This window comes from Shewanella sp. 10N.286.51.B2 (assembly GCF_041469265.1).
Lineage (GTDB): Bacteria > Pseudomonadota > Gammaproteobacteria > Enterobacterales > Shewanellaceae > Shewanella.
The window spans coordinates 57672-110037 of record NZ_JBFRKH010000025.1; the positions used below are offsets into that span (position 1 = coordinate 57672).

Below are 52366 nucleotides of genomic sequence, written 5' to 3' on the forward strand. Positions count from 1 at the left end.
CCGTGAAGAGTCAGGTCCTGATTCAGTTTACTTCATGGGTAGTGCTAAGTTCTCGAACGAAGGTTGTTACATGTACCGTAAATTTGCGGCTATGTGGGGCACGAACAACATCGATCACTCTGCACGTATTTGTCACTCTACCACTGTAGCTGGTGTTGCAAACACTTGGGGCTATGGTGCGCAAACTAACTCTTTCAATGATATCCAAAATGCAAATGCAATCTTCTTCATCGGTGCAAACCCGGCTGAAGCGCATCCAGTTGCAATGCAGCATATCTTATTAGCGAAAGAGAAAAACAACGCGAAAATCATCGTTGTTGATCCTCGTTTCTCACGTACTGCCGCGCACGCTGACCTACATTGTGGTCTTCGTCCTGGTACTGATATTCCATTCATCTACGGTATGCTTTGGCACATCTTTGAAAATGGTTGGGAAGACAAGACGTTCATCAAAGAACGTGTTTTCGAAATGGAATCAATTCGCGAAGAAGTGAAAAAATTCCCGCCTAAAGAAGTTGCTGATGTAACTGGCTGTAGCGAAGAAGAAGTTTACCAAGCTGCGAAAATGATGGCAGATAACCGTCCAGGTACTGTTGTTTGGTGTATGGGTGGTACTCAGCATCACGTAGGTAATGCTAACACTCGTGCTTACTGTATCCTTCAATTAGCCCTTGGTAACATGGGTGTTAAAGGCGGCGGAACAAACATTTTCCGTGGTCACGATAACGTACAGGGTGCGACTGACTTAGGTTTGTTATTTGATAACTTACCAGGTTACTACGGTCTGACTTCTGGCGCTTGGGATCACTGGACGAACGTTTGGGATCTTGAAAAATCTTGGGTTAGTAATCGTTTCGACCAAGGTACTTACTTAGGTCGCGACCCAATGACCACTCCTGGTATTCCTTGTTCTCGCTGGCACGATGGTGTGTTAGAAGAGAAGGGTAAACTAGCGCAGAATGACAACATCCGTATGGCATTCTTCTGGGGTCAATCTGTTAACACTGAAACTCGTCAAAGCGAAGTGCGTGATGCATTAGATAAGATGGACACAGTTGTTGTTGTGGATCCATTCCCAACTATGGCGGGTGTTATGCATCGTCGTCAGAACGGTGTTTACTTGCTTCCAGCTGCGACTCAGTTCGAAACTGAAGGTTCAGTATCTAACTCTGGCCGTAGTCAGCAGTGGCGTGAAAAGGTTATCGAGCCTTTATTCGAATCAAAAACTGACCTTGAGATCATGTACCGTCTATCTCAAAAGCTTGGTTTTGCAGAGCAATACACTAAACGTATCGCTAAAGATGCCAATGACATCCTAGTTATTGAAGACATCACTCGCGAAATCAACCGCGGTATGTGGACTATTGGTATGACAGGTCAAAGCCCTGAGCGTATCAAAGAGCACACTCAAAACTGGGGCACGTTCAGCAACAAGACTCTTGAAGCTGCTGGCGGACCTGCTAAAGGCGAAACTTATGGTTTACCTTGGCCTTGTTGGGGTACGCCAGAGCAGAAGCATCCTGGTACTCAAATCCTGTATAACACAAGCAAACACGTTAAAGACGGTGGTGGTAACTTCCGTGCACGTTACGGTGTTGAATACAAAGGTGAGAACATTCTTGCTGATGGCAGCTTCTCTAAAGGCGCTGAAATCACTGATGGTTACCCAGAGTTCTCTGCACAAATGCTTAAGCAATTAGGTTGGTGGGACGAACTAACAGCTGAAGAAAAAGCATCAGCTGAAGGTAAAAACTGGAAAACTGATTTGCTAGGCGGCATCGTACGTGTTGCTATTAATCACGGTTGTATTCCATTCGGTAACGCTAAAGCGCGTTGTATCGTTTGGACTTTCCCAGATATCGTACCTATTCACCGTGAGCCGTTATACACATCTCGTCGTGATCTTGTGTCTAAGTACCCAACTTACGATGATATGCAAGTACATCGCTTACCAACTCTTTACAAGTCAATCCAAGAGAAAGACACGTCAGCTAAGTACCCATTAGTACTGACTTCTGGTCGTTTGGTTGAGTATGAAGGTGGTGGTGAAGAGTCTCGTTCTAACCCTTGGCTTGCAGAGCTTCAACAAGAAATGTTTGTTGAAATGAACCCTGCTGATGCCGCAGATCGTAGTCTACGTGACGGTGATACTGTGTGGTTAGAAGGTGCTGAAGGTGGCCGTATTAAGATTAAAGTTATGGTTACTCCACGCGTTAAACCAGGTGTTACTTGGATGCCTTACCACTTCGCGGGTGTTATGCATGGCGAAAGCTTAGCGCCTAACTATCCAGAAGGTACTGTTCCTTACGTAATAGGTGAGTCTTGTAACACTGCAATGACTTACGGTTATGACCCTGTGACACAAATGCAGGAAACTAAGGCATCGCTTTGTCAGGTAGAGAAAGCGTAACAGCAGTTTAAGCTAGGAGAATTGCCGAATGGCTACAATGAAATTTTTATGTGATACCAAGCGCTGCATCGAATGTAATGGTTGTGTCACAGCTTGTAAAAACGAAAACGACTCTGCTTTAGAGTGGGGAATTCAACGTCGTCGCGTAGTGACTATCAATGACGGTCAACCAGGTGAAGCGTCTATCTCAGTGGCATGTATGCACTGTAGTGATGCACCTTGTATGGCTGTTTGTCCTGCAAACTGTTTCTACAAAACTGAAGACGGTATCGTACTGCACGATAAAGATACTTGTATCGGTTGTGGTTACTGTTTATATGCATGTCCATTTGGAGCGCCTCAGTTCCCTCAAGGCGGCGCTTTTGGTGCTCGCGGTAAGATGGACAAGTGTACTTTCTGTGCTGGTGGCCCAGAAGCTGATCACTCTAATGAAGAGCGTCAGAAATATGGTGCTAACCGTGTCGCTGAAGGTAAACTTCCAATGTGTGCTGAGCTTTGTTCAACCAAAGCACTGCTTGCAGGTGATGCAGAAATCGTTTCTGCTATCTTCCGCGAGCGTGTTGCATACCGCGGAGCTAACAAAGGTGTTTGGGGTTAATCTCCAAGCGTGTTAGTCAGCTTAGCTATGATGCCTAGGGCAACCTAGGCATCGAATAGCATAGAGGATGTAATATGAACAAGTGGTTCAAACAAATTGGCGTTGTTATCGCACTGATGTTCAGTGTCATGACCTTCGCCCACGCAAGTGGAAATGTTGAAGAGTCTCTAACCGTTCAAGATGGCAATGCACAATTATGGGCACAGCTTAAAGACGGTGCTGAAGGACGTACGACTTCAACAAGTGAGTTCCATAAACAACCAATCAATACCTATGATTTACGTGTATTTGATTTGCGTAGTGACTGGCTTGCTCCTGCTTTAGCTTTATCGCTATTTGGCATGATCATCATTTTCGTACTGTTTATGAAAATTAACGGTATTTCGAAATTACACGGTGGTTTCACTGGTAAGATGGTATATCGCTGGTCTAAATTTGACGTATCAATTCACTGGCTAGGTGCGATTCCTTGCATGTTATTGATTTTGACAGGTTTAGTACTACTTGCTGGCCGTTACTTCCTTCAGCCATACATTGGTGAAGGTATGTGGGCTGGATTGGTAAATGCTTCTAAAGTTATCCATGATTACATGGCTATCCCATTCATGTTGGGTTGGGCGTTAATGGTAGTACTTTGGGCTAAAAACCAAATGCCAAAAATGTATGACATTAAATGGATGATGGTGGTTGGTGGTTACATTAACTTCGGTCCATTTAAAGGCAAGCACCCTGACGCTGGTTTTGCTAACGCAGGTGAAAAACTATGGTTCTGGGCATTTGCTCTATTCGGTTTAATCATCTCAGTATCAGGAATGTTATTACTGTTCCCGAACTTATTTGAACCAAGCCGTACCTTAAGTTTGATTGCACTAGTTACTCACTCAGTGAGCGCTATCGTAATCTGTGCTTTCTCTATCGTGCATATCTTCATGGCAACCGCTATGTCTGAAGGTGGTATGGATTGTATGGTGTCTGGCTACTGTGATGAGCAGTGGGCGAAACAGCATCACAACCTTTGGTATGATGAAATCAAAGCGAATGGCGAGTTAAAATATAAAGACTAATAGGTCTGCAGTATTTTTAGCTAAAGCTTAAAAAGCACCTCCAATGACTTCGGTTTTGGAGGTGTTTTTATTTCGGCTTTAGGTTAACCGTGTTTTAACAGAACTTTTTATAATCTTTAACAATGTGATACCTTATATTAGCTATTGGTTGTTTAAGCACTCCTAATTTGTGATCGTGGCGGTAAAAATCGACAGATTTGGTTGTTTTTAACTGATAACTTCTAGATAGTTAACATCCTTGTAGCGTATGTCGAAATTTTCTACTTGAGTAGCAACTCATTAGCGTTGCTTGCGAGCCCCTTTTTAACTAGGAATTGCCATGTCATCAATTATCCGTCCATCAGATACCATTATCCAATCACCTTATCAGGCCAATATCACCACGCCAGATTGGATGATAAATGCGATGGAAAAAGTGATGCAATTTTACGTTGATCGTAATTTGCGTTTAGACACGGTTTCAGCGGAAATGATGCCAGCGCCAGTAGAAGGTAAAAAGTACATGCTGTATGCTCATGTACCTTTTTGTCATACCTTGTGTTCATACTGTACTTTCCATCGTTTCTTATTTAATGAAGATAAAGCTCGTCGCTATTTCGTGTCTTTACGCAAAGAAATGGATATGGTTAAAAACCTCGGTTATGACTTCGAGTCTATGTATATCGGCGGCGGCACCACCACAGTACTAGAAGATGAATTAGCTCGCACTATTGAACACGCCAAAACCCTATTCCCGAACATTAAAGAGGTATCGTGTGAATCCGATCCTCAGCACTTAGACAGTCCAGGATTTAAGCAGTTAGAAGGCTTAGTCGATCGTATGTCTATTGGTGTACAAAGCTTTAATGATGACATCTTGACCATGACAGACCGCATCGAGAAGTTCGGTACCGGTCAGCAGACTTTTGACCGCATTATGGCGGCTAAAGAATTATTCCCAATTATTAATGTTGATTTGATTTTCGGTTTCCGTGGTCAAACCGATGAAGTTATCCAACATGATTTGGATATGGCTTCAAAATTAGACCCTCGCCAAATCACCACTTATCCATTGATGATTACTCATCAAACCCGTAAGAGTGTGAAAGGCAAGCTAGCCGCACCTCATGGCGACATGGCCCGTCAATACCGTCAAATTCTAAATAGCTTAAATGGCCAGTACACTCAACTTTCTGGTTGGGCTTTTGGTAAAGCCAATAATGAAGGCTTTGATGAATACGTTATCGATTTTGATGAATACTTAGGAGTCGGTTCTGGTTCATTTAGTTTCTTAGATGACACCTTATACGTGAATACCTTCTCGCTTAAAAAATACCAAGAGCGCATTGCCAATGGCAAAATGGGTGTCGAGCAACAAAAGCAATATGGCAAGAAAGAAGTGATGCAATATCGCTTCTTACTGGGCATGTTCTCTGGTCGTTTATCACGTAAGTATTTCCGTGAAACCTTCGGCGTTAACTTAGATACCGCATTGTTTAAAGAAATGGCCTCAATGAGAGCCATAGGTGCAATTAAAAATGACCCGAACGATCCTGATAACCTCATTTGGACCGATAACGGTAAAATGATGGGCTTATTGATGATGAAAGAATTTTATTCAGGCATGGATAATGTTCGCGCTCAATTACGTAAACCCTTGCAAGCCGCTGATATGTAAGCGCCCCAAGCTTGAGAAATAAGTTAATGAAAGGCAGTGACCATGGTCACTGCCTTTTTTGTTATTTGCAGTATACTGATTTTGAATGCATCATCACTGTCCCACCATCCTCGTCATTTTTATCATGATGATTTTGGTGCATTGGACATTGGATTGTTAAAAGAGACCGCTATGGCTAATATTTTACTGCTTGCCAACATTAACTGTGACCGCTTACTGGAATTAGATAAACCGCTGCAAACCGGAGGTCGCTTTCATTATCAAGATGGCGGCTTACGGCTCGGTGGCGGTGGTGCTAATACCGGCATCGGTTTGGTATGGGCTGGGCACAATGTCTCGTTAGTGAGCCAAGTGGGCTCTGACAAGATAGGTAATTGGATTTTGGCTCAAGCCAGCACCAAAGGGCTAGATTGCCGCTTAGTGGAACGCTTTGATGGCGCAACCTGTGAAATGTTATTGGTGATGACGCCCGATGGTGAACGCACTATTATCCGCCCACAAAGACCCCTATTTGAACTAAGCACGCCGCCAAACTGGCAACAATGGGATGCGCTATACACTAACTCATCAGCTAAAGGCATTAGTCAATGGACCGCATCAGCCCTTGATCATTGCTTAGTCGTATCGCAGTTAGCTAAAGATGAGCGGGTACGACCATGCCATATTTTAATTGCTTCAATTACCGATATGCATGGCCGCTGTGATGACAATAAGTGGGATTTTGCCGCTAAAATTGCCGGTGAGTCATTGCAATACTTTGTGGTCACCGATGGCGAGAATGGGGCGATAGCCTATAGTGCCAATGAACAGTTTCATGTACCAGCAGTAACAGCGCAAGTGTTAGATACTACAGGGGCTGGAGATGCCTTTGCCGCAGGCTTAATCCATTATTTATGCCAGCAAAAAGCCATTACCCAAGCCATGGAAGAAGGGGCAAGATGGGCCGCCATTGCCGTGGCTACTGCCAGCTCAGTCCCAGGAGATGCGCTGCAGCATTATCTTCAATCAAAAAAACATAGTGAGTAACTGAAATTAACTCAGTTTAAATAGTGGGCGAATATTTTAGGCTAATTGCTGTTAGTTATCATTTTACTGTCGCCTCAGGTCATATTTTTATCATAAAAGTGTCGTTGTTCTGTCATGTGAGACGATTATTATGACAAGGTAACTTATTGAACAGGATGCTTTATATGGCTTTTTGTTGAAAAAGTTTCTTCCATTTCTGGGATACGTTAATGCCCAATGTAATTTGAAAGATTTATGCCCCTGCAATCTCCCCATTTGCAGGGGCTTTTTGTTTAGCATCGCTCTTTTGTGTTAGGGCTAAAAATGCGCTTTGAAAATTCCCTATAGTAAGCACTGCTATAAGCCTGCTATATTCTTAAATAATCCAATCCCTTGTTAATTAAGAGTTACTGCTCATGGATGCTCAGTTGCTGGTTAAAAAAATTTCCGCTTTATATCAAGGAGAACAAGTTAGTGCTCTTGGTGATCAGACGCACCTTATTGATAGTGGCATTAACAATAAACAACTCGCCCAAACCCTTATCGTCTCCAAGCTGGGCGTAACAGGCGATGGCCAAGCAGATCCACAGCATCATGGCGGCAGCGATCGGGTACTGCATCACTTTCCTCGAGAGCATTATGGCCAATATCGTCGTTGGGATTTAATGGCAGGTTTTAAAGATGCGCCTGCCATGGGCGAAAATATCAGTAGCGTTGGCTTAGATGAATCACAGGTCAATATTGGCGATATTATTCAAATTGGCACTACGCTATTGCAAGTCACCCAGCCTCGTTCGCCCTGTTTTAAGCTTAACTTACAGTTTGGTCACCCTCAATTTTCCCTTGCTATGCAACAAACTGCGATGTGTGGTTGGTTTTATAAAGTCTTGCAACAAGGTGAAATTAACGCTGGTGATAGCATTTATTTAGTCGAGCGAAAATCGAATATCTCTATTGCTGAGGCGATGAAAATTTACTTTCTAGCAGAAGTGAATATCGAACAATATTCGACTCTGTTGCACTGTGAAGGGTTAGCGCAAACTTGGGTTGCTAGCTTACAAAACCGAATTCAAACGCAAACAATAGAGAACTGGCATTACCGTTTATATGGGCCAGCGCAAAACTAGAAACAGCGACATCAAAATCAAATCAGTAATATAAATAATAGGGAAAATCATGAGTGATTCAGTGGATACAGTAGAAAAAGAAGCACGTAATATGGGCTTGTTGGTGTATGCGGCAAGTTTTGCTGGTTATATTATTCCACTGGGCAGCATTATTGGACCACTAATCGTGTGGTTGATGAAACGTGATGAATTTAAATTTGTTGATGAGTGCGGGAAAAACTGTCTCAACTTTAAATTGAGCTTACTCATTTATGCCATCGTCAGTTCTATTTTAGCCTTTATTGGTATTGGCTTTATATTGCTTATTCTTTTAGGGTTGATGGATATCATTTGTACCATTATTGCCATTATCAGGGCAGGCGAAGGTATCGCATATCGCTATCCATTAACGATTAACTTCATAAAGTAATGACGTTGAAAATCATTTAGAGCCTATATTGCTTGCAACAAAAAGCCGCATTGTTTATATGCGGCTTTTTAGTGGCTGAAACACATCTAAATAAAGATTACATGTTCGGGTAGTTTGGACCACCGCCACCTTCTGGGGTGACCCAAGTGATATTTTGACTTGGATCTTTAATGTCGCATGTTTTGCAGTGAATACAATTTTGCGCATTAATCACAAACTTGTTTTCAGCGCCGTCGGTAACCACTTCATACACGCCAGCAGGGCAGTAACGCTGGGCTGGCTCGTTGAACTTAACTAGGTTTACCGCGATAGGGATCGAAGGGTCTTTTAAATGTAAATGACACTGCTGATCTTCTTCATGGTAAGTATTAGATAGGTAAACTGACGATAATTTATCGAAACTTAATTTGCCATCAGGTTTAGGGTACTGAATTTCTTTGAAGTCTTTAGCTAAGCCCATTTCTGCATGATCTGGAGCTTCATCACGTAAGGTGATTGGAAATTTACCGCCGAACCAGTTTTGGTCGATATAGTTAAATGCACCGCCAAGGTAAGTACCAAACTTATGTAAAGCAGGGCCAAAATTGCGAGATTTAACCAGCTCTTCATGGAGCCAGCTTTTTTCTATGCGCGTTTGGAAACAATCTAAATCTTTACCTGCTTCAACCCCAGCCATTAATGCTTCCGCTAAGGTTTCTGCAGCGACAATACCGCTCTTCATTGCGGTATGGGTGCCTTTAATTTTGGCAAAGTTTAGCGTACCTGCATCACAACCAATTAATAAGCCGCCAGGAAAGCTCATTTTAGGTAATGAGTTAAGCCCACCTTTTGCAATTGCTCTTGCGCCATAAGTAATACGCTCACCACCCGATAAAGTTTGTGCGATAACCGGATGCTGTTTATAACGCTGAAATTCATCGAACGGACTGATGTGAGGGTTTTTATAGTTAAGGTCGATAATCAGTCCAACTGCCACTTGGTTATCTTCCATGTGGTATAAGAAGCCGCCACCAGATGCACCATCATTTAAGGGCCAGCCACCTGTGTGTACCACTTTACCTTGCTGATGCTGTTCAGCAGGGATTTTCCACATTTCCTTAAAGCCTAAGCCGTAATGCTGTGGTGTTTTACCATTATCTAGATGATATTTTGCAATTAACTCTTTACCTAAATGACCACGACAACCTTCTGAAAACACCGTGTATTTAGCGTGAAGTTCCATGCCCGGCATATAGCTGTCTTTAGGCTGACCATCAATGCCAACACCCATATCGCCAATTAAAATACCTTTAACGCTATTATCGGTATTGTAAAGTACCTCACTGGCCGCAAAACCAGGGAAAATTTCTACCCCTAATGCTTCAGCGCGCTCAGCTAACCAGCGAGCGAGGTTACCGACACTGATGATGTAGTTGCCATCATTGTGCATGGTTTTTGGTACTAAGCTATTGGACATAAGCTGAGATTTACTATCAGAGCTCAATAGGTAGATTTCATCGTGAGAGACTTTAGTATTAAGTGGAATGTCTGAATCGCGCCAATCAGAGAATAGCTCATCCAATACCGTTGGTTCAAATACGGCACCGGACAGAATATGAGCGCCGACTTCAGATCCTTTCTCAACCACGCAGACAGTCATTTCCTTGCCTGCATCTTGTGATATTTGCATTAATCGACAAGCAGTCGCGAGTCCGGCAGGGCCAGCACCAACGATAACTACGTCGAATTCCATTGATTCGCGTTCCATCATTTCACCTTAGTTCTTAATTTCCCGTTTTTTGGCGGGTTTGTTATTTTTTTGTTTTACTCACCTTACCTTAAAATTGCTAAAGGTCACAGTAGCAAGTGAGATTTTAAGCTCGTGAGCTGGCTCGCAAATATTTACAGATTTTTGACTAACTGGGACAAAATGTCATAAAAAGATACTGATTCGAGCGAATTTAGGCCTATAATTAAGTCTGACGGTTCTCCGAGCTTTATGTCCTACGTCCACAGATATGGATATTTAGCCGTGGTAATTATGCCACCGGGGTCAGCAAAGAAATGTGCTTACCTCCCACACTTGGAAAGGTTAACATGTCCCAATTACAAGACAGTTTCGGTCGAAGGTTTCACTATTTGCGAATGTCAGTCACTGATGTTTGTAACTTCAAATGCACCTATTGCCTCCCAGATGGTTACAGACCTGATGGCAAACCTAAGTTTCTCGCGTTAAATGAAATTGAAAATTTAGTGGCAGCTTTTGGTGAAGTAGGCACCCAAAAAATCCGCATCACCGGTGGTGAGCCAACCTTACGTAAAGATTTCACAGATATCATTCGTATCGTTGCAGACAATGACAATATCAAAACCATTGCTACCACCACTAATGGCTATCGTCTCGAGAAAAATGCCAAAGAATGGTATGACGCCGGACTTAGACGCATCAATGTGTCGGTTGATAGCTTAGATCCTAAGATGTTTTATCAAATCACTGGTGAGAACAAATTTGATGAAGTCATGCGTGGCATTGATGCTGCACTTGATGCAGGTTTTGAGCGAATCAAAATCAATGCAGTCTTACTCAAAGGGCTTAATGATAAAGATTTGCCCCGTTTTCTACAGTGGATAAAGAATACGCCGATTGATTTGCGTTTTATCGAACTGATGGAAACAGGCTTAGGCCATGATTATTTCAACGCTCATCATCTAGCTGGACTCGATATTAAGTTAAAACTTGAGTCAGAAGGTTGGTTATATGATCTTCCTGATGTAGATGATGGTCCTGCGCAAAATTTCAGTCACCCAGATTACCAAGGTCGTATAGGGCTTATCATGCCTTATGCGAAGAACTTCTGTGCCAGCTGTAACCGTTTACGAGTGTCGGCCAAAGGTAAATTGCATTTGTGTTTATTTACCGAAACCGGTCTGGACTTACGTGACTTATTGCAACACGAGTCTCAGCGCGCCGAGTTAATTGAGCGCTTACATGGCCAATTAGCCCAGAAAAAAGAAACCCATTATCTCCACCAAGGTATCACGGGTGTCACCAAGCACTTAGCCTCTATTGGCGGTTAAGCTGCTGCGGTTTACTTATATTTGAATAATTTTTTACTCTCAAGATTCTATAAGGCAAGTTAGCATGAGCAATTGTTTTACCCATATCAATGCCGATGGCAATGCCCACATGGTTGATGTCACAGAAAAAAATATCACTGAGCGTGAAGCTCGCGCCGAAGCCTTTATTGATATGGCGCCAAGTACGTTAGAGATGATCATGAGCGGTAGTCACCATAAAGGTGATGTGTTTGCTACTGCGCGTATTGCCGGTATCCAAGCCGCGAAAAAGACCTCAGATCTGATCCCATTATGTCATCCATTAATGCTGACCAAAGTGGAAGTAGACCTTGAAGCGCAGCCAGAACTTAATCGCGTCAGGATCACCAGCTTATGTAAGTTATCAGGTAAGACGGGCGTTGAAATGGAAGCATTAACAGCTGCCTCAGTCGCTGCATTAACCATTTACGATATGTGTAAAGCGGTGCAAAAAGACATGATCATTTCCCAAGTACGTTTACTTGAAAAACGTGGCGGCAAATCAGGTCATTTCCAAGCTGAAGATTAGCCGGCAGCGCTTAACTAGCACTATCACGCTAGTTATCAATGCGAGTTAGCAACATCAGCTATAAAGATAAAATATTAGCCATTTTAAAATTTTGAAAGACGAGAGATTGACATGATCCAGGTCCTTTTTTTTGCACAAGTAAGAGAGTTACTCGGCACCGCTAAAGTAGAAGTTGCTGCTGATGGCGTTAGCAATACTGAACAATTACGTGCAGCCCTAGCCGCTAAAGATGAAAAGTGGGCTAAAGTACTCACCTCAGATAAATTATTAGTTGCCGTTAATCAAACCATGAGTTCATGGGATGCAGCGGTTAAAGATGGCGATGAAGTGGCCTTTTTCCCACCTGTCACTGGAGGCTAACCATGAGCCAAGTGAATACTAAACAAGTGGTGAGAGTGCAAACCGAAGACTTTAATGTCGCCGATGAGTACGCCGCTATTGCACAAGATAACAGTGATGGCGCAGTGGTGACCTTTGCCGGTAAAGTGCGTGACTTTAATGACGGAAGCGCAGTGACTGATCTCACCCTTGAGCATTACCCTGGCATGACTGAAGCGGTATTAGTGCAACTGGCTGAGCAAGCCTATGCTCGCTGGCCGCTGAATTATGTCACAATTATTCACCGTGTTGGCCGTATGGAGCTTGGTGAGCAAATCGTGTTTATCGGTGTTACCAGTGCCCACCGTAAAGCCGCTTTTGCAGCCTGTGAGTTCTTAATCGACTTTTTAAAAACCAAAGCACCATTTTGGAAACTAGAAGCTGGTGAGCAAGGCAATAATTGGGTTGAAGCCCGTGATTCAGATGAGCAAGCAGCCACTATGTGGAATGAATCTAAATAGCATAGGATGCTGACATGATGACGTTAAGCACGATTCGCCGTTGTTTTTCATTGAGTCAAAGGCGTCGAACCGCTTTTATCAGGGCGTTATCTAGCCTAGTGTTATTGGTGTCATTTTCATCGCTGGCGGCCAAACCTCCAGCGATTGCCGCCGCTGCGAATATTAAATTTGCCCTTGATGAAATTGTTACCAACTTCACTGCCTCAACTGGATTGCCATTAAGGGTATCCTATGGATCTTCGGGTAATTTTGTCGCCCAGATCCAACATGGGGCTCCCTTTGAAATGCTGTTAAGTGCTGATGAGTTTTATGTTCAGCAGCTGCATAAAGCTGGAAAAACAGACTCTGATGGCACCATTTATGCTGTTGGTAAGTTAGCCCTAGTTGCCCCGAAAAACTCCTCCCTAGTGCTTGATGTTGAACTTAACGGCTTACAACAGCAGTTAACTGACGGCAAGATTGCCCGCTTTGTTATTGCTAACCCTGCTCACGCGCCTTATGGCGAAAGAGCCAGAAGTTTATTGCAAGCAAAAGGCTTATGGCCGCAGTTAGAGTCTAAAATCATCATGGGCGAGAATGTCTCGCAAGCGGCGCAATTTGCCTTAAGTGGTTCTGCACAAGGTGGCATAGTGGCGCTATCGTTAGCGTCCTCTGAGCAGTTTCGCAAAATGGGCAATTATATCGAAATACCCCAGTCGTTATATGAGCCGATTAATCAGCGAATGGTGATGATGCCCAATGCTGGTGCTACCACTCAGCAGTTTTATCAGTATATGCAAACCCAAGCCGCAAAAGATGTACTGCTCAATTATGGTTTTGGTTTTCCTCAGCGTGCTAATTCAAGCGCTTTTATGCAAGTCGAGAATTAATCTATGGATTGGCAATCGTTATGGTTATCAGCCAAGCTGAGTAGCGTTACTGTGCTAATTTTAGTGCCATTGGCCATTGTAGTTGGTCGACTACTGGCTTACCGTCAGTTCAAAGGGAAGTCATGGGTTGAAGCGTTAATCATGGTGCCCTTAGTGCTGCCTCCCACAGTAATAGGCTATTACTTACTGGTTGGCCTTGGCAGTCAAAGCCTCATCGGCCAATGGGTTGAGTCACTCTTTGGCGCGCAATTAGTGTTTAACTTCTCCGGTTTAGTTATTGCCTCTATTTTAGTCAATATTCCCTTTGCAGTGCAGCCAATCCAGCGGGCATTTGAAACTATCCCTCACGATATTCCTGATGCCGCCGCCTGTTGTGGCATGAGTTGGTGGCGAATTTTTGTCAAAATTGAGCTACCGATGATTTGGCCTGGGGTGTTAACCGCAGTGGTGCTGTGTTTTTCCCATGTGCTGGGTGAATTTGGTGTAGTGCTAATGTTAGGCGGTAATATTGCCGGTGAAACCAAAACCATATCTATTGCCATCTACGACAGTGTGCAGGCCTTTGATTTTGAAGCGGCTGGTACCATGTCGTTAGTGTTATTGGTCTTTGCCGTTAGTGTCTTGGCAATCACCACCAGTCTTTCAAGGCGTTTAGGAGGCGAGCATGCCAATCCGCAACGTTGATTTACATTGCCATATTTCCCAACAAGCACCGATCCCGTTAGAGGCTGACTTTAGTTGTAAAGCGGGAGAAGTATTAGCCGTCGTTGGCCCTTCAGGTGGTGGTAAAACCACCTTGCTGCGAATGATTGCGGGCTTAGGTTCAGCTCAACAAGGAGCGATTCAAAGTGGAGATAAAACTTGGTTTTGTCATCAGAAACGCATCAACTTATCACCGCAGCAACGTCATATAGGCTACGTGCCACAACACTTTGGTTTGTTTCCGCACTTAACGGCACTGGATAATGTTATTTCTGGGCTCGATCATATTCCAAAGCATGAGCGTAAAGCCCGTGCGTTAGATTGGTTAGAGCGAGTTAATTTACATGGCTTGCCGGCACGATTACCGGCGCAGCTTTCGGGTGGGCAGCGCCAGCGAGTCGCCTTAGCCAGGGCGCTTGCCAGAGAGCCGGCAGTTTTATTGCTGGATGAACCCTTTTCTGCGGTGGATAGAGAAACCCGAGAAAGGTTATATATTGAGTTAGCACGGTTAAAATCGCAATTATCAATTCCAGTGATTATGGTGACCCATGATATGAATGAGGCTTTATTACTGGCCGATAAAATGATTTTAATCAGCCAAGGCAAGATGCTCCAGCAAGGTAAACCGTTTGATGTCTTGTCTCATCCTCGCAATGAAACCGTGGCGAGGCAAATGGGCTTACGTAATATCTTTAATGCCCAAGTGTCTGGTCGTGATGAAAAAGCCAATATTACTTGGCTTAAAATGGGCGACCAGATTATTGCTAGCGATAGCGCCCCAGATTGCGAAGTTGGTCAAACCGTACGCTGGGTTATCCCTAATCAGGGCATTCGATTCAGCGCTATTACCAGCGGCCGCCTTTGCCGCAGTATCAATAAACTCGATATCGTGATTGATTCTATGTTGGTGATGGGGGAATCTGTACGTATAAAAGCGCGTATGGCAGGGATTGATGAGACGTTTAATATGGATGTGCCAGCTCACTTAGCGACTAAACTTGAGCTACAACAAGGTTTAGCCACCACAATAGCATTGAAGTCAGAACAAGTTCATATTCTAGAATCATGATCAATTATTAATCTTACAAAGCTTGGGTCTTTTAATCGGCTTAGGTAAAGTAGCTCAATTATCAATGTCTTTTGAGGCTCTCATGTTCCGTATTGTTCTATCATTGCTTGTGGTATTCCCTTCAATGGTGATGGCAACGCCTAGTATGCATACTTTGTTATCTCAAGGTGAGTACGTTGAACCTATTGTGGTGATTCAGCAAGTTGAAATGGATCACAATGGCTTGGTTTCAGCTTTTGATATGGATATTGAAAAAGATCAGTTAATTTATGAAATAGAACTTATCAACCTTGATACAAACGAACTTATAGCGTTTGAATTTGATGCCAAAGATGGCAGCTTGATGAGTAAGAAATTAAGTCATTTTGCCTCAGATGATTTAGACCAAATTAAGGCCGCCAAAGTACTTATTGATCATAAAATGACCTTTACGGATTTGATTAAGTTAGCGACAAAAAATCAATCTGGTTATTTAATTGAAGCAGAACTCGAGCACGATTTGACCATAAGTTATTTAGAATTGAAGCTACTTAATGCGGCCAGTAAGCATACTATTGCTTTTGATATTGAGAATTTACGTCCATTACCCCTACTGCAGTGGGACTAAGGAACAGCACTATGCGAGTATTAATCGTTGAAGATGACGCAACAACATTACAGTATGTTGCAGAGGGTTTTACAGCTCAGCAATACCAAGTCGATACGGCAACCAACGGCCATGATGGCCTGTATAAAGCCAAAAATAATGATTTCGATATTATTATTTTAGACCGAATGCTGCCCCAAATTGATGGGTTAACACTGCTAACGGCATTACGTAAAAATGGTAATGAAACTCCAGTATTAATCTTGTCAGCGCTAAGCCATGTGGATGAGCGTGTAAAAGGCCTGCGTGCCGGTGGCGATGATTATATGACTAAGCCCTTTGCGTTTGCAGAGTTGCAAGTGCGAGCTGAAAAGTTAATTCAACGCAATGCGCCAGCTACAAATAGTACCGATCTTGAAGTGGGTAATTTGAAAATGGAGCTACTCACGCGCAAAGTGACCTTAGATGACCATGAACTCATGCTGCAACCTAAAGAATTTCAGTTACTCAAATACTTAATGGAGCATCCCAACAAAGTCATTAGCCGTACGCTATTGTTTGAAGCTGTGTGGGATTACCATTTTGACCCCCGCACCAATGTGATTGATGTACATATCGCTAAGCTACGCCGCAAGTTTGAAGAGTTAGGTCACCCAGAAATTATCGAAACCGTTCGAGGGGCTGGTTATCGCCTCAGTAAAGGGAATTAAACCCTACCAAAGTAGTGCTTGGCGGATCACGCTGATATTTTCTACTTTGGTGACCTTGTTAATTGTACTGCTGGTATCGGGTTTATACCGGCAGCTAGTCATGGAACAAGAAAGCCAAGTTGAGCAGCATCTCGCGACTGAAATGCAGCGCTACAAGCAATTAGCCCTCACTTTGGACCGTCGTAGTTTTGCGGCGCAAATTCGCGCGGCTGATCCCAAAACAGCGTTAATTGCTTGGCGTAATAATGTCGACATGGTTGGTGCCTTAAGTTTTGTACCTGACAACATGCCATTATTGCCTGAAACCCGCGATTTCCCCATTCTCACAGGCGGACCAGATAAACTGCATATTTTGACCGGAGGATTGGTGTTAACCAATTACGGTCCCGTGCTTATCGCCACCCGTACTGATAACTTAGCTGCATTGATTGATAAATTTGTTAATGCGGCCTTTTGGGTGGTAGCGCTGACATTAGCAATGACCTTAGCCGTTGGTTTTATCTTCTCTAAAGCCATCTTACGGCGCTTAGTGCAGTATAATTTACTCAGTCAAAAAATTGAGCAAGGCCAATACGATACCCGTTTTCCTGTTAGTCATAATCAAGACGAATTTGATATGCTAGCGGGACAGTTTAATCGGGTATTAGATACCTTAGAGCACAACTTAATGTCAGTACGTGGGGTGACCGATAATATCGCCCATGACCTACGTACGCCACTTTCGCATTTGCGCATAGGTATCGAGCAGTTACCGCAAAAACCGGCTGAACAGGTACCTGAGCTCACCGCTATGTTGCTTGAAGAGTTAGATCATTGCTTAGCAACCTTTGATGCCATGTTGTCGTTAACGCGCATTGAAGAAGGCCAGCAGACCCTTGATATGCAGCCGGTCAGCTTGCAGCAGCTTTGCCAAGATTTATATGAAATGGCAGAAGTGGTGGCCGAGTCTAAACAGCAAACTCTTAATTTGGTGATTGAAAAAGATGTCACTATTTCAGGGGATAAATATTTGCTATTCCAAGCATTGTTTAACCTAGTGGATAACGCCATTAAGTACGCCCCCGAAGATGCCGAAATTAGTATTGTGCAACAAGGTCGGCGGATCCAAATTATTGATAATGGCCCCGGAATTAGCGCCGAAGATAAAGAACGAGTGTTTGAGCGTTTAGTGCGCTTAGATCCTAGTCGTCACCACCAAGGCACAGGCTTAGGCTTGTCGATGGTCAAAGCGATTTTATCTCGCCACCGTGCCAGCATTGAATTATTAGATAATGATCCTGGTTTGATTGTCGATATTCATTTCTAATATTCACTTTCAGTATTCGATGTTATTTCGCATCAGTTATTCTTTAATAGAAGCCCATTTATGTATCAGCTAGTTGAGCAACATCCCGACTTTATTATCATTAATAAATCTGCAGGGGTTCATTTTCACAGTCAAGATGGTAAAGCCGGCGTAGTGGCTCAAGTTGAGGCTGATTTAGGGATTAAATTATATGCGGTACACCGCTTAGATACGCCAACTTCAGGCTTATTGATTTTGGCAAAATCTTCAGCCGCGGCTGCTATATTCACCGAGATGTTTAGCGCTCATAAGATCCAAAAATATTATTTGGCCATTGCTAAAGGTAAGCCGAAAAAGAAACAAGGTTGGGTGATTGGCGATATGGCTAAGTCGCGTCGCAGTATGTATAAGTTATTACGTTCTACTGAGAACCCCGCTATCACGCAGTTTTTTTCCCATTCAATTGCCGCTGGGACTCGGTTATATTTACTAAAACCACTGAGTGGTAAAACCCATCAATTACGGGTCGCGTTAGCCAGTCTAGCGGTACCGATTTTAGGGGATAGCCTTTATGGCGGAGAGGCATCAGATAGATGCTACCTGCATGCAATGGCGCTGCAGTTTGAATATAAAGCTACGCAGTACCAATTTATTCAATGGCCCCATTTAGGTGAGCAATTCAAACTGGCAGCAGTCACTCAGCAGCTAGCAAATGAATGGCAAAGTCCCAATGATTTACCATGGCCTGCGCCAGTAAAGTAAACGTGCTCAGAGTCATCACGCTTGCAGTAAAATGGATTTGTTAGCGGTTAATTGAATCGCTTTGTAAGCGCATTAGGTTGGCTGATTTAACACAATTGCGACCACTGTTTTTTGCTTGATACATGGCTTTGTCGGCCAGTCCTAATAACGCTTCGGCATCGACGCCTTCTTTCATGGTGACACAGCCGATACTGGCTTCAATGGATATGGTGTTACCGTGCCAGTCCAGTTGAATTTGAGCTAATTTATGCTGCAGTTTGCTTGCCACTTGTAGCACGTTATCTTCATCGGTTAAGGGTAAGATCAGCACAAACTCTTCGCCGCCAAAGCGGCATAAATAGTCTAATTTTCGGGTCGCTGAGCTCAATTGTTGCGCCACCGCTTTAAGCACTTCATCACCAGCCACATGACCATAATTATCGTTTATATCTTTAAAGCGATCTAAATCAATCACCATCACACTGAAGCTAACCTTATCCCTTAACCAGCGTTGATGTTCAGTATTGAGTTTATGTTGCAGGGCATTACGGTTCCATAATCCGGTGAGGGCATCCTTGTTGGCGAGAGTTCTAATCTTTACGACTAGGCGATTGATAGTGTTACCAATAATAAGAATATTCACGATCAAAATAAGTGCGATATAGGTCCATAAAATAGGGATAGATTCTTTGGCATTAAAGGCGGCGTAATTGGATACTTTTTCTGGATAGAGCATCAAAATGAACGCTCTGATAAAAAACATGAATCCAATAGCAACAATGGGGATGACTAACCAATAAGTTGCAAAAGCAGTAAAGTTAGCTTTCAATGCGACATAGTGATCTTTGGCGAGCATAAAAAATAGTGTGGCGGCACTAAAGGATAAAATAATCATCAAGTACGCAGAGCTAGAGGCTTGTGGTTTAGCCAATAGCATTAACCCGCCAGTGATAAACAGCAGCATTAAATCATTGCGATGGCTAGAGGTCAGGTGATACAGCCGTTGTGCGCCCCAGCGTAATAAACAAAAGCCAATCAGGATGAACATATCAGCGACTAGCCAATGTAAGTAGCTGGGTTCATCTGTGCGCTGAATGTAAAGCTGCATGCCGACAAGGATAGAAAAATTAGCCAATGCAAAGCGTGAGCTGGCACTGGGCGCGACCTTCATTGGTACGACCATGATGATCCAAGCGACAGTTGCTGCAATACAAAGCACGCAAATAACTTGAATTAACACTAAGCTACTACTATTTTCTATCATTAAGCCTTCAAAAATTTATAAATATTTCAATATGAAATTGTAGGTAAAATAATCATAATGATATTTAGCGACTTTCACAATTGGTTATTATTTTTACACTAGTTAGCTTTTACTGTTGATAAAAAGGACACTGAAACTTATGGACGCAAACAAAATTCTTCTGATTATACTGGCAATTTTATTACCACCGGTGGCGGTTTTCTTGAAAAAAGGGGTCGGTAAAGACTTACTGATCAACATCATTTTATGCTTATTATTCTTCCTTCCAGGTGTGCTACATGCGATTTGGGTGGTGATACAAGATTAATTAATCTTAAAATCTAAATACCAATTTTGATGATTCAAAATTGGTATTTTTAACCGTTCAATTGTAAAATCGCCCTCCATTTGAATATCTGCAGTAAAAATATTGAATTTTTTCGGCGTAACAGTAACGAGAGTATGCAATGAATCGTCGTAAAAAAATCAACTCAACCCTGAAAGCGAAAGCCAAAAAAGCCAATGCTAAAAAAGCTGGCAGTAACAAACCGGCCTACATTGCTAAAGCCGATAGAATTAAACTTGATGAAGCTGCAGTCACTGAGGTTGCAGTCACTGAAGTTGCAGCGGTGAAACCTGATAGTGCAGTTTTACAAAGTGACTTGGTAACGGCTACCACTACAAGCTAATCCGTTTTATCACGCTGATACTTATAATTTTAGGCGCTAGCCAATTCAATTGCGCTTAGCGTTCAGTGCCACTACGATTTTTGATGGTCGCGTCTAAATAATTCCCAAGACTCCACTACTTCACCGTCGGGTAAAGTGCACAGTAAGATATCGCCATTGATGTGAGCTATGGTCGCTAAACTGCCGTCTAGCTTAAGGCAGTAATCGGCAGCAGGATTAGTTTGGTGTAACGGGGTTATATCGTCACCTGAGCAGGCCGAGAGAAGGGTAACGCTACAGCCTAAGCACAGTGTTTGCATTGGCCTTAAGTGGCAGTAAAATTCTTGAGACGAGCTTGGTGTAAATCCAGTTATCTGGCGCAGTTGTTGAATGTTTAGATGCAGTTGTTGAAGAAGAGCTGACATAACAGAGTTCCTGTTTATAAAGCCGTTTTATCTCTTCTTCAACTATAGACAAGTTTGCCTTGTTAGGTGAATTACTTCTATTGCCCACAAACGGGGCAGTGAATTTGCTTCGGTAGTTTCATTTCTCGAAACTCCATCGTCATGGCATCAATCATTAGAATGCGGCCATTAAGCCCTTGGCCCATACCGCTAATGGCCTTAATGGCTTCAGTGGCTTGAATACAACCCACTAAACCCACGACAGGAGCTAATATTCCTGATTCAACACAGGTTAGCTGCTGCTCACCAAACAGACTGCTGTAGCATTGATAGCAAGGCGACTGCGACTGATAATCAAATACCGTCACCGTGCCTTCCATACGAATAGCTGCCGCTGAAATAAAGCTGACTTTATGCTTAAAGCAGCTGCGGTTAAGTTGCTCGCGAACTAATACATTATCAGTGCAATCCACCACCAGCATATGTGTTGATACTAACTGCTCAATGGCAGCTTCATCCAGAAACTGATTAATGGTATTGATGCAAATAAGTGGATTGAGTTGCTGTAATGTTTGCTTCGCAGAATCAACTTTTGCTTGGCCGATATTTTCATCATGATGCAGTACTTGGCGCTGCAAATTTGATAACTCCACGGTATCAAAATCCACTATGGTCATTTCACCCACACCTGCCACTGCCAGATATTGGGTTACAGTGCAGCCTAAACCGCCAGCGCCTATGACTAAGACTTTGGCTTGTTTAAGTTTCTCTTGGCCTTCGATATCCATGGCTTTAATGGATATTTGGCGGCTATAACGCAGCATTTCATTATCGGTAAGAATATCGTCAGTTAACATGTCATTGCTCATTAAGCTGCTAGCCCCTTGCTGTCGGTCATTATTAATCCTTAGCAAAGTACGCTGTTAAAGGGTTCAACTTCGACTGTGCTACCCGCTGCAACATCGCCTTGAAATTGCGCTAAGTTAATAAAGCAATTCGCTAGGCTCATTGAGGTCAACATGCCAGAGCCTTGACCGCCAGTGGTGGAAACAACTAACTCGCCATTGTCATCACGGCTAAGCACCCCACGCTGGTATTCGGCGCGGCCCGGCTGTTTACGGATAGGGCTTGAAAGTGTCGCTGTTACGATGACAGGTGCTTTAGGGGTTAAGCCCTGCATTTTGTTGATAATAGGCCAAACAAGCTTGTAGAACGTCACCATTGATGACACAGGGTTACCCGGTAAACCGCAGAATACCGCTTTACCTAATATACCAAAGGCAAACGGTTTACCCGGTTTAATGGCCAAGCGCCAAAAGGTGATTTCACCTTCTTCAGACAAAATTTGTTTGGTGTAATCCGCATCACCCACTGAAACCCCGCCAGAGGTGAGCACGATATCAGCTTGCTCTGCTGCTTCTCTGAATGCACCTCGAATAGCTTCTTTGTCATCTTCGATGACACCTAGGTCAATCCATTCCACGTTTGCTTGGGTTAATAAGCCTTTAATTGAGTAGCGATTAGAGTCATAAATTTGCCCAGGGGCGAGATCGCTACCAACAGGTCTTAATTCGTCACCCGTTGAGAAAAAGGCGACTTTAAGCTTACGTTTTACTCTGACTTGGCTAATACCGATAGTGGCCAGTACGCCCATCTCTGCGGCGCGAATTTGAATGCCACTTTTTAACACATTGGTACCAGCAAGCAACTCTTCGCCGCGGTAGCGCACGTTAGCGCCTTTCGCTTTGGGCGCTTCAATACTAATGATGTCAGCATTGGTGGTAGTTTTTTCTTGCATCTGCACTGTGTCATAACCAGCGGGTACCGGCGCGCCGGTCATTATCCTGATACAAGTATTGGCTTGAGGCGTCCCTTTAAAAGGGTGACCCGCAAATGAGGTGCCGATAAGGGTCAGTTCAGTCGATGCTGCGCTGAGGTTTAAATCTTCAAAACGAAAAGCAAAGCCATCCATTGATGAATTATCAAAGGGAGGCAAATCAATACAAGAAGCTAAATTCTCAGATAATACTCGCCCAACTGCATCATTTAAGCTGACCATTTCATTGTCTTGGGTGGCATTAACTTGCGCTAATAACGCTTCGATAGCCTCCTGTGGCGGCATTAAATCGGGTTGTGCGCAGGCATCTGGTTGCTTTGACATCGTTGCTTCCTCACATGGCTATTGCCATATACTGATTGCACTTAGCGAGTGCTAAGATGATAAGATTTATGTTTGATTCTGCATTATGCCATGCTGGCAGCAGATAACTATGATCAGACCGAAGGTTTTTTATATCGATGCCGACCCAAAACCAACAAACTGCCAGTGACTGCAATAATAGTCTAATGACCACATCGAAAAAGCCAGCAATCGTGGCATCTGCTTGGTTTTTATATATGGTCAAATGCCATAACGGTCACTTGTATACTGGGGTTACCACAGATGTTAGTCGCCGTTTTGCTGAGCATCAAGCTGGTGGCGTAAAAGCGGCTAAATTCTTAAAAGGAAAAGGGCCACTCACACTGGTATATCAAGAGTCACAGCCTGATAGAAGTCGTGCATTGAAGCGGGAAATAGCGGTAAAGAAGTTAACGCGTAGGCAAAAGTTAGCCATGATTGCGAGTTATGAAAACGCGCAAGCTAAAGCCACTTAACAGGCGCTTATGGCGTATTAAGTGGCAATGTTTGCTGCTGCAGCTGGTTATCGTTAGCTTTAGAATTTGAGTTAGTGAGATCTCAGTACTGGATACTTCAAGTATTGCTCATCGTAATAGGGGCTACGTTGATAAAACCAGCGCAGTCTGGCTTTCGGATCTGCAGCAAAGGCTTCATCCTCTAAGGCTTTTTCAAATTCTAGTTTCAAATTATCGTCTTCAGCCAGCATTTTGGCCGCTAATGGCTCGACGGCATAGTCTTCAATGTATTCAGTACGGGTAAAGATGCTATTGAAAAATCCCCATTGAAAAAACGAATCTGCAGATTGAGGTTCCAGCAGCAAAATGGCTAAATCACCCAGAGGTTGGTTAGTGGCAATTTGAATAGTACCAGCTGGTAAAGTGGTTGTTATTTTAACTTTAGTGCTGCTAGCTTTAACCCGTTGACGACCTTCATAATCTACTGCGTTAAATTCAGGCTGACTAAATTGGTATTGCGCCGCCTTGATGGTTTTAGGCTTTTCTAAGCGAGTCATTCTTACGCCATGTATGGCTAAGCGCTCAATCACTTGCTGCCACTGGGCGGGAACATAATAGAATTTAGGCCGTTGAGTGATGATATCGGCTTCAGTGTTACCCATTAGCGGTAAGTTAGGGTATAGCTTTGGCTGGCCATTCCATCTGACCACATTTGTGCCACTAATGTCACTTTGCTCAACGCTGTAGTCAATGCCTTTAAAATCCCAACCTTGGGGTTGTTTGACGCTTTGCCAAGTTAACGCAAGCTGCTGCGGGGTGCGGTACTTATCTTCATAAATTGCCGCTGTTAATTTAGTGCCATGCTCGGCAACCGTTTTAAGGGTTTGCTCAAGCATCACGTAGGTACCAAGCACCCGTTGTTTAAAGGGTTTTAAGCTGTGGTTTTCAATTAAAATGGTCGGTAAATGGCGCGCATCACCGTAACCATTTGAAAAGCGTGGGCTTGGATTCCAGTAAGACAGCCCTTTAGACATATTGGTATTATCAATGGCAAACACTAACCCGCCAGGGACATGACCTTGCTTGGTCAGCGCCGCTTCAACTTCAGGGCGATAATAGTTTTCTAGCCAATCAAAACTTGCTGGGCTATAGCCTTGTTTGACGTTGTAACCAAAGGTGACATCGTATTGGTAGTCGATGCCGTCAGTCACATGGACATCAATGTACAAGTCGGGTTGCCACAAATTGATGGCACGGATCATATGCTGTAATTCAAGGGTATCTAACTTGGCGTAATCACGGTTTAAATTAAGGTTTCTGGCGTTGGTGCGCCAGCCCATATTAACTGGCCCTCGCTGATTAACCCGATTAAACTCATCACTGCGCTCATGACCATCGACACTTAAAATGGGCACAAACAACAGATTTACCTTATCCAGTAAGGCTTTTTTGTCGCCATGGCTAATGTCACGTAGCAACATCATGCCGGCATCTTTGCCATCAATCTCGCCAGAATGGATCCCCGCCTGTACCAGGACTGTGGGTTTATTATTGCCGCTAAGCTCTTTAGCAGTGGCAGCCCCTTCTTCCGATGCGACCAGCATCCAAATATCACGGCCTTGGGGGCTTTTACCGATGGAGACTTGTTGCAGTAAATCACTGCTGTCGACCAGCTTGGTGAGCCATTGCTGGGTATCATTGTAATTAGGGCTGCTAATTAAATCGTTTTGCTCAAAAGGGGTCGCCCATGGTGCATTTTTTGATTGAATTAATGCTTTACTGGCGCCTTGCCAGCTGGCAATTGGCGGTAAAATCGGGTCGTTTACAAAGGTGTTATTAACGCTAGGGCTGGCAGTTATTATTTTTTCCGAATGCTTACTAAGGTTTTCAGTGGCGAATGCATTGCTATTGAGCAGCAAGAATGAATTAATCACTAGAGTGGCAATGATGGCGCGGCGCATAGATATCCCTATGATATATCCAAAGTTTATTGTGTCATCTTAAATTAATTCTCTATGGAGGCAATAGCAGATTGATACTGATTAAAGGAAAGTAAATTACGCCATTAAAAAAGCCGCAACTGGGGATTTGCGGCTTTTTGATTAGGCTTCAACTTGGTAGCGCCGTTATGACAAGTTAATATGTCATCGGCTCAACACTAGCTATTAGGGCCAGCATTTTTAATCTCATCAGACACGTCATACTTAGCAAAGTTTGCGGTGAACTCTTCGGCGAGTTGCTGAGCAAATTTGGCATATTCAGCTTTATCTGCCCAAGTGTTTACTGGGTTCAATAATGCAGTTTCAACCCCTGATACCGCGACAGGCACCTTAAGGTTAAGTTTATCAATATGCATGGTTTCAACGTCTTTAAGCTCGCCGCTGACAATGGCATCGACAATCGCGCGGGTCGTAGGGATGTCAAAACGCTTACCAACACCGTGAGGTCCACCAGTCCAGCCAGTATTAACCAAGTAAACTTGGCTGCCAAATGATTCAATGCGCTTCATCAATAGTTCAGCATAAACCCCTGCTGGACGTGGGAAGAATGGTGCGCCAAAGCATGTTGAGAAGGTTGATTGAATGGCTGCGGTCGAGCCCATTTCAGTTGAGCCGACTTTGGCGGTATAACCTGACAAGAAGTGATAAGCCGCTTGCTCTTTGGTTAACACAGACACTGGCGGTAATACCCCAGATACGTCACAGGTTAAAAACACCACCGAGTTAGGCTCAGCGCCACGATTTTCTTCAACGCGCTGGCCAATATGCTCTAACGGATAAGCAGCACGGCTGTTTTCAGTCAAGCTAGTATCTGTGTAATCAGGAGTGCGAGAGTCATCTAACACCACGTTTTCAAGTACGGTGCCAAAGCGAATCGCATCCCAAATAACCGGCTCATTTTTTTGACTTAAGTCGATACATTTAGCGTAGCAGCCGCCTTCAATATTAAATACCCCGCCCGGTGCCCAGCCATGTTCATCATCGCCAATTAAAAAGCGCTTAGGATCGGCTGAAAGGGTGGTTTTCCCTGTGCCTGATAAGCCAAAAAATAAAGTAGTGTCACCTTTAGCGCCCACGTTAGCGGAGCAATGCATTGGCAATACCCCTTTTGCTGGCAATAAGAAGTTTTGCACCGAGAACATCGACTTTTTCATTTCGCCGGCGTATTTAAGTCCTGCAAGCAGTACCTTTTTGGCGGCAAAGTTAATCATCACTACGGCATCGGAGTGGGTGCCGTCACGGGCAGGATCGCAAACAAAATCAGGTGCATTGATAATTTGCCATACTGCTTTATCGCCACGGTTAAAGCTTTCTGGGGTGATAAATAGATTACGGGCGAATACCTGATGCCAAGCATATTCTGTAGTAACACGAACCGGAAGGTAGTGCTCATCAGAGGCACCAACTTCAAGTTCAGAAACAAAAAGCTCTTTATCAGCAAGGTAGGCTTCAACACGGCCCCAAAGTGCATCAAAGGTATCGGCAGCGATACCTTTGTTGACTGAGCCCCAGTCGATTTCATCTTGGGTGTTGGCTTCTTGAACAATAAAGCGGTCGTTGGGAGAGCGACCTGTTCTTGCGCCGGTTTTTGCTACCAGTGCGCCATTGGCGGTTAATGTCCCTTCATTACGTTGTAAAGCAAGTTCAATTAACTCAGCGCTAGTAAGGTTAAGGTGTACGCTGTTGGTTTCATCTGTCATCGAGTGGTTCTCCGTCATAAGTAGGTCGTTTATCGGTCTATGGCGCCGATTTTTTTGTTTAGGATGACTTACGTTAGCTTGCTTAAGTTTGGCTTAGGTGCGGCTGAATTAAGGTTCGGTTGAACACTAAATTAGCGATCCCTATGCAATTTAATAATAACGCAATAACGGCACGGAGGAGTAACAGTTTGGTAACTTTTTTGTAATTAGTGGCATTTTTTAAGTTGAAAGGGGGATTTTTAGCGATAAAAAAAGCGCCTTAGGCGCTTTTTTTGAAAGTTTACTTGAGGAGGTAACAGTTATTGCTGCTTGTCTGCACTCATGTTACCAGCAAAGATTGCCGCAATATCGATACTGTCAAAGTTGTAAACTGCAGGACAATATTCACAGTCCATTTCAATTTTACCCTCTTCAGCGAGTATGGCTTCAACTTCTGCTTGCTCTAAGGTCGCCAGCGCTTTAGCGCTACGCTCTTTAGAGCAACTGCACTTAAAGGTGACATCGATAGGATCAAATAAGCGCACTTCTTCTTGATGGTATAAACGATGTAACACTTCTTCTGCGGTTAAGCCAAATAGCTCTTCTGACTTGATAGTATGAGTCAGCGCAGATAAGTGTTCGAACTCTTCGTTTTCTTTGTTTTCAGTCGGTAATACCTGTAACAACATACCGGCAGCTTGTTTACCGTCAGCAAATAAACGGATCACTGTGGGTAGCTGCTCAGATTGATTGAAGTATTCTTCTAAACAGGCTGCTAAATCAGCATGCTCAAGAGACACAATACCTTGGTAGCGTTCACCTTCATCAGGGGTTAGGGTAATCACCATAATACCTTGGCCAAACAGCTCCGCCAGTGAAGCGTCATCTGCTAACTCACCTTTCCAGCGGGCTATGCCGCGTAAGGCCTGTAAGTTGCTGCCATTGATAACTGCTAAAGATACTGGGCCATCACCTTGCAATTGCACACTGATGTCGCCAGTAAATTTAATGGTGGCTGTCAACAATGACGTTGCCGCCATTAATTGGCCGATGATGTGCTGTAATGCAACAGGGTAATCATGGGCGGCTAAAATTTCTTGGTAGCTGTTTTCCAGTTGTACCATTTCACCACGGACTTCGGCATTATCGAATAAGTAGCGATGTAATAGATCTTTGCTCATGTGGTCTCTCAATTTGTTGTGCCGTTAAAAAGTTTATAACTCTTTAAAGCGTTTAAGTTGTCGACGTTGCTTTTTATCCGGCTTAGTTTCAGGCGCCGGATTATTTAAGATATTTAATCTCCTGGCTTCAGCATTAAACTCGCGTTTTTTGATGCTTTCAGCCGTTTCTTGATATAGCGTTTGCGCTATAGCAGCCCCTTGTCGATGTTCAGACAATTGAGCAATAATTATTTCCCTATCATCGTGCCCTTGGCGAAGTCGCACTGTTGCACCGACTTCTGCTAGTTTGCTCGATTTGGCTCTTTGGCCGTTATAGTGAACTTTGCCACCATTGATCATGTCTTTTGCTAGCGAGCGAGTTTTATAAAAACGTGCCGCCCATAACCATTTATCTAACCTTACTGACATAGTATTAACTTGAGCTATGCTCATTAAGCCCCCTCAAAAGTGGTATGAGTTCACAAGGTTGACATTTTTCACATGTAAAATGGAGGCAAGAGCCTAAATAGTGGCATTTCTCACAGCCTTTTTAAGCGCGCAAATGTAGCATAATCAGCTGTATTTCGCCAATCCAGATGCTATGGGCTTGTTGCGACAAGCCGTGTAGGTTAGCATGATGCAGTATTTCCTAAATTAACAGAATAAGAACAGCGACCTGTGCTGAGGGTCAAAGCAAATATGGATGTATTAGATAAAGTTATTACCAAGGTTGCGGCTCTTCCTCAAAAGCAGCTGAGCGCGGCCTTCTTTTGGTTAGGGTTAGTGATCGTGCTATCAATTGCTGCTCAGATCACTTGGAAGTTAATGCCTGTTAATTCTCAAGCTGTAGCATGGCAACCATCGCCAACTTCTTCTGCTAGCGCGAAACGTATTGAGCTCAGTGGTGTGCAACAGTTATCACTGTTTGGTAAAAAAGGTGCCAGTGATACCCAAGCGAAAAAGCCCGCTCCAGTGGAACAAATTACCGATGCCCCTAAAACTAACTTGTCTATTTTGCTGACAGGCGTGGTGGCATCAACTTCTGATTCACATGGCCTTGCGGTTATCGAGTCAAAAGGCAGCCAAGAAACCTACAGCCTAGGTGACAAAATCAAAGGCACTTCAGCGTCATTAAAAGAAGTTTATGCCGACCGCATTATTATTACCAATGCGGGCCGCTATGAAACCTTAATGCTTGATGGCTTAAATTACACCACTCAAAGCCAAGCCAATGAATCACTTCAAAAAGCAAAACAAAATCGCACCGTGCAAACGGTTCAGCGCAGTGTGCTCTCTCAAGAGTTAGCCGATTCACGTGATGAATTACTAGCCGATCCGGGTAAATTAACCGACTATCTGGCTATCTCACCAGTCAGCGGTGCAGATGGCATCAGCGGTTATCGATTAAACCCGGGCAAAAATAAGTCTTTATTTGCCTCAGCAGGTTTTAAAGCAAATGATTTAGCCAAATCCATCAACGGCTACGACTTAACTGATATGGGGCAGTCGTTAGAAGTGATGGGGCAATTAGCAGAATTAACCGAAATTGGCGTCATGGTCGAACGTGATGGGCAGTTAGTTGAAATAATTTTTAGTTTGCCAGAATAGTATGGGCAGTAGAGGATTGAAAATAATGAAGAGTTACGGAATTCGACGCAAGTTATTTGCTGGAATGGTTGCCGGTATTGCCATGCTGGCTTCTCAAGCTGCTTGGTCGGAACAGTATGCTGCCAATTTCAAAGGCACAGACATTCAGGAATTCATTAATATTGTGGGTAAAAACCTCAATAAGACCATCATCGTTGATCCTACTGTGCGTGGCAAAATTAACGTCCGCAGTTACGACTTATTAGATGACGAGCAGTACTACCAGTTCTTCCTCAATGTTTTGCAGGTGTATGGCTATGCCGTGGTTGAAATGGAAAACCGCGTTATTAAAGTCATTAAAGATAAAGATGCCAAAACTGCAGCTATTCGCGTCGCTGATGATAACACCCCAGGCTTGGGCGATGAAATGGTCACCCGCATTGTGGCGTTATACAACACCGAAGCTAAACAACTAGCGCCATTACTGCGCCAGCTTAATGATAATGCTGGTGGCGGTAACGTAGTGAACTACGACCCATCTAACGTATTGATGATTTCAGGCCGCGCAGCTGTCGTAAATAAATTAGTAGAAATTGTTCGCCGTGTCGATAAGCAAGGTGATACAGCTGTTGAAGTGGTATCCCTTGAATATGCCTCAGCCGGTGAGATTGTCCGTATTGTTGATACCCTTTATCGCGCCAGCGCTAATCAAGCACAAATGCCCGGTCAAGCGCCAAAAGTGGTGGCTGATGAGCGTATGAACGCCGTTATTGTGAGTGGTGATGAAAAGAGCCGTCAACGCGTGGTCGATCTAATTCGTCGTCTAGATGCTGAGCAAGCTAACACTGGTAACACTAAAGTACGCTACTTACGCTACGCTAAAGCAGAAGATTTAGTCGAAGTGCTAACCGGTTTTGCTGACCAACTCGTGAGCGATCAAGATGCGGGTAAAACCTCGGGTAGCAAGCGTAAAGAAATTAATATTATGGCTCACGTTGATACCAATGCTTTGGTGATCAGCGCTGAACCGGATCAAATGCGCACCATTGAAAGCGTGATTAACCAGTTAGATATTCGCCGTGCACAAGTATTGGTAGAAGCGATTATTGTTGAAGTATCAGAAGGCGATGATGTTGGCTTTGGTATTCAATGGGCATCAGCTGCTGGTGGTGGTACTCAGTTTAATAACTTAGGCCCAACCATAGGTGAGATTGGCGCAGGTGTATGGCAAGCACAAGGTGAAGAAGGCACTACAGTGTGTACCGAAAATGGTACTTGTACTGAAAACCCAGATTCACGTGGTGATATTACCTTACTGGCGCAAGCATTAGGTAAAGTGAACGGCATGGCTTGGGGCGTGGCAATGGGTGACTTCGGCGCCTTAATCCAAGCGGTTTCAAGTGATACCAAATCAAACGTACTTGCAACACCGTCGATTACCACCCTTGATAACCAAGAAGCATCATTCATCGTTGGTGACGAAGTACCTATTCTTACCGGTAGCCAAAACTCAAGTAACGGTAACAGCAACCCATTCCAAACCGTTGAACGTAAAGAAGTGGGCGTTAAATTAAAAGTGGTACCACAAGTCAATGAAGGTAATGCGGTTAAGCTGACCATTGAGCAAGAAGTGTCAGGTATTAACGGTAAAACTGGTGTCGATGTGACCTTTGCAACTCGTCGCTTAACTACCACGGTTATGGCAGATTCTGGTCAGATTGTAGTACTGGGCGGTTTGATTAATGAAGAAGTACAAGAGTCAGTACAAAAAGTGCCATTTTTAGGTGACTTACCGATTATCGGTCACTTATTTAAGTCTTCATCAAGCGGTAAGAAAAAGAAGAACTTGATGGTATTTATCAAGCCAACCATTATTCGTGACGGTATCACCATGGAAGGCATCGCTGGTCGTAAATATAACTACTTCCGCGCCCTGCAACTTGAGCAACAAGAGCGCGGCGTAAACTTAATGCCTAAGACCAATGTGCCAGTGTTAACTGAGTGGGATCAAGAAGCTTACTTACCTGATGAAGTGAACGAAGTGCTTAATCGTTACAAAGAAGGTAAAGAGTTAGAAACTAAGATGCGCGAAACAGACCCTGCGCTTAAGCATATTAGCGAAAGAAAAGATCTAGACAATGCAGTCACTGAAGCTGCAGAAACCGAACAAGAAGATGATGCCAATGAGTGAAGCAGCAATGACTGAACAATTGGCACAGGTGTCTACCGATTTAGGCTTAGAAGCCGAAGAGCTTAATGATGAGGTGTTTCACTCCAACAGTCGTGAACGCCTGCCATTTGCTTTTTCTCATCGCTTTAATTTGGCATTGGCCAAAGAAGCCGATGCCCTAAAGCTTTACTACACCAGTAATACCCCACTTGATGCCATGCTTGAAGTGCGCCGTTATGCCGGTGAAGATCTGGTGTTAGTCAAGCTGCCGGTAGAAGACTTTGAAGCGAAATTAACCCACACATTCCAGGCTAATTCATCAGAAGCCCAGCAGCTGATGGAAGACATTGGTAATGAAATGGATTTATTTACCCTCGCCGAAGAACTGCCACAAACCGAAGATTTGCTCGAAGGTGATGATGACGCGCCAATCATTAAATTGATCAACGCCTTGTTATCAGAAGCCATTAAAGAAGAAGCCTCTGATATCCATATCGAAACCTACGAAAAGCAATTAATCGTCCGTTTCCGTATTGATGGGGTTTTGAAAGAAGTTTTAAAACCTAACCGTAAACTGTCTTCATTGTTGGTTTCACGTATTAAGGTGATGGCGCGTTTAGATATCGCAGAAAAACGTGTGCCGCAAGATGGTCGTATTTCATTACGTATTGCCGGCCGCGCAGTTGATGTGCGTGTCTCTACCATGCCATCAAGCCATGGCGAGCGAGTGGTATTACGACTACTGGATAAAAATACCGGCAACCTAGATTTAAAATTATTGGGTATGACCCTGTCTATCCAAGATGAATTTGAAGCGTTAATTCGTAAACCGCACGGTATTATTTTGGTTACCGGCCCAACAGGTTCAGGTAAAAGTACCACCCTGTATGCGGGGTTAACTGAGATTAACTCCAAAGACACCAACATTTTAACCGTTGAAGATCCGATTGAATATGAACTGGAAGGCATTGGCCAAACTCAAGTGAATATGAAAGCGGATATGACCTTCGCCCGTGGTTTGCGGGCGATATTACGTCAAGATCCTGATGTGGTCATGATTGGTGAAATCCGAGATTTAGAAACCGCACAAATTGCAGTGCAAGCTTCACTAACCGGTCACATGGTTATTTCGACCTTGCATACCAACACGGCATCGGGCGCGATTACTCGTCTGCAAGATATGGGTGTTGAGCCTTTCTTGGTGTCTTCAAGCTTACTGGGTGTATTAGCCCAGCGACTTATTCGTACCTTGTGTAACGAATGTAAGGTCGAGCATGAGCCAGATGAGCGTGAGCGCGAATTATTAGGCATAACGGTCAATGATACCCGAGTGATTTATCGCGCTAAAGGCTGTAAAGCCTGTGGTCATAATGGTTATCGAGGTCGTACCGGTATCCATGAATTACTCACTGTTGATGACAACGTTCGTGAATTAATTCACGGTGGCCGCGGTGAGTTAGCCATTGAAAAGTATGTCCGTCAAACGATTCCAAGTATCCGTCATGATGGCATGAGCAAAGTACTGAAAGGGGTTACCACCCTTGAAGAAGTATTGCGCGTGACCCGCGAGGAGTAATCAATGGCAGCGTTTGAATATAAAGCCCTTGATAGCAATGGTAAACAGCAAAAAGGGGTGATAGAGGCTGATACGGCTCGTCATGCACGTAGTCAGCTACGTGAACAGCGCTTAATGCCCTTAGAGCTAGAACCGGTTGCTGAAAAAGAAGCCAAGGCCAAAAGCGGTGGGCTTAAGTTTTTCAAACGTGGTATCTCGGTTGCAGAGCTTGCTTTAATTACCCGTCAAATCGCCACTTTAGTTGCTGCAGGTTTACCCATTGAGGAATCACTCAAAGCGGTAGGCCAGCAATGTGAAAAAGATCGTCTTGCCAGTTTGGTCATGGCGGTGCGCTCGCGGGTTGTTGAAGGGTATAGCTTGGCTGATTCTTTAGCCGAATTCCCCCACGTATTTGATGATTTGTACCGCGCTATGGTGGCATCAGGTGAAAAGTCTGGTCATTTAGAAGTGGTACTAAACCGCTTAGCCGATTACACCGAACGTCGCCAGCAACTGAAATCTAAACTAACTCAGGCAATGATTTACCCTATGGTATTAACCATTGTTGCCATTGGGGTAATTGCCGTATTACTGGCAGCAGTGGTACCTAAGGTGGTTGGTCAGTTTGAACATATGGGCCAAGAGCTACCCGGTTCAACTCAGTTTTTGATCCTCGCCTCTGATTTTGTGCAAAATTATGGGGTATTTGTGCTTGTGGCACTGATTGGTTTGTTTGCACTACTAAAGCAGCTGCTAAAAAAACCAAACTTTAGAATGCAATATGACACCTGGTTACTCAAAGCACCGGTTATTGGCAAAGTCAGTAAAGGCCTGAATACCGCCCGTTTTGCGAGAACCTTAAGTATCTTGTCAGCAAGTTCTGTACCTTTGCTTGAGGGCATGCGTATTGCCAGTGAAGTGCTGCAAAACGTCAAAGTGCGCGCAGCAGTGGATGATGCTACAGCAAGAGTGCGTGAAGGTACCAGCCTGGGCGCGGCGCTAACTAATACCAAACTTTTTCCGGCTATGATGCTCTATATGATTGCATCAGGCGAAAAAAGTGGTCAGCTGGAGCAAATGCTAGAACGTGCTGCAGATAACCAAGACAGAGAATTTGAATCTAATGTGAATATTGCCTTAGGGGTATTTGAACCCATGCTCGTGGTCAGTATGGCCTCGGTGGTGTTATTTATCGTGATGGCAATTTTACAGCCTATTTTAGAATTGAATAACTTGATCAGCGCTTAAGTATCCAAGTTATTTACTATTTATTGTTAGCGCACCGAGTGTGCGCGTCGGAGGAAGTTGTTAATGCAAACTAATCGAAATCAAACCCGTGGTAAACAAGCTGGTTTTACCTTACTTGAAGTCATGGTCGTGATTGTTATTTTAGGTATTTTGGCCTCTATGGTGGTACCTAACTTAATGGGTAACAAAGATAAAGCTGATATCCAAAAAGCCGTTTCTGACATTGTAGCGTTAGAAAACACCCTCGATATGTACCGCCTAGATAACAGTGTGTATCCAACAACGGAGCAAGGCTTAGATGCGTTAGTGCAAAAGCCAACCTCGTCACCTGAGCCACGTAATTACCGACCAGACGGTTACATTAAGCGTTTACCACAGGATCCTTGGCGCAACGATTACTACCTATTAAGTCCTGGCGAAAATGGCCGTATTGATATTTTCAGTGCCGGTCCTGATGGCCAAGTGGGAACTGAAGATGATATCGGCAACTGGAATCTGCAAAACTTCCAGTAAGCACGAAGTCTAATAGCAGATGATGATATCTAAACGCCAATCGGGGTTCACCCTCTTAGAAGTATTGCTGGTTGCCTTATTGATGGGGTTAGCTGCGGCTGCCGTCACGATGACAACCAGTACTTCAGGGCCTGAGCAAGCGTTAAAAAAAACGGCCCGTCAGTTTATTGCGACCACTGAATTAGTGATTGAAGAAACCATTTTAAGCGGTCAATTCTTAGGTATCGTCGTCGAAGAAGATGAATATCAATTTGTCTATTACGATGAAAAAAAATGGCACCCTATAACCCAAGATCGTCAACTGGCCCCAAGGCAAATGGACCCGGGTGTGAGTTTGAGTCTACTGCTTGATGGCTTGCCATTAGTTCAAGAAGATGAAGATGATGAATCTTGGTTTGATGAGCCATTAATTGAAGCCTCAAAAGAAGATAAAAAGAAAAATCCCGAGCCGCAAATCTTACTGTTTCCCAGTGGTGAAATGTCGACGTTTGAGTTGAGTTTTTTGACCGATGACGACCAAGGTAAAGAGATTGAAGTGCTAGTGGTGGGTGATGCATTAGGGCGTTTAGCCATAGGAAGCTTTGATGAAATACAGTAAAGGTATGACCTTACTTGAAGTCATAGTGGCCTTGGCGGTGTTTTCTATTGCTGCGGTTGCTGTCACCAAAAGCATTGGCGATCAAATGGCCAACCTGCCGATTTTAGAAGAGCGAACCTTAGCCCAATGGGTTGCTAGCAATCAAATGGTTGAGGTTAGATTAACGCAGCCTTTTCCTGAGCTGGGCACTAAAAATGGTCAGGTAGAGTTAGCCGATAAAGATTGGTATTGGCGTCAGGAAGTGATTAAAACCACCGACGACAATTTCAGAATGATCAGAGTATTAGTCAGTGATGATGACAGATTTAATCGCACCGTCGCACAAGTGAGTAGCTATGTTCACAATGAAGGCTAAGCGCTCAAGACACAGCGACAATCATCGCCAAGCAGGCTTTACTTTGCTGGAAATGATGATTGCTATTGGTATTTTTGCCATGATCGGGCTGGCATCGAACTCGGTACTGTCAACCGTGATGAAAAACGATGAAGCCACCAAAGAATTTTCAATCCGTTTGAAAGCCTTACAGCAAGGTTTTGGCATTATCGAACGTGATTTAGGCCAGATGGTAGCCCGAACACAACGTGGCCTAGACGGCGAGCGTACCACCACTGTGTTTCAAACGGGCGATAACATGCTGGACTCAGAAACCGAAGCGCTGGTGTTTTTCCGTTTAGGTTGGCTCAACCCTGATGGCATGTTGCCAAGGGGTAGTTTGCAATCGGTGTCATATGTGGTGCAAGAAGGCCGCTTAGAGCGTTGGTACTATCCTTACCCTGAGCCAGAAATTGGTGCAGAGCCATTAAAAAGTTTGATCATTAAAGATGTTATCTCCATCGAGTATTCGTTTTTTGTCGGTGATAAATGGGAGCGTAAAGTTGATGCTTCACAACTGCCACTTGGCATCGCGATGAAATTAGAAATTGAAGGCTTAGGTATCATTGAGCGTCGTTTTCTACTGCCTAAAGGTGGCGGTGATGCCGCAGCCAGTAACGGCGACAATAACGATGATAATGGTAGTAACGATAATACTGATAACGACAATGATACTGATGGCTCTAGCACGGGTGAAGACGGATGATGAAATATCAGTCGCCGGGGTTGCGTAAACAGCGCGGAGTCGCGTTATTAGTGGTGTTACTGGTGGTCGCTTTAGTGGTGATTATTGCGACCAATATTACCAGCCGTAATCAGTTATCCATGCGCCGTACCTTGAATTTAGCCCAGTATGATCAAGCCTATTGGTATGCTATTTCGGCAGAAGAATTAGGTAAAAAGATTTTAAAGCAAGATATGGAAGATGCTGACGGCACCGTACATTTACAGCAATATTGGGCTTTAGCTGATGTGATTTTTCCGGCTGAATACGGCGAAATTGGCGGTGAGATTAAAGATATGCGTTCTTGTTTTAATCTTAACGCTTTATCAGTTAAGTCAACAGAAGTTGAAAATGGCCAACCTAAATTATCATTAGCCGCGACTCAGTATATGTCACTGTTGGTTGCCCTAGGTATGGATGAATTTGGCGCCGAGCGGCTGACCCATACTTTGATTGATTATATTGACGAAGATACGGTAGCAATGCCCTATGGCGCTGAAGATGCCGATTATGAGTCTCGTAATACGCCGTATCGAGCAGCGAATACCTTGATGAATCATCGCAGTGAGCTGCGGGCGGTATTAGGATATAACCAGCAAGTGTATTTAACCTTGTTGCCTTATATTTGCGCGATACCAGGTAATAACCAACAATTGCTTAATGTGAATACCCTAGAGGTTGAACAAGCAGCATTGTTAGTGGGTATGCTAGAAAACAAGATTAGCCAAAGCGATGCGGAAAGTTTAATTAACCAACGACCTGCAGATGGCTTCGAAACCGCAGCAGAGTTTTGGGAAAATAATTCCTTAGCGAGTTTAGCCACTGAAAGTAATATGAAATCGAGCATAGTGGTCGATAGTAATTACTTCTTATTAAAAGCGGGCGCTAAAGTGGATAATGCGATGTTTAGAATGGATAGCGTTTTGCGTCGCAGTAATAACAAGTTTGATGTGATCAGTCGTCAATACGGTGATCAGCAATAATGAATATGGGTAACAATCCGCTTCAATTAACCTTGGCTAGTTTGGCCTGTGGCAGTTTGAAGCTTGTGGAGAATGACAGTGTCTGAACGGCTTTTTATCCGATTAGGGAAAACATCAACAAGTCCTTGTTCGTGGCTGGTATGGTCAGAACAAGAGCAAGAAATTATTGCTTCAGGTGAGTTAAGTGATGCAGCGAGCTTAACCAGTTTGACTGAGCGCGCGGGCAATCGTCCGGTGGATGTGTTGGTGCCAGCGGCCAGTATGACATTGACTCAAATTGCATTGCCTGAAAAAAATCAGCGCCAAGCGTTAAAGGCACTCCCTTTCATGCTAGAAGAAACCATCGCCTCTGATGTTGAAACCATGCACTTTGTGGTTGGCCCCCGTGATGGTGAGCAGCTAAATGTCGCCGCAGTGGCCCATGAGCAAATGCAAAACTGGTTATCTTGGCTGCTTGATGCTGGCATTAAAGTAAAGAGTATTGTCCCTGATTGTTTAGCCTTACCGTTGGATCAATGTAGCTGGGCTGCGCTGGATATGGGTGATGAATTGTTACTGCGTACCGGTGAAGGTAGTGGTGTGAGCTTGCCAAAAACATGGTTAGATTTCGCCTTACCTGAGCTGCTATCGCGTCGAAGTGATGCCGATTCTGCGCTAAAAATTGCCGCCTATAGCGAAGACTTAGTGTTTACCAATGCTGAGGTGGAAGCGAAACCATTAGATATTCCGATGATGGTATTGGCAAAGGGTATTTTACAGGCACCGATTAATTTATTAAGCGGTGTGTATCAGCCAAAGCGTGAATACAGCAAGCATCTGATGCTATGGAAAAATGCGGCTATTGTAGCGGTTATTGCTATCGTACTTGGGCTAGTGAATAAAGGCTTAACCATTCATCAGTTGAATCAACAAACCGCTGAAATAAAACAGCAAAGTGAAGCGATATTTAAGCGTGTTAGTCCAGGGGTAAACCGGATTGTTAATATTCGCTCGCAGCTGGACTCACAATTGCGCAGTCTTAAAGGTCAAGGTGGCGGTGCTGCTTTCTTTGACATGCTTGATGGCCTGAAAGAGTCATTTCAAAAAGTGCCCGATTTAAAACCGAACTCAATTCGTTTTGATGCAAGTCGTAATGAACTGCGCATGCAAGTGACGGCAAAAAGTTATGATCACGTGGATAAATTCAAGCAACTGGTTGAAGCGCGTTATGAGTTTGATATGGGTGCCATCAATAGCGGTGACAATGAAGTGAATACCACAATTACCTTGAAGGGCAAATAATATGGAAAATTTGCAAATTTGGTGGCGTGGACTCGCGCAACGTGAACAGCAATTAGTCGGCAGTTGCGCAGTGTTTGTGGTTATTGGAATTTTGTATTGGGGCATTTGGAGCCCGATTGCAACTGCGGCAGACAATGCTGAAAAAGATCATCAAGCAGCCAAGCAAACCTTAAATTATGTTAAACAATCGGCGAATAAAATTGCCGGTTTAAAACAACAAGGTTCTGGGCCAAGAGCATCAGGCAGCTTAAGTTCGATTGTGAACCAATTAGCTGGCCAATATGATTTAGACATTACCCGTATGCAGCCACAGGGCAATAAAATCCAATTATGGATGGACGATGTGCCATTTGACAGCTTACTTGATTACTTGCATGAACTGGTTGAAGAAAAAGGCTTAACCCTAGAAAGTGTTGATGTATCAGAGTCTGACTTGGCAGGTTATGTCAAAGTGCGCCGTATTCAGTTATCTAAGTAAGTAGGTATAGTAGTGAGTTTGATTAAGAAAATTATTTTAGGTGTTTTTGTTTACCTGATCTTTTTGGTGGTATTTATCCCAGCAAATTGGCTAGTGGGGATTGCGCCATTACCCAATAATATCAAGGTAAGCGGTGTTAGTGGTACATTGTGGCAAGGCTCTGCTGATTTGGTGTCGATTGATCGCCGTTTGATTGAACAGGTGTCATGGGATTTAAGTCCTTGGGCATTATTTATTGGTCAGCTTAATGTTGATTTACAGATTGGTAGCCGGGCAACGCCAGTCAGTGGTCAGGGTGATATTAGCTGGTCTTTAGCGGGTGTCTCCGCTGAGAACCTGCGTTTTGAAGCGCCGAATAAATTTTTATTAGGCAATGCCAAATTACCCTTTAGAACCATGGTTGATGGTGATGTCAGTTTAATTGTTGAAAGCCTTAAGCAAGGTACGCCTTGGTGTGAGCAGTTAACCGGTAAGCTATTTTTAAATGCTATTGATGTTAAAAATCAGTTTGGTCAATATCCTTTAGGGGATATCGCCCTAGGGTTAAGCTGCATTGATGGCCAAGTGCAATTGATGACTGATGACTCAATGAACAAAATGGGGATTCAAGGTAGCGCCACTTTAGGTGAAAATAATCGTATTGTGGTTAGTGCTAAGATCAAACCGACCCATGAGCAGCCACAAGATTTAACCCAAGCTTTAAGCTTTTTGGGTAAACAAGATAGCCAAGGCTATTACCCTGTTAATTATCAGGGCACGATTCCAGGGTTGTAGTAACGACTGCTTCATCAGAAATTTGAAAGGCAGCTGAATCACATCAGCTGCCTTTTTTATTGGCTATAAATTATTAGCTACCATAGGCACTTAGCCTTTAACTGCAGCTAATAAGTCTTGATGTAAGAGTTGGTAATCATCAATGGCAGGAAAATCGATGAAATCCTTATTGGGCTTTTGACTGTCAGGATTGCTAATACCTAATTGAAAGCCAACACCCGCCAAACGTGATGCTTCAAGAATATTTTCATTGTCATCAACAAACAAACAGCGGCTTGGATCTAAGTCATATTTCGCGAATGCTTGCTTCCAAAATTCAGGGTGCTCTTTAGGATAACCCGTTTCATGGCTCGACATCATTCCATCTAGGCCTCTTGCCAGTTCAGTATGTTCTAATTTAAGTTCTAGGCTTTTAGGATGGGCATTGGTTAACAGGATTCTTTGTTTACCTGCCGTAGCGAGCGCCTCTAAAAAGGGCATGCTGTCTTGGCGCATTTGAATTCGCTCAACCAGTGAATAATGCAGGGTGAGAATATCTATGTCTAATTGTTGCTGCCAAAAATCAATGCAATACCAGTCTAGGGTGCCAACAACCTTATGGTAAGACTGCTCGACTAGCGCCTGCGCTTGGGCTAAGGAAATTTGCTTTTGTGTACTAAGCTGTTGAGGTACCAAAGTTAACCAAAAATGGTTATCAAAATGCAAATCCAGCAAGGTGCCGTCCATATCGAGCAAAACTGTGTCTATCTTATGCCAAGGAAACATGTAAATTCCGGTTGTAGAATATAGCTAGGGTAGTAAGATTGTAACTGGTCTTACTAAATTCGTCATATACGAGGTTTTAATGACATCACGGCATAAAAAGCCCGAAATTCTTCATCGCGAAATTGTCGCCAAAAGTCGACTGTTTCAGATAGAACAGCTGCACCTAAAATTTTCTAATGGCATTGAGCGTCAATATGAACGAATGAGTGGTGGCAGCCGCGGTGCGGTCATGATTGTGCCTGTGCATCAAGGTCAATTTTTGTTGGCTAAAGAATATGCCGCAGGCACTGATAATTATGAGTTGGGTTTTCCTAAAGGCTTGATTGATCCTGGCGAAGAGGCTGTTGAAGCCGCGAATCGTGAGTTACAAGAAGAAATCGGTTTTGCCAGTCGTAAGCTGACCTTATTGAAAGAATTAAGCTTAGCGCCAGGTTATTTTGCCAGTAAGATGCAAATTTTCATTGCTGAAGATTTATATGAAAGCAGCCTAGAAGGTGATGAGCCTGAACCTATTGAAGTTATCCCGTGGGCGCTTGGTGAATGGCAAGCGTTACTGGATAACACTGATTTTTCAGAATCGAGAAGTGTGAGTGCATTATTTTTAGCCCAACAACATTTACAAGGTTAATCTTGCTACTGTGTTAGCGGCTAAATTTAGCCAATTGAGATGTTGTAAGCGTTATTACTGACTGATGATTAAAATATTTCAGCTTACTCATCTAATTTAACTACAAATAAATCGTAAATTAGTCTAACTTGACACTATTCAGAGTATTATTTGGCGATTGGAGTCGTTATGAAGCCAGAAGAAGTAATTGAACAAGTCATCAGTATTGCCACCGAGGCGGGTCAAAAAATCCGCGATATTTATTTGAAAGGTGATTTTGATCGCGAAATAAAATCTGATAATACTCCTGTCACCTCAGCGGATCTGGCTGCAAATGAAATTATTTGTACTGAACTTGCTAAATTAACGCCTGATATTCCAATCTTAAGTGAAGAAGCTGCCGATATACCTTTTAATGAGCGTAGCGAGTGGCCACGTTATTGGTTAGTGGATCCATTAGATGGCACTGGTGAATTTATTGCTGGTAGTGGTGACTTTTCAGTGATTATTGCACTCGTTGAGCATAATCGCCCTGTGATGGGGATAGTGTATGTGCCGATGACAAACGTGTGTTACTACGCGATTGCAGGTTTAGGAGCCTACAAACGTGATGCTAACAATGAAGTGCGTATTAGCAGTAAACCACTTACTGATATTAATGAATCAGGTTTACGTCTTGCGGTAAGTCGTCGTCAAGACCCACAATCAGTATTAAAGTTACTCAGTCATCCTAGCAGTTGCGAATTAGTGGTGTTAGGCGGCGCAGCATTAAAGAGTTGTTTAGTGGCCGAAGGCCGAGCTGACTGTTACGTGCGTTTAGGGCCAACTGGCGAGTGGGATACTGGCGCTGCGCAAATTATTCTAGAAGAAGCCGGTGGCGCGTTAATGGATATTAACCTGCAGCCGCTAACTTACAATGAACGTGAAACCCTTGAAAATCCTAATTTTATTGTTGTAGGTAGCCCGAGTTTACCCTGGGACGATATACTGACTAACTAGTATTGCCAACATGACTTATTTAAGCCCTCTAGTAGAGGGCTTTTTTGTGACTGGCATTTATAAAATACTCATGCTGTCTATAAATTAATGGGTTATGAACATTGTTTTAATTTTGTTTGCTGTTAGTTTGTTGTTCAAAGCATTATTGATAATAACGGCTTAAGGGCAAATGCAATGCGTGAAGGAGAGGGGGTGTTCACTCAGAGCCTCATTCATGGCTTAAATTACTTACCAAAATTGTTATCTATTTATATTCAAGGCTATACCTCAGGAATGGCAAAATAAGGATGTTTCATGGTATTAACCAAACGTTTTCTCCCTTACTTCATCACTCAGTGCCTTGGGGCATTAAACGATAATATCTATAAAAATGTGCTGCTATTACTGGTGACTTACAGCCAGGTAGATGCACTACCGATTAGCGTCAATATGTTTGTTAATTTAGCTGCCGGAGTGTTTATTTTACCGTTTTTCTTATTTTCAGCCCATGCAGGTGTCGTGGCTGACAATATGGACAAAGCGCGACTGATAAGACGACTTAAATTACTGGAGCTTATCATCATGTCTTGCGCGGCTTTTGCCATATTGTCGCAAAGCTATTTGCTGATGTTGGTGCTGCTATTTCTTACTGGCAGTCAATCGGCTTACTTTGGCCCAGTTAAGTATTCCTTATTGCCACAAACGCTTAAAGAAGATGAGTTAGTTACTGGTAATGCTTGGGTTGAAATGGGCACCTTTATCTCGATCCTTGCTGGCACCTTGTCTGCAGGTTTGTTAGTGGCAAGTGAGCATAGTTTACTTGGCGCTGCGGTGACTGTGGTGACGTTATCTATTGCTGGTTACTTATCAAGCCGGGCTATTCCTGCATTACCGCCACAAGGCACAATCAGTAAAATTCGTTTTACCCCTTTTACGGGAACATGGCGCAGTATTGCCAAAGTAAGGCAAACCCCAAGTATCTGGATGGCTATTCTCGCCATTAGCTGGTTTTGGTTTTTGGGCGCCACTTATTTAACCCAGTTCCCAAACTTTGCTAAATTACACCTGTATGCCGATGCGACCGTGGTGTCGTTATTGTTGGCATTATTTTCCATTGGTATCGCCATAGGCTCGTGGGTATGTGAGCGGATTTCCTATGGTCATGTGGAGTTAGGCGTGTTGCCGTTTGGGGTTTTAGGCTTAACGGTATTTGGGGTTGATTTAATTTTTGCTATTCCGCCAGCGCCATTAGATAGCAGTTTCGTATATAGCTTTAGTCGCTTCATCACTGATCCGCAGCATTATCGGCTGATGGCTGATTTGCTGTTTATTGGCTTAAGTGGTGGATTATTCATTGTGCCCTTGTATGCCTTTATTCAATCTAGGGCTGCACCAGGGGAGTGTGCCCAAGCTATTGCGGCAAACAATATTATTAATGCCTTATTCATGGTGATGGCGGCAATACTATCTATGTTGTTACTTGGCGTTTTAGAGTGGAGTATTCCGCAATTATTTTTACTCCTTGCTGGGTTGAACACTGCGGTGGCGTTATATGTGTATGCTCAGGTACCTGAGTTTGCTCAGCGCTTTATCAGTTACTTGTTGAGCCACTTGATGTACCGCGTCAGTGTTAATGGGCGTCTCAATATTCCGGCGCAGGGAGCTGGGGTGATTGTCTGTAATCATGTTAGCTATGTTGATGCCTTAATTATTATGGGTGCATCCACCCGTCCTATTCGTTTTGTGATGGATAAATCCATCAGTGAAATTCCGCTATTAAAATATCTCTTTCGCCATGCTGGAGTTATTCCTATTTGCTCACCTAAAAAGTGTGAAACCACCTACAAGCAAGCATTTGAGCTAATCCATGAAGCCCTTGGTAATGAGGAGCTAGTGTGTATTTTCCCTGAAGGACGTTTATCTGTTGATGGTGAAATTGCTGAGTTTAGACCCGGTATCGAAGCGATTTTAGCGAGAGATCCCGTCACAGTAATCCCGATGTCATTACAAGGCTTATGGGGCTCATACTTTAGCCATAAAGGCGGCCATGCACTGACAACACTGCCGAAGCGTTTTTGGTCTAGGGTGACTGTGAATATTGATGCAGCGGTCGATGGGGTCTCACTGGGTCGCCATGGGCTACAAGCTAAGGTCACTGAGTTATTTGATAGCACAACTACTCGTTAAATGAGAGCGCTAATGGTCGTTAAGTGATGGAGCTAAAACACGAGTATAAGTGGTTGCTCTATCTTTGCTATGTGACACTCATAACAGCAACCGTTCGTTGTTATGAGTGCAGAGTGTGTGAATTATCCTGCTAGCTGATCTAAATATTGCTGGATCGCAATTTTATCACCACTAAATATTACCCTTTGCTGACGTTTGCTCATTTGGTATTGATACATAGGGTCGTAATAGCGCTCTAATAGTATTGAAATCCAATCAAAATGTTCATTAGCATCGTTTATTGAAAACTGTCGATTTATGGCGCTTTCAATAATGGCACTGAGCTGTTGGTGTTGCTTGCCACCTAAGCGTTTTTTGATGCTATTAATGCTGCTAAGCAGGTATTGGCTAAACTGTTCTTTTCCATGTTCTGCGCCATATTTATTGATAAAGGCGGCTGACTTATCAATAACATAGTCTTTATGTATTCTGTTTATACGATTCGCCAAGCTTTCTTCTAATACAATCATCTCACTGGCTTGCATCGCTTGGTAAAAAGCTTTGGGTATGGCTGAGCGCCCGATTAAGAAGCTTTCGTCTTCTAACAATATTTTATGTTGTGGCAATTGCTGATGTTGTAGTAGCTGTGTCGCCAGCTGATTTTCGAAATTAATTTGAGTTGGTTGGGGCTCAAGGTTCTTACCAAAGCTTGAGCCGCGATGATTGGCAATGGCTTCTAAGTCAATGGACTCTGGTCGCAGTTGTAAGAGCTCGGTCTTGCCGCTGCCGGTGCTGCCGCTTAAAATGACTAAGGGCTGCAAAGTCGCCGCGGTATCAATGATATCAATTAAATATTGGCGCATGGCTTTATAGCCACCTTCAATATAAGGGATATCGATGCCGGCCTCTTTCAGCCATTGCTGTGACAACTTTGAACGTAAGCCACCACGAAAACAATATAGGTAGCTGTTGGGGTGCTTAGCGATAAACTGCTGCCAGCTTTCAATGCGCTGCTGTTTGGTTTTGCCATTAACCAATTGATGACCTAATTCGATAGCCGCCTGTTGTCCTTGCTCTTTATAGCAAGTACCAACCTTGGTACGTTCACTGTCATTCATCAGCGGGAAATTGGCCGAATGCTCGAAGGCGCCTTTACTAAATTCGATGGGGGCGCGCACATCAATGAGCGCACGCTGCTGAAGGAAAAGACGTTGATACTCGGTTTTAGCAATGATGTTAGCAAGCATTTGTTACTCTCTATGTCAGTGTAATTAATGCGCTATTGGTATTTGAAGCGCTCAATTCACCAATGCAAATAGGGGCAATATTTTGCGCCTCAAGTAAAGCAACCAGTTGTTGTTCTGCGTCAGCGCTTACCGCAATCAACAAGCCGCCACTGGTTTGCGGATCGCACAGAATCGCTTTTTGTTGCTCGCTCATTTTAGGTAAGTATTGCTGATAACTGTCGAAGTTGCGTTGGGTTCCGCCTGGGGTGCAACCTAAGTTTAAGTAGTGCAGCGCTCGGTCTAATAATGGGATGTTATTAAATACTAAATTCGCAGTGACATCGCCACCTTGGCAAACTTCAATCAAATGACCTGCCAAGCCAAAACCCGTGACGTCTGTCAGTGCATTTACTCCAGCGATTGCCGCAATATCTTGGCCGGCCTTGTTTAGCTGACACATGGCATCAATGGCAATCATACTGTCTTGCTCTGTGAGCTTTTTTTGTTTTTGCGCGGTAGTGAGGATACCGATCCCTATCGGTTTAGTGAGATACAGTTTATCGCCAGCTTTTGCCGTATTATTGCGCTTTAATTGCTCAAGAGGGATTTGTCCGGTTACCGCCAATCCAAAAATCGGCTCAGGTGCATCAATGCTGTGACCGCCAGCTAACATTATTCCCGCATCTGCGCAGGCTTGGCGCCCGCCTTCAATAACCTTTTGAGCCACTTCTGCAGCTAAGATATTCACTGGCCAGCCAAGTATGGCAATAGCCATGATAGGCGTGCCGCCCATGGCATAAATATCGCTGATGGCATTAGTGGCCGCGATACGCCCAAAGGTGAAGGGGTCATCCACAATCGGCATGAAAAAGTCAGTAGTACTGATAATGCCTGTTTCATCATTGAGTTGGTAAACTGCTGCATCGTCACGGGTTTGATTGCCGACTAATAATTTAGGATCGGTAAAAGAGGGTAAAGATGAGGCAAGTATGGTGCTAAGTACCTGCGGGGAAATTTTACAGCCACAGCCGGCGCCGTGGCTATATTCAGTAAGTTTAACTGACGATTCAGACATTAATGGGTAACCCTTAAAAAGGAAGATTATCCATCATAAACACAAACGGCTACCTTGCAAGGTAGCCGTTTACTTTTAATGGGTTAAAACAGACTTTAATAAGCAGCAGTGAGGTTATTCCAGTTTTTCTTTTGGGCTAACAAACGTGCTTTTAATTCTTCGACCTGCAATTTTAATTGCTGGTTGCTCAGTTGTTTACGTTTGGCATCTAGCAGTACCTTTTTCGCTTGATAATAATCCACTAGATGTTGCTTCATAAGATCATATTCGGCTTGGAAATTAGCGATTATTTCATCACAATTTGGTAAATGTGCGACCTTATTTTGCGCTCTTAATAATTGCATTTGAAGTTTGGCACTTTCGATTCGCTCTTGCGGTACTACTCGTAAATCAGTGGCTAAACCACACCATTGCATTGACTTAATTAGCCATTTTGTTGGGTCGTAATGCCACCACTTAATACCATTACGGTAGTCATTTTCAAAAATGTGATGAAAGTTATGATAACCCTCACCATAGGTCAGTAAGGCAATCATGCCATTATCTTTAGCCGTATTTTTATTGGTATATGGCTGACTGCCCCAGACATGGGCTAATGAATTAATAAAGAAAGTACAGTGATGTACGACCACTAAACGTAATAGTCCTGCCATCAGCACCATTGAAATAATATCGCCATTGAGCCAGCCTAAAAATGCCGGTAGTGCGATATTCATCAATACCACTAGGGTAAGATAATGTTTATGCTGCCACATAACGATGGCATCTTTTTGTAAGTCACGGACGTTATTATAATCATGATAACGACTGGCTTGGTATTCACGTAGCATCCAACCAATATGACTATACCAAAAGCCCATTTTGGCTGAATAAGGATCTTTGTCGTTATTATCAACGTGCTTATGATGGATGCGATGATCTGATGACCAATGCAGTGCACTATTTTGTAATGCTAATGCACCGCCAAGGGCAAATAAGAATCGCATTGCAGGATGCGCTTTATAAGCTTTGTGAGACCATAATCTATGGTAACCGGCGGTAATTGAAAGGCCGCTAGCAAAGGCAAGTACCACAAAAGCAATCCACTCAATAGCTTCAAAGCCATGTGTAAAGCCACGCCACGGCACTAAAGTCAGCGCGCCAAGTAGTGTTAGCGCAAATAAAGCAGTATTTAACCAAATAATCGGTGGTTTTTTCATTAAGATAATCCATGATTCTTATTGAGCGTACAGTTGTAAGCTAATTTAGCTCACCAACTTTATTCGGTCAAGTATCTCGGGGCTGTGTTTTTAGCTTAAAAGCGGTATTATCTGTGCAATAACATTTACTAAATGGATCTTTACATGGGTGTAAGAGCATTACAGAAAGAAAAAACCCGTCGTGCATTGGTAGATGCCGCTTTTAATCAATTAAGCGCTGAACGTAGTTTCTCCAGTTTAAGCTTGCGAGAAGTGGCAAGGGAAGCGGGCATAGCACCAACCTCTTTTTATCGTCATTTCAAAGACATGAATGAACTTGGTTTAACCATGGTTGATGAAGGTGGACTTACACTTCGACAAATGATGCGTAAAGGTCGCCAGCGCGCAGAAGCGGGTGGCAGTGTCATTCGCATCTCGGTTGACACGTTTGTGGAAGTATTAGAATCAAATCCCAATGTTTTTCGAATTCTATTACATGAGCGCTCAGGAACGTCAGCGGCTTTTCGTGCCGCTGTAGCAAGAGAAATAGAACACTTTATTTCAGAGTTGTCTCATTACACAGAGGCGACTGCTGGAAGAACGCCGATGCTAGCCAGAGTACAAGCAGAAGCTTTAGTTACCCTAGTGTTTAACGCTGGGGCATCAGCTTTAGATATGAAACGAGCTGACAGAAAAGTATTAGCCGATCACTTAGTGCTGCAATTGCGCATGGTGGCAAAAGGCGCAGAAGCGCTGCAACATAAAGTTGATACTAAATAGCATCAGTGAATTAATAGTAAAACTTGCGCAATAAAAAAGCCGTTATGGATAATTCATCCCATAACGGCTTTTTAATATGTGTTGAACCTACTTACGTTCTAGTAGTACACCTGATTCCATATGGTGGGTATATGGGAATTGATCAAATAAAGCGAAACGGGTGATCTTATGGGTGCTTCCCAGTACCTCAAGGTTTGCTTTTAGGGTTTCTGGGTTACATGAAATATATAAAATGCGGTCGTAGTTTTGCATTAATGCCAAGGTGTCATCGTCAATACCCGCTCGTGGTGGGTCAACGAAAATGGTATTGCAATCGTAGCTATCTAAGTCAATACCTTCTAAACGTCTAAAGGTGCGTTTTTTCGCCATCGCATCACTAAAGTCTTCAGCAGACATACGAATGATTTGCACATTATCGACTTTGTTGATGGCAATATTATACTGCGCAGCATCAACAGATGGCTTAGCTAATTCTGTTGCTAGTACGCGGTCAAAGTTTTGCGCTAAAGCGATAGTGAAATTACCATTACCGCAATAAAGCTCTAATAAGTCACCCGTGCTGTCTTTAGTTGCAGAAATCGCCCATTCAAGCATTTTGACTGACACTTTTGCATTTGGCTGAGTAAAGCTATTTTCAATTTGTTTATAATGTAATACCTGACCGGCTACATCGAGAGTCTCAACCACAAAGTCTTTATCTAAATCGATTTTAAGTTTGCGTGCTCGTCCAATGATATTGACGTTAAACTTTTCAGCTAAACGCGCCTTCATTTGGGTCGCTTGTTCTATCCAAGTGTCACCTAATTGGCGGTGATAAAGTAACGACACTAAGATCTCACCGCTAAGCGTGGTTAAAAAGTCCACTTGAAACAGTTTAAAGCGTAAATCATGATTAGGACGTAGCTCTTCCATTAATGCAGTCATCATTTCATTGATTAAAGTCCCTGCAGGCAGATATTGCTCACAGCGCACTTTTTCATCTAAGACTTTATCAAACATGTAATAGAATAAGTCATCGCCATCGTGCCATACTCGAAACTCGGCGCGCATACGGTAATGGGCTGGTTCTGAGGTAAAAACTTCTAAACTAGGCGGCGTAAAATCGGCAAAGTCCTGTTCAAGCTTGATACGCTTCTCTGCTAGTTGCGCATCATAGTTTTTAGGATCCATTGCAGCTAAATTCATTTTGTTCCACCATAGGCTGTAAATTAAGGGCGCAAATATTATACTACACAACGCTGATGTCCAGCGGATTGACTTAATCTTAATGGATTAAGTGGTTAATTTTATCTATACAGCTTTTATCACCCGCATTATGGAGAAGAGATTGTCAGGTCCAATACTTATTTTTGATTCTGGTATCGGCGGTTTATCCGTTTTAGAACACATTCAAACAAAAATGCCTGCTAAAGATATCTTCTATTTATTTGATAATGCGCGGCTACCTTATGGGGATCTAGCAGAACAAGCATTAATTGAAGGTTGTGTAGCACTGATTATCAAGCAAGTGGCATGCATTAATGCTTCCATTGTGGTCGTTGCCTGCAATACTGCCAGCACCCTAGTGTTACCGCATTTACGAAGACGACTAACCATACCTGTGGTGGGCGTAGTGCCAGCAATTAAACCTGCAGCGCAATTGACTAAGACAAAACACTTTGCCTTACTCGCCACACCAGGGACAGTTGAAAGAGCTTATACTAAAGAGTTGATTCGTGAGTTTGCTGGTGGCTGCGAAGTGACTTTGATTGGTTCATCTGAGCTAGTGCTTATTGCCGAAGAGAAAGCCAAAAGAAACCCTATAAACTTAGACACCATAAAGCCTATCTTGGCAGCGATTAATGGCACTAATATAGATACCTTAGTTTTAGGTTGTACTCACTTTCCATTATTACGCCAAGAAATTACTGAATGTATTAGCCATCCCGTCACGCTATTAGATTCCGGCGAAGCCATTGCAATAAGAGTGGCGTCATTATTAGAAACAATAAACAGGTCAGCTAAAGGTAAAACGAACAAAGTAGGCAGGTTAACAGCGGGATTTACAAAGAAGATAGATAAAGGCTTAGCATTAACATTAGCTGACTACGGTTTTAAGCAACTAGAGTGCATTTCCGTAGGCAGCTAATAGAAGGGGTTTAGTCTTCTTTATTTGACTCAGATGGATCTGACTCTTGTGATTTAGCTTCACGCACCTTTAGTGTGCGTTCTTGGAAACTGTAATCGTTTAACTTGTTCATTGCTTTCTTGGCGCCAGTTTCAGACATTTCAACAAAACCAAATCCCTTACGGCGACCTGTTTTTCTATCTCTAACTAAACGTACTGAATTAACTGGTCCATATTCGCCGAATAAAGCTTTCACTTCACCTTCATGAACACGGTAAGGCAAGTTACCAACATAAAGTGTCATTGTTGGGCCAACATAAGGCTTATTTGAATCAGTTGCAGTTGAAGACGGAACAAAAGTGAATATAAGACTCGCTAACATAACACCAGCGATGAAAGACACGACTAATTGAACATTGGTAGAAAGAGCATAAATAACGATTGCACCTATAAGGGCAATAATTAGGGTAATAACAAATGACTTTTGCATATGATTGTCTCTAATAAAAATGAAAAATGATAAATAACTGTTAAAAACATTGCTATGGTAATGAATTATTGAAGCTTTCACCATACTCTGATGAAAATATGACCTCAAAACACGATAAAAACCATATTACTGATAGTTACTGTAGGACAAAAGTGTTCTTTAAATACCCATAATAGTTAAAAATAAAACGATCTGTTCAAAAGCTATTCGCTTAAACGGTTTTTATATAAAAAGCCCTTGCACCAAT

The 52366-nt window shown here is 43.3% G+C and carries 53 protein-coding genes and 1 riboswitch (1 of these 54 running past the window's edge); of the genes, 38 read left to right on the forward strand and 15 right to left on the reverse strand.

Annotated elements, in window-relative coordinates; translation table 11 throughout:
* The 7 genes from AB4140_RS07325 to AB4140_RS07355 form a co-directional block, all read left to right on the forward strand.
* Positions 1-2410, forward strand: the 3' portion of a protein-coding gene (locus AB4140_RS07325) for a formate dehydrogenase subunit alpha (RefSeq protein WP_372000378.1). 446 nt of this gene lie to the left of the window's left edge; the window shows 2410 of its 2856 coding nt (coding positions 447-2856); its start codon lies beyond the left edge, outside the window; its stop codon occupies positions 2408-2410.
* A gap of 28 nt (positions 2411-2438) precedes the next feature.
* Positions 2439-3008, forward strand: a complete 570-nt coding sequence (fdh3B, locus tag AB4140_RS07330) for a formate dehydrogenase FDH3 subunit beta (RefSeq protein ID WP_102435975.1) — start codon at positions 2439-2441, stop codon at positions 3006-3008.
* Positions 3009-3082: 74 nt separating this feature from the next.
* Positions 3083-4072 carry a formate dehydrogenase subunit gamma gene (locus tag AB4140_RS07335; RefSeq protein WP_102435977.1) on the forward strand — a complete coding sequence of 330 codons (990 nt, stop codon included), beginning with the start codon at positions 3083-3085 and terminating at the stop codon, positions 4070-4072.
* 319 nt (positions 4073-4391) lie between these two features.
* Positions 4392-5729: a coproporphyrinogen III oxidase family protein gene (locus AB4140_RS07340; protein ID WP_372000380.1), complete on the forward strand. Its 1338-nt coding sequence runs from the start codon at positions 4392-4394 to the stop codon at positions 5727-5729.
* 171 nt (positions 5730-5900) lie between these two features.
* A complete protein-coding gene (locus AB4140_RS07345; RefSeq protein ID WP_102520223.1) occupies positions 5901-6755 on the forward strand; it encodes a PfkB family carbohydrate kinase in 855 nt (284 codons plus the stop codon).
* 395 nt (positions 6756-7150) lie between these two features.
* Entirely contained in the window at positions 7151-7861 is a 711-nt protein-coding gene (locus tag AB4140_RS07350) for an MOSC domain-containing protein (RefSeq protein ID WP_372000382.1), read from the forward strand.
* Between the two features lie 49 nt (positions 7862-7910).
* Positions 7911-8270, forward strand: coding sequence for a DUF4870 domain-containing protein (locus tag AB4140_RS07355; RefSeq protein WP_102435982.1), 360 nt, complete (start codon positions 7911-7913; stop codon positions 8268-8270).
* A 97-nt stretch (positions 8271-8367) separates the two neighbouring features.
* Here AB4140_RS07355 and AB4140_RS07360 read toward each other — a convergent pair whose 3' ends face one another.
* Positions 8368-10017 carry an electron transfer flavoprotein-ubiquinone oxidoreductase gene (locus AB4140_RS07360; protein ID WP_102435984.1) on the reverse strand — a complete coding sequence of 550 codons (1650 nt, stop codon included), beginning with the start codon at positions 10015-10017 and terminating at the stop codon, positions 8368-8370.
* A 208-nt stretch (positions 10018-10225) separates the two neighbouring features.
* Positions 10226-10359: riboswitch (molybdenum cofactor riboswitch) on the forward strand.
* Between AB4140_RS07360 and moaA the strand changes: the two genes are divergently transcribed.
* The 11 genes from moaA to AB4140_RS07415 all read left to right on the forward strand — a co-directional run bounded on the left by moaA (position 10347) and on the right by AB4140_RS07415 (position 18696).
* The gene (gene moaA / locus AB4140_RS07365) at positions 10347-11327 is read left to right on the forward strand and encodes a GTP 3',8-cyclase MoaA (RefSeq protein WP_102476472.1); all 981 of its coding nucleotides are present in this window, start codon (positions 10347-10349) and stop codon (positions 11325-11327) included. (Overlaps the previous riboswitch by 13 nt.)
* A gap of 64 nt (positions 11328-11391) precedes the next feature.
* Positions 11392-11874, forward strand: coding sequence for a cyclic pyranopterin monophosphate synthase MoaC (gene moaC / locus AB4140_RS07370; protein WP_102476471.1), 483 nt, complete (start codon positions 11392-11394; stop codon positions 11872-11874).
* Between the two features lie 111 nt (positions 11875-11985).
* Positions 11986-12234, forward strand: coding sequence for a molybdopterin synthase sulfur carrier subunit (gene moaD / locus AB4140_RS07375; protein ID WP_076541374.1), 249 nt, complete (start codon positions 11986-11988; stop codon positions 12232-12234).
* Between the two features lie 2 nt (positions 12235-12236).
* Entirely contained in the window at positions 12237-12713 is a 477-nt protein-coding gene (moaE, locus tag AB4140_RS07380; protein ID WP_102476470.1) for a molybdopterin synthase catalytic subunit MoaE, read from the forward strand.
* Positions 12714-12730: 17 nt separating this feature from the next.
* Positions 12731-13582, forward strand: a complete 852-nt coding sequence (modA, locus tag AB4140_RS07385) for a molybdate ABC transporter substrate-binding protein (RefSeq protein ID WP_372000423.1) — start codon at positions 12731-12733, stop codon at positions 13580-13582.
* A 3-nt stretch (positions 13583-13585) separates the two neighbouring features.
* Positions 13586-14266: a molybdate ABC transporter permease subunit gene (gene modB, locus AB4140_RS07390; protein WP_102435991.1), complete on the forward strand. Its 681-nt coding sequence runs from the start codon at positions 13586-13588 to the stop codon at positions 14264-14266.
* Entirely contained in the window at positions 14247-15353 is a 1107-nt protein-coding gene (locus tag AB4140_RS07395; RefSeq protein WP_303460939.1) for an ABC transporter ATP-binding protein, read from the forward strand. Before modB ends, AB4140_RS07395 begins: the two co-directional genes overlap by 20 nt.
* Before the next feature lie 82 nt (positions 15354-15435).
* The gene (locus tag AB4140_RS07400) at positions 15436-15960 is read left to right on the forward strand and encodes a PepSY domain-containing protein (protein ID WP_303412836.1); all 525 of its coding nucleotides are present in this window, start codon (positions 15436-15438) and stop codon (positions 15958-15960) included.
* Positions 15961-15971: 11 nt separating this feature from the next.
* Complete coding sequence (locus AB4140_RS07405) at positions 15972-16649, forward strand: response regulator transcription factor (RefSeq protein WP_372000386.1); 678 nt, start codon at positions 15972-15974, stop codon at positions 16647-16649.
* 100 nt (positions 16650-16749) lie between these two features.
* On the forward strand, positions 16750-17955 hold the full coding sequence (locus AB4140_RS07410; RefSeq protein WP_372000388.1) for a sensor histidine kinase: 1206 nt from the start codon (positions 16750-16752) through the stop codon (positions 17953-17955).
* A gap of 60 nt (positions 17956-18015) precedes the next feature.
* Complete coding sequence (locus AB4140_RS07415) at positions 18016-18696, forward strand: TIGR01621 family pseudouridine synthase (RefSeq protein WP_102476466.1); 681 nt, start codon at positions 18016-18018, stop codon at positions 18694-18696.
* Positions 18697-18736: 40 nt separating this feature from the next.
* Here AB4140_RS07415 and AB4140_RS07420 read toward each other — a convergent pair whose 3' ends face one another.
* Positions 18737-19939, reverse strand: coding sequence for a GGDEF domain-containing protein (locus AB4140_RS07420; protein WP_372000390.1), 1203 nt, complete (start codon positions 19937-19939; stop codon positions 18737-18739).
* Positions 19940-20078: 139 nt separating this feature from the next.
* Between AB4140_RS07420 and AB4140_RS07425 the strand changes: the two genes are divergently transcribed.
* Both AB4140_RS07425 and AB4140_RS07430 read left to right on the forward strand, forming a co-directional pair.
* Positions 20079-20246 (forward strand): YqaE/Pmp3 family membrane protein, encoded by a 168-nt coding sequence (locus AB4140_RS07425; RefSeq protein WP_076541354.1) that lies wholly within the window; start codon positions 20079-20081, stop codon positions 20244-20246.
* Positions 20247-20385: 139 nt separating this feature from the next.
* Positions 20386-20607 carry a DUF2986 domain-containing protein gene (locus AB4140_RS07430; protein WP_102436005.1) on the forward strand — a complete coding sequence of 74 codons (222 nt, stop codon included), beginning with the start codon at positions 20386-20388 and terminating at the stop codon, positions 20605-20607.
* A gap of 71 nt (positions 20608-20678) precedes the next feature.
* On the opposite strand, the gene AB4140_RS07435 is transcribed toward AB4140_RS07430, so the two are convergent.
* From AB4140_RS07435 to glp, 3 genes are all read right to left on the reverse strand, one after another.
* On the reverse strand, positions 20679-21011 hold the full coding sequence (locus AB4140_RS07435) for a DUF333 domain-containing protein (protein ID WP_372000392.1): 333 nt from the start codon (positions 21009-21011) through the stop codon (positions 20679-20681).
* Positions 21012-21088: 77 nt separating this feature from the next.
* Positions 21089-21859, reverse strand: coding sequence for a molybdopterin-synthase adenylyltransferase MoeB (gene moeB / locus AB4140_RS07440; RefSeq protein WP_372000394.1), 771 nt, complete (start codon positions 21857-21859; stop codon positions 21089-21091).
* A 38-nt stretch (positions 21860-21897) separates the two neighbouring features.
* Entirely contained in the window at positions 21898-23151 is a 1254-nt protein-coding gene (glp, locus tag AB4140_RS07445) for a gephyrin-like molybdotransferase Glp (RefSeq protein ID WP_372000396.1), read from the reverse strand.
* A 137-nt stretch (positions 23152-23288) separates the two neighbouring features.
* On the opposite strand from glp, the gene AB4140_RS07450 reads away from it, so the two are divergent.
* Positions 23289-23645 (forward strand): GIY-YIG nuclease family protein, encoded by a 357-nt coding sequence (locus AB4140_RS07450; RefSeq protein WP_102476462.1) that lies wholly within the window; start codon positions 23289-23291, stop codon positions 23643-23645.
* 71 nt (positions 23646-23716) lie between these two features.
* Here AB4140_RS07450 and AB4140_RS07455 read toward each other — a convergent pair whose 3' ends face one another.
* The 4 genes from AB4140_RS07455 to hslR form a co-directional block, all read right to left on the reverse strand.
* On the reverse strand, positions 23717-25585 hold the full coding sequence (locus AB4140_RS07455; RefSeq protein WP_372000398.1) for a M14 family metallopeptidase: 1869 nt from the start codon (positions 25583-25585) through the stop codon (positions 23717-23719).
* A gap of 197 nt (positions 25586-25782) precedes the next feature.
* On the reverse strand, positions 25783-27324 hold the full coding sequence (locus AB4140_RS07460; RefSeq protein ID WP_102476460.1) for a phosphoenolpyruvate carboxykinase: 1542 nt from the start codon (positions 27322-27324) through the stop codon (positions 25783-25785).
* A gap of 299 nt (positions 27325-27623) precedes the next feature.
* Entirely contained in the window at positions 27624-28484 is an 861-nt protein-coding gene (gene hslO / locus AB4140_RS07465) for an Hsp33 family molecular chaperone HslO (RefSeq protein ID WP_076541343.1), read from the reverse strand.
* 33 nt (positions 28485-28517) lie between these two features.
* The gene (gene hslR / locus AB4140_RS07470; protein WP_102436019.1) at positions 28518-28916 is read right to left on the reverse strand and encodes a ribosome-associated heat shock protein Hsp15; all 399 of its coding nucleotides are present in this window, start codon (positions 28914-28916) and stop codon (positions 28518-28520) included.
* A 246-nt stretch (positions 28917-29162) separates the two neighbouring features.
* Here hslR and gspC point away from each other — a divergent pair, with 246 nt between their 5' ends.
* From gspC to gspN, 12 genes are all read left to right on the forward strand, one after another.
* Positions 29163-30071, forward strand: coding sequence for a type II secretion system protein GspC (gspC, locus tag AB4140_RS07475; protein WP_102436021.1), 909 nt, complete (start codon positions 29163-29165; stop codon positions 30069-30071).
* 25 nt (positions 30072-30096) lie between these two features.
* On the forward strand, positions 30097-32241 hold the full coding sequence (gene gspD, locus AB4140_RS07480; protein ID WP_102436023.1) for a type II secretion system secretin GspD: 2145 nt from the start codon (positions 30097-30099) through the stop codon (positions 32239-32241).
* Positions 32242-32248: 7 nt separating this feature from the next.
* Positions 32249-33796, forward strand: coding sequence for a type II secretion system ATPase GspE (gene gspE, locus AB4140_RS07485; RefSeq protein WP_372000425.1), 1548 nt, complete (start codon positions 32249-32251; stop codon positions 33794-33796).
* A gap of 3 nt (positions 33797-33799) precedes the next feature.
* Positions 33800-35023, forward strand: a complete 1224-nt coding sequence (gene gspF, locus AB4140_RS07490) for a type II secretion system inner membrane protein GspF (RefSeq protein ID WP_102436027.1) — start codon at positions 33800-33802, stop codon at positions 35021-35023.
* Positions 35024-35086: 63 nt separating this feature from the next.
* Complete coding sequence (gspG, locus tag AB4140_RS07495) at positions 35087-35536, forward strand: type II secretion system major pseudopilin GspG (protein WP_102436029.1); 450 nt, start codon at positions 35087-35089, stop codon at positions 35534-35536.
* A gap of 22 nt (positions 35537-35558) precedes the next feature.
* Positions 35559-36134: a type II secretion system minor pseudopilin GspH gene (gene gspH, locus AB4140_RS07500; RefSeq protein WP_102476459.1), complete on the forward strand. Its 576-nt coding sequence runs from the start codon at positions 35559-35561 to the stop codon at positions 36132-36134.
* Positions 36121-36489 (forward strand): type II secretion system minor pseudopilin GspI, encoded by a 369-nt coding sequence (gspI, locus tag AB4140_RS07505; protein ID WP_076541330.1) that lies wholly within the window; start codon positions 36121-36123, stop codon positions 36487-36489. The genes gspH and gspI overlap by 14 nt, the downstream gene beginning before the upstream one ends.
* A complete protein-coding gene (gspJ, locus tag AB4140_RS07510) occupies positions 36470-37213 on the forward strand; it encodes a type II secretion system minor pseudopilin GspJ (RefSeq protein WP_372000402.1) in 744 nt (247 codons plus the stop codon). Before gspI ends, gspJ begins: the two co-directional genes overlap by 20 nt.
* Entirely contained in the window at positions 37213-38214 is a 1002-nt protein-coding gene (gspK, locus tag AB4140_RS07515) for a type II secretion system minor pseudopilin GspK (protein WP_102436065.1), read from the forward strand. The genes gspJ and gspK overlap by 1 nt, the downstream gene beginning before the upstream one ends.
* Positions 38215-38292: 78 nt before the next feature.
* Complete coding sequence (gene gspL, locus AB4140_RS07520) at positions 38293-39495, forward strand: type II secretion system protein GspL (RefSeq protein WP_102436067.1); 1203 nt, start codon at positions 38293-38295, stop codon at positions 39493-39495.
* 1 nt (position 39496) lies between these two features.
* Entirely contained in the window at positions 39497-39973 is a 477-nt protein-coding gene (locus AB4140_RS07525) for a type II secretion system protein M (protein WP_102436035.1), read from the forward strand.
* Between the two features lie 12 nt (positions 39974-39985).
* Positions 39986-40747 (forward strand): type II secretion system protein N, encoded by a 762-nt coding sequence (gspN, locus tag AB4140_RS07530; protein ID WP_372000404.1) that lies wholly within the window; start codon positions 39986-39988, stop codon positions 40745-40747.
* Between the two features lie 90 nt (positions 40748-40837).
* On the opposite strand, the gene yrfG is transcribed toward gspN, so the two are convergent.
* Positions 40838-41512: a GMP/IMP nucleotidase gene (yrfG, locus tag AB4140_RS07535; protein ID WP_102436039.1), complete on the reverse strand. Its 675-nt coding sequence runs from the start codon at positions 41510-41512 to the stop codon at positions 40838-40840.
* 79 nt (positions 41513-41591) lie between these two features.
* Between yrfG and nudE the strand changes: the two genes are divergently transcribed.
* From nudE to AB4140_RS07550, 3 genes are all read left to right on the forward strand, one after another.
* Positions 41592-42140, forward strand: coding sequence for an ADP compounds hydrolase NudE (nudE, locus tag AB4140_RS07540; RefSeq protein ID WP_102436041.1), 549 nt, complete (start codon positions 41592-41594; stop codon positions 42138-42140).
* 168 nt (positions 42141-42308) lie between these two features.
* Entirely contained in the window at positions 42309-43118 is an 810-nt protein-coding gene (gene cysQ, locus AB4140_RS07545) for a 3'(2'),5'-bisphosphate nucleotidase CysQ (protein ID WP_372000407.1), read from the forward strand.
* A gap of 294 nt (positions 43119-43412) precedes the next feature.
* Positions 43413-45284, forward strand: coding sequence for an MFS transporter (locus AB4140_RS07550; RefSeq protein WP_372000409.1), 1872 nt, complete (start codon positions 43413-43415; stop codon positions 45282-45284).
* A gap of 122 nt (positions 45285-45406) precedes the next feature.
* On the opposite strand, the gene mnmH is transcribed toward AB4140_RS07550, so the two are convergent.
* The 3 genes from mnmH to AB4140_RS07565 all read right to left on the reverse strand — a co-directional run bounded on the left by mnmH (position 45407) and on the right by AB4140_RS07565 (position 48763).
* On the reverse strand, positions 45407-46510 hold the full coding sequence (mnmH, locus tag AB4140_RS07555) for a tRNA 2-selenouridine(34) synthase MnmH (protein ID WP_102476455.1): 1104 nt from the start codon (positions 46508-46510) through the stop codon (positions 45407-45409).
* Between the two features lie 10 nt (positions 46511-46520).
* Entirely contained in the window at positions 46521-47564 is a 1044-nt protein-coding gene (selD, locus tag AB4140_RS07560) for a selenide, water dikinase SelD (protein ID WP_303412815.1), read from the reverse strand.
* Between the two features lie 95 nt (positions 47565-47659).
* Positions 47660-48763, reverse strand: a complete 1104-nt coding sequence (locus AB4140_RS07565; RefSeq protein WP_102436051.1) for a fatty acid desaturase — start codon at positions 48761-48763, stop codon at positions 47660-47662.
* A gap of 144 nt (positions 48764-48907) precedes the next feature.
* Between AB4140_RS07565 and fabR the strand changes: the two genes are divergently transcribed.
* Positions 48908-49522, forward strand: a complete 615-nt coding sequence (fabR, locus tag AB4140_RS07570) for an HTH-type transcriptional repressor FabR (RefSeq protein WP_076541308.1) — start codon at positions 48908-48910, stop codon at positions 49520-49522.
* An 87-nt stretch (positions 49523-49609) separates the two neighbouring features.
* Here the strand turns inward: fabR and trmA are convergent, their stop codons facing one another.
* Positions 49610-50707 carry a tRNA (uridine(54)-C5)-methyltransferase TrmA gene (gene trmA, locus AB4140_RS07575; RefSeq protein WP_372000412.1) on the reverse strand — a complete coding sequence of 366 codons (1098 nt, stop codon included), beginning with the start codon at positions 50705-50707 and terminating at the stop codon, positions 49610-49612.
* A 142-nt stretch (positions 50708-50849) separates the two neighbouring features.
* Between trmA and murI the strand changes: the two genes are divergently transcribed.
* Positions 50850-51650, forward strand: coding sequence for a glutamate racemase (gene murI / locus AB4140_RS07580; protein ID WP_372000414.1), 801 nt, complete (start codon positions 50850-50852; stop codon positions 51648-51650).
* 10 nt (positions 51651-51660) lie between these two features.
* On the opposite strand, the gene AB4140_RS07585 is transcribed toward murI, so the two are convergent.
* A complete protein-coding gene (locus tag AB4140_RS07585) occupies positions 51661-52119 on the reverse strand; it encodes an RNA-binding protein (RefSeq protein WP_102436057.1) in 459 nt (152 codons plus the stop codon).
* Positions 52120-52366 lie beyond the last annotated feature (247 nt).

Coding starts and splice junctions, on each gene's coding strand:
- moaE (WP_102476470.1), top strand. CDS start 12,237: ATGAGCCAAGTGAATACTAAACAAGTGGTGAGAGTGCAAACCGAAGAC.
- AB4140_RS07450 (WP_102476462.1), top strand. CDS start 23,289: ATGCCGACCCAAAACCAACAAACTGCCAGTGACTGCAATAATAGTCTA.
- AB4140_RS07425 (WP_076541354.1), top strand. CDS start 20,079: ATGGACGCAAACAAAATTCTTCTGATTATACTGGCAATTTTATTACCA.
- moaC (WP_102476471.1), top strand. CDS start 11,392: ATGAGCAATTGTTTTACCCATATCAATGCCGATGGCAATGCCCACATG.
- nudE (WP_102436041.1), top strand. CDS start 41,592: ATGACATCACGGCATAAAAAGCCCGAAATTCTTCATCGCGAAATTGTC.
- fabR (WP_076541308.1), top strand. CDS start 48,908: ATGGGTGTAAGAGCATTACAGAAAGAAAAAACCCGTCGTGCATTGGTA.
- cysQ (WP_372000407.1), top strand. CDS start 42,309: ATGAAGCCAGAAGAAGTAATTGAACAAGTCATCAGTATTGCCACCGAG.
- AB4140_RS07460 (WP_102476460.1), bottom strand. CDS start 27,324: ATGACAGATGAAACCAACAGCGTACACCTTAACCTTACTAGCGCTGAG.
- AB4140_RS07420 (WP_372000390.1), bottom strand. CDS start 19,939: ATGATAGAAAATAGTAGTAGCTTAGTGTTAATTCAAGTTATTTGCGTG.
- modB (WP_102435991.1), top strand. CDS start 13,586: ATGGATTGGCAATCGTTATGGTTATCAGCCAAGCTGAGTAGCGTTACT.
- AB4140_RS07400 (WP_303412836.1), top strand. CDS start 15,436: ATGTTCCGTATTGTTCTATCATTGCTTGTGGTATTCCCTTCAATGGTG.
- AB4140_RS07525 (WP_102436035.1), top strand. CDS start 39,497: ATGGAAAATTTGCAAATTTGGTGGCGTGGACTCGCGCAACGTGAACAG.
- moaD (WP_076541374.1), top strand. CDS start 11,986: ATGATCCAGGTCCTTTTTTTTGCACAAGTAAGAGAGTTACTCGGCACC.
- gspG (WP_102436029.1), top strand. CDS start 35,087: ATGCAAACTAATCGAAATCAAACCCGTGGTAAACAAGCTGGTTTTACC.
- AB4140_RS07565 (WP_102436051.1), bottom strand. CDS start 48,763: ATGAAAAAACCACCGATTATTTGGTTAAATACTGCTTTATTTGCGCTA.
- trmA (WP_372000412.1), bottom strand. CDS start 50,707: ATGAATTTAGCTGCAATGGATCCTAAAAACTATGATGCGCAACTAGCA.
- moaA (WP_102476472.1), top strand. CDS start 10,347: ATGTCCCAATTACAAGACAGTTTCGGTCGAAGGTTTCACTATTTGCGA.
- mnmH (WP_102476455.1), bottom strand. CDS start 46,510: ATGCTTGCTAACATCATTGCTAAAACCGAGTATCAACGTCTTTTCCTT.
- AB4140_RS07395 (WP_303460939.1), top strand. CDS start 14,247: ATGCCAATCCGCAACGTTGATTTACATTGCCATATTTCCCAACAAGCA.
- AB4140_RS07350 (WP_372000382.1), top strand. CDS start 7,151: ATGGATGCTCAGTTGCTGGTTAAAAAAATTTCCGCTTTATATCAAGGA.
- AB4140_RS07360 (WP_102435984.1), bottom strand. CDS start 10,017: ATGGAACGCGAATCAATGGAATTCGACGTAGTTATCGTTGGTGCTGGC.
- AB4140_RS07415 (WP_102476466.1), top strand. CDS start 18,016: ATGTATCAGCTAGTTGAGCAACATCCCGACTTTATTATCATTAATAAA.
- modA (WP_372000423.1), top strand. CDS start 12,731: ATGACGTTAAGCACGATTCGCCGTTGTTTTTCATTGAGTCAAAGGCGT.
- AB4140_RS07345 (WP_102520223.1), top strand. CDS start 5,901: ATGGCTAATATTTTACTGCTTGCCAACATTAACTGTGACCGCTTACTG.
- AB4140_RS07340 (WP_372000380.1), top strand. CDS start 4,392: ATGTCATCAATTATCCGTCCATCAGATACCATTATCCAATCACCTTAT.
- gspJ (WP_372000402.1), top strand. CDS start 36,470: ATGTTCACAATGAAGGCTAAGCGCTCAAGACACAGCGACAATCATCGC.
- yrfG (WP_102436039.1), bottom strand. CDS start 41,512: ATGTTTCCTTGGCATAAGATAGACACAGTTTTGCTCGATATGGACGGC.
- AB4140_RS07335 (WP_102435977.1), top strand. CDS start 3,083: ATGAACAAGTGGTTCAAACAAATTGGCGTTGTTATCGCACTGATGTTC.
- glp (WP_372000396.1), bottom strand. CDS start 23,151: ATGTCAAAGCAACCAGATGCCTGCGCACAACCCGATTTAATGCCGCCA.
- AB4140_RS07405 (WP_372000386.1), top strand. CDS start 15,972: ATGCGAGTATTAATCGTTGAAGATGACGCAACAACATTACAGTATGTT.
- AB4140_RS07355 (WP_102435982.1), top strand. CDS start 7,911: ATGAGTGATTCAGTGGATACAGTAGAAAAAGAAGCACGTAATATGGGC.
- gspI (WP_076541330.1), top strand. CDS start 36,121: ATGAAATACAGTAAAGGTATGACCTTACTTGAAGTCATAGTGGCCTTG.
- gspF (WP_102436027.1), top strand. CDS start 33,800: ATGGCAGCGTTTGAATATAAAGCCCTTGATAGCAATGGTAAACAGCAA.
- AB4140_RS07550 (WP_372000409.1), top strand. CDS start 43,413: ATGGTATTAACCAAACGTTTTCTCCCTTACTTCATCACTCAGTGCCTT.
- hslO (WP_076541343.1), bottom strand. CDS start 28,484: ATGAGCAAAGATCTATTACATCGCTACTTATTCGATAATGCCGAAGTC.
- gspC (WP_102436021.1), top strand. CDS start 29,163: ATGGATGTATTAGATAAAGTTATTACCAAGGTTGCGGCTCTTCCTCAA.
- AB4140_RS07430 (WP_102436005.1), top strand. CDS start 20,386: ATGAATCGTCGTAAAAAAATCAACTCAACCCTGAAAGCGAAAGCCAAA.
- gspK (WP_102436065.1), top strand. CDS start 37,213: ATGAAATATCAGTCGCCGGGGTTGCGTAAACAGCGCGGAGTCGCGTTA.
- AB4140_RS07435 (WP_372000392.1), bottom strand. CDS start 21,011: ATGTCAGCTCTTCTTCAACAACTGCATCTAAACATTCAACAACTGCGC.
- gspH (WP_102476459.1), top strand. CDS start 35,559: ATGATATCTAAACGCCAATCGGGGTTCACCCTCTTAGAAGTATTGCTG.
- AB4140_RS07410 (WP_372000388.1), top strand. CDS start 16,750: ATGGAACAAGAAAGCCAAGTTGAGCAGCATCTCGCGACTGAAATGCAG.
- hslR (WP_102436019.1), bottom strand. CDS start 28,916: ATGAGCATAGCTCAAGTTAATACTATGTCAGTAAGGTTAGATAAATGG.
- AB4140_RS07455 (WP_372000398.1), bottom strand. CDS start 25,585: ATGCGCCGCGCCATCATTGCCACTCTAGTGATTAATTCATTCTTGCTG.
- AB4140_RS07585 (WP_102436057.1), bottom strand. CDS start 52,119: ATGCAAAAGTCATTTGTTATTACCCTAATTATTGCCCTTATAGGTGCA.
- gspE (WP_372000425.1), top strand. CDS start 32,249: ATGACTGAACAATTGGCACAGGTGTCTACCGATTTAGGCTTAGAAGCC.
- fdh3B (WP_102435975.1), top strand. CDS start 2,439: ATGGCTACAATGAAATTTTTATGTGATACCAAGCGCTGCATCGAATGT.
- moeB (WP_372000394.1), bottom strand. CDS start 21,859: ATGAGCAATGACATGTTAACTGACGATATTCTTACCGATAATGAAATG.
- selD (WP_303412815.1), bottom strand. CDS start 47,564: ATGTCTGAATCGTCAGTTAAACTTACTGAATATAGCCACGGCGCCGGC.
- gspD (WP_102436023.1), top strand. CDS start 30,097: ATGAAGAGTTACGGAATTCGACGCAAGTTATTTGCTGGAATGGTTGCC.